Below are 57,671 nucleotides of genomic sequence, written 5' to 3' on the forward strand. Positions count from 1 at the left end.
GTTCGATCCGCTCACGGGCCGTCAGCTTGCCCTTGGCGTGCTGCTTCTCCACCGCGCGCTCGGAGCCGGCGTGCGTCGCCTCATGGATACGGCGCTGCAGATCCGCGAGCTTCCCCGCGGTCGTGTGGATGTCGGTCTCGGACGGACCTGTGGGCTCGGCGCTCACCGGATGGATCCCTTCTTGCTGATGTCGTCGCGGGCTTTCATGAGTCAGAAGGTGTCACGGGGTACGTACACGCCCCAGACGTCACGCAGGGCGTGGGAGACCTCGCCGACCGTGGCCCGCAGCGCCAGGGCCTCGCGCATCAGGGGCATGACGTTGTCGGTGCCCTGCGCGGCGGACCGCAGGGCGTCGAGGGCGCGTTCGACCGCGGAGCCGTCGCGTTCTCGGCGCAGAGCGGCGAGGCGTTCGCACTGGTCGGTCTCGATCTGGGGGTCGACACGCAGGGGTTCATACGGTTCCTCCTCGTCGAGGACGTACTTGTTGACCCCGACCACGGTCCGTTCCTGGTTGTCGATCTCCAGCGCGATCCGGTACGCGGACTTCTCGATCTCGGACTTCTGGAAACCTTCCTCGATCGCGGCGACCGCGCCGCCCCGGTCCTCCACGGCCTGGATCAGTTCCAGCGCCGCCGCCTCCAGCTCGTCGGTCATCGACTCCATGACGTACGAGCCGGCGAACGGGTCCACGGTCCTGGTCACGTCCGTCTCGTAGGCGATGACCTGCTGGGTGCGCAGGGCGAGCCTCGCCGCCTTCTGGGTGGGCAGCGCGATGGCCTCGTCGTAGGAGTTGGTGTGCAGGGACTGCGTGCCGCCGAGGACCGCGCCCAGGCCCTGGAGGGCGACGCGGACGAGGTTGACCTCGGGCTGCTGTGCGGTCAACTGCACGCCGGCGGTCTGGGTGTGGAAGCGCAGCATCTGGGACTTGGGGTTCTTGGCGCCGAACTCGTCCCGCATGACGCGGGCCCAGATACGGCGGGCGGCGCGGAACTTCGCGATCTCCTCCAGCAACGTGGTCCGGGCGACGAAGAAGAAGGACAGGCGGGGCGCGAAGTCGTCGACGTCCAGGCCCGCGGCGATCGCGGTACGCACGTACTCCTTGGCGTTGGCCAGGGTGAACGCGATCTCCTGCGCGGGCGTGGCTCCGGCCTCGGCCATGTGGTAGCCGGAGATGGAGATGGTGTTCCAGCGTGGCAGTTCGTGGTGGCAGTACGCGAAGATGTCGCTGATCAACCGCAGGGACTGCTTGGGCGGGAAGATGTACGTACCGCGGGCGATGTACTCCTTGAGCACGTCGTTCTGGATCGTGCCGGTCAACTGGTCGCCGGTGACGCCCTGTTCGGCCGCGACCAGTTGGTACAGCAGGAGCAGTGTCGACGCCCGGGGCGTTGATCGTCATCGACGTCGACACCTTGTCCAGCGGGAGCCCGTGGAACAGTGTCCGCATGTCCGCGATGGAGTCGATGGCGACGCCGACCTTGCCGACCTCACCCCGGGCGATGGCCTCGTCGGAGTCGTACCCCATCTGCGTCGGCAGGTCGAACGCCACACTCAGGCCACCGGTGCCGGCGCCGACCAGTTCGTGGTAGCGCTCGTTGGACTCCTTCGCCGTGCCGAACCCGGCGTACTGCCGCATCGTCCACGGCCGACCGGTGTACATCGACGGATAGACGCCTCGGGTGAACGGGTACCGGCCCGGAGCGCCCAGCTTGGCCTCCGCGTCGAAATCCGCCAGCGCCCGGTCGTCGTACACCGGCTGGATCGGCAGGCCGGACTCGCTCTCCGCAACGGAACTCACGCCGGAACCTCCTTGGTACTCGATTCCTCTCGAACGGTACTCAGTACCATGACAGAGGGCAAGAGACATCCGGCCACCGAGACGGGAGAGGATGGGCGGTCATGAGCAAGCCATCTGCGCGGATGCGACTCGCGGACGCCGCGTTCGCCCTCTTCGACGAGTGCGGCTACGAGCAGACCACCGTGGACGACATCGCCGAACGGGCCGGTGTGGGACGTACCACGTTCTTCCGGCACTACCGGTCCAAGGAAGGGGTCATCTTCCCCGACCACGACCGGCTGCTGGAGCTGATCAGGGACCGGCTGGCGACCTCCAGTCACAGCACCGCGCTGGTCGCCGTGTCCGACGCCGTCCGCCTGGTGCTGCTGCACTACATCGACGAAGGCGATCTCGCTCGGCGGCGGTACGCGCTGACCAGCAAGGTGACCGCCCTGCGCGACCGGGAGATCGCCAGTGTGGCGCGCTACCAGCGACTGTTCCGCGAGTTCATCGCGGAGTGGATGGGAGACCCGACCGAGTCGGCGTCGCTGAGGGCCGAACTCATGGCGGCGTCCGTCGTCGCGGCCCACAACCACGTGCTCCGCCGATGGCTGCGAGGTGAGTCCCCCGATCCGGTCAGGGAGATCGACGAAGCCATGCGCGAGGTGCTCGCGCTGTTCCCGGCACCTGGCGCCTCGACGGAGGACGGGAGCGGTACCACCGTCGTCGCGTTCCGGACCGGTCAGCACATCGACGCCCTGCTCCCCGAGCTGCGGCGCCTCGTCGAGGGCGAGGTCGGGCGCTGAGTGTGGGGCCGCCGGAACGGGCGAGCGGGAGCGTGCGGATCCGGCGGGATCCAGCGGCTCCGACGAGGTCGGGAGGGGTCGGCGGGGTCAGGAGGGTGACCGAGTGATGCCGCGCACATACGCTCGGGTACCGCCTCCGGTGCGTGTTAGCTTCCGGCGGTGATCTCCCCAGCTCTTGACGCATGGGCACCCGGCGGCGGCGCGGCGGGGCACGGCCCGGGGCACGGAATTCCGGGCACCCGTGATCCGCTCGGTCTGCTCGACCTGTTCGGCGACCCCTTTGTCCGCGACCCCCACCCCTGGCTGGACCTGCTGCGGTCCGAGGCTCCCGTGCACCACGACCCGGCCACGGGGCTCTGGCTGGTCAGCCGCCACCAGGACGTGCGCCACGTACTGCTGGACCCGGACGTCTTCCTTCCCGACAACGCCCAGCACAGCGTCAGCCCGCTGCCCGTGGCCGTGTTGCGGGTGCTCGCCCGTGGCGGTTTCGCCCTTCCGCCCGCGCTCGCCAACAACGGCACCCCGACCCATCCCGGACTGCGCCGACTGGTCACCCGGTTCTTCCACGCGAACCGTGTCGCGGACGCCGTACCCGTGATCGAGCGCATCGCCGACGGACTGCTCGACGAGGTGCGGTCGCAGCTCGACTCGACCGGCGACTGCGATCTGTTCACCTCGTTCGCGCAGCTCCTCCCCTGCGAGGTGCTGATGGAGCTCCTCGGTATACGGGGAGTGGAGCCGGCCACCCTCATCCGCTGGAGCGACGCCTCGCTGGAGCTGTTCTGGGGCAGGCCCCCGCTCGAACGGCAGCTGGAGCTGGCGGAGCTCGTCGTGGAGTTCCACCAGTGGCTCACCGACACCGTGCGCGGCGGCACGGCCGCTCCCGACTCGTTCATCGGGGCGCTCGCCCGGCACCGGCTGCCCGACGGCGGGCCGTTGGACGTCGCGACCGCGGTCGGCGTGTGCTTCTTCGTCTTCATCGCCGGCCAGTCCACGACCGGGCAGCTCATCACCACCGTGCTGCGCCGGGCGCTGGCCGAGTCCGGAATGTGGCCGCGCGTGGCCCAGGAAGCGGGTCTGGCCGAGGCCTGGGTGGAAGAGGTCCTGCGGCGCGAGCCGCCCGTGACCACCTGGCGCCGGGTGACGGCGCGGGCCACCGAAGTGAGCGGGGTACGCCTGCCGGCGGGCGCACAGGTGCTGGTGATGCTCCTGGGCAGCGGATCCGATCCGGAGGTCTTCCCGTCCCCGGAACGCATGTGTCCGCGCCGGGAGAACATCCGTCACCATCTGGCCTTCGGCGTCGGCCGGCACCGCTGCCCGGGCGCTTCGCTGGCACGCACGGAGGCCGCGGTCGCCCTGCGGGCGGCGGCCCGCGGCCTGCCGCGCATCCGACCGGCGGTCGGGGCCGGGGAACCGCCGATGCTCGGCCTGTTGTCGTTCCGGGCACCCCTGGCTCTGGTCGTCGAGTAACGGCGGCCGCACGTCGGAGCCGTGGCCCTCACGGGCCGAACGCTTGGCACCGGGCGACGCGGTCCCCGCCGCGGACGCGGTCCCCCGCCGCGACCGTGGTCACCGCGGTCGCGTCTTCGGCGCGCGGCCGACCGCCCCTACGGCAGCAGACCCCGCCGTCGGGCGGTGACGACCGCGGCGAGGCGTGTGCGGGCGTCGAGTTTGCGCATCGCGCTGCGCAGATACGCCTTGACGGTCTCGGGCCGGAGACCGAGGCGGCGGCCTGCTTCGGCGTTGGTGCAGCCCAGGGCGATCTGAGCGAGCACGTCGATCTCCCTGGGCGACAGCGGCGTGACCGGCTCGGGCTCCGGTGCCGCGCCGAGGGCGGCCAGGCGGCGGGACGCGGCGCCCAGCCGGGCGCGCAGGGCGTCGTCCTCGACGTTCTGAGCGATCATCCGCAGCTCCGCGTGGAGTTCGCGGACCTCCTCGACCATGAACCGGTCCCCGGCGGGCTCGCTCTGCGCGACCCGCAGGAGCCGCAGGCGCCGATCGACCTCGTCCCGTACGGCGACCTCGCCGGCCAGCCGCCGCGAGGCGTCCACGACCACGTCCGTCGCCCTGTCCCCCAGGGGTGTGGCGCCCCGGCTGGCGCCGTACAGCACGCCGCGTACCGCTCCGGCCACGACGACGGGAACGGCGACGACGGAACGGATGCCTTCCGCGTGCACCGGGCCGTCGTAGTCGTGCGTGATCGACCGGTCCGCCCCGTAGTCGGCCACGGCGGCGGGCCGCGCACTGGCCAGGACACGACCACCCAGGCCGGTCTCGGTGCGCACGTCGAGGCCGCGCAGCGCGGCCGTCCGGGCACCGATGAACTGCGACAGGTTCAGCACGTGTTCGCGCACCTGACCGCCGAAGACGACCGGGATGCGCGAGCGCTGGTGGAGCGATCGGAGGGCCTGCCGGAAGGCGTCCCCGTCGTCGGGCCGCAGGGAGGTGTCCGTACTGGAGTGCATTGCCACTGCCCCTTTCCGGGGGTAGTCGGCGCCGTGCGTGACGCGCAGCATGTGTCAGCAGCGCGCAGCATAAGGCGCGGTTACGCCTCTGTAAAAGGTCCCGTCCATGAGAAAGGGAGTGGGCTGTCGTGACTACCCACGGTCATTCCGCTGAGGTGCGGGAGCACTCCCCCGCCCCGGCCGCGTCGGAGCGGCGGGTGCGGGAACTGCTCGCGCTCTTCGATTCTCCGGACGCCTGCGCCGCGGAATTGCTGTGCGACCGCCACCCCGAGGAGGCGGTGGCCTTCACGGTCGTGGACGCGGACCTGTCCGCCGAAGACCTCACCTACGGACGGCTGCGCCGCGAGTCGGCCCGCTTCGCCGCCGCGCTGGCCGATCTGGGTGTCGAGCCGGGGGACGCCGTCGCCACGCTGATGGGCAAGTCAGCCGACCTGGTCGTGGCGTTGCTGGGCATCTGGCGGCGGGGCGCGGTGCACCTGCCGCTGTTCACCGCGTTCGCCCCACCCGCGATTCGTCTCCGGCTCGACGCCGGCCGGGCGAAGGTCGTCGTGGTCGACGCGGATCAGCGCGCCAAGCTCGCACCCGGTGACGACATGCCTGCCGAGCCGGCCTGGCTGACCGTGGTCGCCGGTGACACGGCGGACGAGGGCGCCCTCTCCTTCACGGGGCTGCTGGCCGGCTACACCGCGGACGAGCCGCAGGGCCGGGCCGTCGCCGTGGGCGGGGACGGGCCGCTGGTCCAGCTGTTCACCTCGGGCACGACGGGCACGCCGAAGGGAGTCCCCGTGCCGGTCAAGGCACTGGCCTCTTTCCAGGCGTACCTGGAGTTCGGCCTCGACGTACGCCCCGACGACGTGTTCTGGAACGCCGCCGACCCCGGCTGGGCGTACGGCCTGTACTACGCCGTCCTCGGCCCGCTGGCCACGGGCACCCGCAGCCTGTTGCTGCACGCGGGCTTCAGCCCGGCGCTCACCTGGCAGGTGCTCCGCACCTTCGGCGTCACGAACTTCGCGGCCGCTCCCACCGTGTACCGCAGCCTCAAGGCCGCGTCCGACCCCGTTCCGGAGGGCGTGCGGCTGCGGCGGGCCTCGTCGGCCGGTGAACCGCTCACACCGGAAGTCGTCTCCTGGTCCGAGCAGGCCCTCGGCGTGGCGGTGCGCGACCACTACGGGCAGACCGAGCACGGCATGGTGATCGTGGGCGGCTGGGCCGACGCCGTACGGACGTCGGTTCCGCCCGGCTCGATGGGCAGGCCGCTGCCCGGCTGGTCGGCCGAGGTGCTGCACGACGACCGGGACGAGCCGGCGCCGCCGGGCACTCTCGGCCGTGTCGCGATCGACGTCACCGGCAGTCCGCTGCTGTGGTTCTCCGGGTACGTGGACGCGCCGGAGAAGACCGCCGAGCGCTTCAGCGCCGACGGCCGCTGGTACCTCACCGGCGACGCGGGCGCCCGGAACGCCGACGGCGACTTCTTCTTCTCCGCCCGCGACGACGACGTGATCATCATGGCGGGCTACCGCATCGGTCCGTTCGACGTGGAGAGCGTGCTGGTGCAGCACGAGAGCGTCGTCGAGGCGGCCGTCGTGGGGGTGCCGGACGCCCTGCGCGGCGAGGTGCTGGAGGCGTACATCGTGCTGCGTGATCCGGCGGCGGGCGACGCGGCCCTCGCCGAGGAACTGCAGCACCTGGTCAAGCGCAGGTTCGCCGCGCACGCCTATCCCCGGACCGTGCACTTCACCGACCGGCTGCCCAAGACACCCAGCGGCAAGATCCAGCGATTCCTGCTGCGCGAGCAGCGCGCTCTGGAGATCCGGCAGGCCTGAACCGTCGTCGACGGCCCCTCTCTTGTTCCATCCGCTCAACGGCCCGTCTCCCGTTCCATCCGCTCAACGGCCCGTCTCCCGTTCCATCCGCTCAGTGGAGGTTCGCCCCGATGTCCCGCACACCCGTGTCCCGACTGCTGCCGACCGAGGAGGCCGCGGAGCTGTTGGAGCTGACACGTGCCATAGCCGACGGAGCACTGGCTCCGCGCGCCGCGGAGGACGAGGCCGCCGAGCGGTTCCCGCGCGACGTCTTCCGCACACTGGGCCGCGCCGGGCTGCTCGGGCTGCCCTTCCCCGAGGAGTGGGGCGGCGCCGGACTGTCCTACGAGGTCTACGTGCAGGTCCTCGAGGAGATCTCGGCGCGCTGGGCGAGCGTCGGTATCGGCGTGAGCGTGCACGCGCTGTCCTGTTTCGCGCTGGCGAACCACGGCACCGACGAGCAGCGGGGGCAGTGGCTGCCGGAGATGCTCGGCGGCGAACTGCTGGGCGCGTACTGCCTGTCGGAGTCCCACGCGGGCTCCGACCCGGCCGCGATGCGCACCCGCGCCGACCGGGAGGAGAACGACGGGGACGACAGCGGCGACTACGTACTGCGCGGTGAGAAGGCGTGGACCACCCACGGCGGGCACGCCGATTTCTACACCGTCATGGCGCGCACCGGCGAGCACCGCAGCCAGGGCATCTCCTGCTTCCTGGTCCCGGCCGACGCACCGAACCTGTCGGCCGACCCCCCGGAACGCAAGATGGGTCTGACGGCGCAGGCCACCGCGACCATGCGCTTCGACGGTGTACGCGTCTGCGCCGGGCGCAGGATCGGCGCGGAGGGCCAAGGCCTGTCCCTCGCGCTCGCCGGCCTCGACGCGGGTCGGCTGGGCATCGCGGCCGTCGCCGTCGGGCTGGCCCAGGGGGCGTTGGACGACGCCGTGGCCTATGCGAAGGAGAGGGAGGCGTTCGGCCGGCCGATCATCGACCACCAGGGGCTGGCGTTCCTGCTCGCCGACATGGAGGCGGCCGTGGAGTCCGCCCGCGCGACGCTGCTGTCGGCGGCCCGGCGCAAGGACGCCGGTCTGCCGTACGGCCGCCAGGCCAGTATCGCCAAACTGGTCGCCACCGAGGCCGCGATGCGGGTGACCACGGACGCCGTCCAGGTCTTCGGCGGCGCGGGCTACACCAGGGACTTCCCCGTGGAGCGGTACATGCGGGAGGCGAAGGTGATGCAGATCTTCGAGGGCACCAACCAGATCCAGCGCATGGTCATCAGCCGGGAACTCGCCCGTGGCCGCCGCGGGCCCGTCGCCCACGTCCTCTCCCTCGCCTCCCCTGATTTCCCTGACTCCCTGGAAGGGAACCGGTCGTGAACCTCACCGGAACCGCCGCCCTCGTCACCGGCGGCGCCAGCGGCCTCGGCCGCGCGACCGCCACCGAACTGCTGCGCGCCGGGGCTCATGTGGTGATCGCCGACCTGCCCTCCTCCCCCGGCGAGGCTGTCGCGACGGAACTCGCCGCCATCGGGCCCACGGTGCGCTTCATTGCATGCGACGTGACCGATCCCGACGACGTCCGGGCGGCCGTGGACGCCGCCGGCGAGCCCGCTCCGCTGCGTACGGCCGTGAACTGCGCGGGGGTCGCCACTCCCGGGCGCATGCTGTCGCGGGAAGGACCGCTCGCCTGGACGACTTCGCCCGTGTGGTCCACATCAACCTGACCGGCACCTTCAACGTGTTCCGACTCGCCGCCCACCGCATCTCCGAGACCGAGAGCGTCGACGGCGAACGCGGGGTGCTCGTCGCCACGGCTTCGGTCGCCGCGTACGACGGGCAGATCGGCCAGGCCGCGTACGCCGCCTCGAAGGCCGGCGTCGCCGGGCTGACGCTCCCCGCCGCCCGCGAACTGGCCCGGCACCGCATCCAGGTGATGGCCGTCGCACCGGGCCTCTTCGACACCCCCCTGATGGCGGGGCTCCCTCAGGACGCCCGTGACTCGCTCGGCCGTCAGGTGCCCCACCCGGCCCGCCTCGGCGATCCGTCCGAGTTCGCCGCCCTGGTCCGCCACATCGCCGAGAACCCGATGCTGAACGGTGAGGTCATCCGCCTCGACGGCGCCATCCGGATGGCGCCCCGCTGACGGAAGGAGAGAGAACCCCGCGTTCCCGTCCTCTGCCCACTCCCTCACCCCCCGCCGTGGTTCCGAAGTCCCCTTCCCCTTCCCCCTGTCCCCGCCCTGTTCTGCTGAGTCAACGGAGAGTCAGATGGAGCACCCAACGAACCGCTCGACGTCCATGCGCCGTGTCGCCACCGCCAGTTGTGTCGGCACCACCATCGAGTTCTACGACTTCTTCATCTACGGCACGGCCGCCGCCCTGGTCTTCCCGCAGGTGTTCTTCCCCGCGCTGGGCAGCGCCGCGGCGACCGTCGCGTCGTTCGCGACCTTCGCGGTCGCCTTCGTCGCCCGCCCGCTCGGGGCGATCGTGTTCGGGCACTACGGCGACCGCCTGGGCCGCAAGAACACCCTCATCGCCACCCTCATGCTGATGGGGATCTCCACGGTCGTGATCGGCCTGCTCCCGGGCGCCTCCACCATCGGCGTCGCCGCGCCCATCGCCCTGGTGGTCCTGCGCTTCCTGCAAGGCCTCGCCGTCGGCGGTGAGTGGGCCGGCGCGACCCTGCTCGCCGCGGAGTACGCCCCACCGGCCAAGCGCGGGCTGTACGGCGTCTTTCCCCAACTCGGCGCGGCCATCGCGTTCGCCCTGGCCAGCGGCACGTTCCTCGCCGTGAACATCGCGCTCGGCGAGACCAACCCGGCCTTCCTCGACTGGGGCTGGCGGATCCCGTTCCTCCTCAGCGCCGTCCTCGTCGGCCTGGGCCTGTGGGTGCGCACGGCCATCGAGGAGACCCCGGCCTTCCGCAACGAGCGTGAGCGGCGGAACGACGCGGCGAAGCGGGCCAAGCCCCCGATCCTCGACGTCTTCCGCGCCCAGCCCCGCGAGGTCCTGCTCGCCGGCGGCGTGCTGACGATCGTGTTCGCGCTGTTCTACCTGGGCACCGCCTTCCTCACCAGCTACGCCACCAGCACCGCCGGGGCCGGACTCGAGCGTCGCACCGTGCTGATCCTCAACATCGTCGCCGCGGTCGTGTTCGGCGTGACCACGGCGGTGTCGGGGATCGTGTCCGACCGGTTCGGACGCCGAAGAGTGATCGTCACCTGCTGCGCGCTGTCGATTCCCTGGGCGCTGGTCCTCTTCCCGATCATGGACACCGGGTCGGTGACCGGCTTCGCCGTCGCCCTCCTCGGCACCCTGGCGATCTTCGGGATCGCCTACGGCCCGGTCGGCGCCTACCTGCCCGAGATGTTCCACACCCGCTACCGCTACACCGGCGCCGGGATGGGCTACAACCTCGGGGGCGTCCTCGGCGGAGCCGTCGCCCCGCTGCTGGCGGCCCAACTCGTCGGCGGCTACGGCGGCTACGCCGTCGGCCTCATGATCGCCGCGCTCGGACTGCTCAGCCTGGTCTGTGTCATCGCTCTGGGCGAGACCAAGCACCGCGCCGTCGACGCGGCGCCGGAGACCACCACCGACGTCAAGGACAGGCTCACCCCAGCCTGACCAGCGTGGTTCCCCGCAGAGGCGAGCAGCAGAGCAGAGGCTCCCCCGCGCGGATCGTACGAGCCGGACGACACTGCCGCGATCACGGACGCCCTCCCCGCCCGTGATCGCGGCAGCCGCACTGACAGGAGTCTGCGCCCTGCCGGCTGACCGGCAGACCGGCTCTCACCTGGCGAACCCAAGGGGCCGGGGGCGGTGAGGGTGACTCACATCCGTGACATCCGCGACACCCGTGACTCCCGTAACACCTGTGACGTGGGCCTTTCACCCATGGTCGAAGCCCCGGCCGAGGGCCGGCGACGGCTCGGGGCCCTCGTCGCGCCCCCGGACCCCGTTGCGGAAGTCGATCGGGGTACGGCCTGCGCGGTGCAGGAAGAACTTGCTGAACCGGGAGTGCGTGACGAAGCCGAGGTGGTCCGAGATCTGTCGCCCGGGAGAGGGTGCGGCCCGAGTAACCGAGCATGTGGGCGTAGTCCTCTACGCGTCGGGTGGAGGTGAAGTGCCCTTCGACCGCGTCCCGGAAGCGCATGTAGGTGACGACCGGTGCGTGCGGATCGTCGATCCTGGCGGCTGTCGCCGTGGCCGGGTCCAGTACGTCCTGCCGGAAGAGGATCAGGGTGCCCTCGGCATGGGCGAGGTCGCCCCACTGCTGCACCTGCCCCGGGCGTACCCACAGCCAGGAGCCCGGGCGCAGGACGTAGTCGTCGCAGTCGACCACGTGCCGGAGGTCGCCCGCGGGCCATCATCGGTCGGAGTTCATCCGGCCGGCTCCCAGCGTTCCTCGTACGTTGGTCGTGCCACTGTGCGAAAGGAACGTCCCCTTGACGGAAAGGGAAAGGGGCGGCAAGTGACGTGGGTAGGAGGGACGGTGGCTCGACGACGCGCCCATGGACGGCATCTTGCTCGTGCTGGGAATCGGTGCCGGATTCACTACTCGCGCCTGTCGTGCCGGCGCCCCCCACGGACCTCGGCGGACGAACTCCGCCCGCTCCCCTCCGTATGGCTGACGTTCTCCTCGACCGGCCCGTCCACCGACGAGCGGCGGAAAGCCCACCGTCGTCATTCGAAGGAAGAGAAGCACCATGTTCGAAACAGCAGGCCCATCCGCTCCCACGACCGTCGTCACCGGCTCCACGGGGCGGCTCGGCGGGCGCGTCGCGCGGCGACTCGCCGAGCGAGGCATCCCGCAGAAACTCCTGGTCCGCAGCCCGGAGCGCGCCCCTCGGCTGACCGCGGCGGTCACCGTGCGCGGCGCGTACGCCGACCAGGACGCGGTGCGGGAGGCCCTCGCGGGAACCCACACCCTCTTCATGGTCTCCGCCGCCGAGAGCGCCGACCGGCTGGCCCAGCACAAGGCGTTCGTGGATGCCGCCGCGAAGGCTGGTGTGCGGCACCTGGTCTACGTCTCCTTCTACGGTGCGGCCCCTGACGCCACCTTCACCCTGGCGCGCGACCACTTCCACACCGAACAGCACATCCGCGCGAGCGGACTGGCGTACACCTTCCTCCGGGACAACCTGTACGCGGAGGTCGTCCCCGACCTGGTCGGCGAGGACGGCGCCATCCGCGGTCCGGCCGGCAGCGGGCGCGCCGCGTTCGTCGCCCTGGACGACATCGCCGACGTGGCCGCCGCGGTGCTGTCCCGGCCGGAGGACCACGCGGGCATGACGTACGACCTGACGGGGCCCGAGTCGCTCACGCTGGACGACGCGGCCACCATCCTGTCCGAGCAGCTCGAACGCGCCGTCACCTTCCGGCGGGAGACGGTCGAGGAGGCCTACGCCTCCCGCGCCTCCTACGGCGCTCCGGCCTGGCAGCTGGACGCCTGGGTGTCCACCTACACGGCCATCGCCTCCGGTGAACTCGACGGCGTCAGTGATGCCGTGCCGCGCCTCACCGGCCGCCCCGCCACGCCCCTCGCCGACGCCGTCCGCGCAGCGGCGCGCTGACCCACACCGCCGCCGAGTCCCCAGTCGGGCCCCGGCAAGTCGGCGCCGACTACTCGGTGCTCACCGACTACATCTCCACCGAGACCTACCACCAGTACGACACCGACGCCGCGGACGGCCTCGACGGCTTCGGGGCGGCCGCGGCCAAGTGGACCGAGCAGGGGGCGACACGGCGGCTGTCGCGAACGAGCCGCGATCAGCGGTCCGTCGCGGGCAGGTGGGCCAGGCCCGTGTCGGTCATGATGCGGTCCACGGTCTCCCCCAGGGCGCTGTCGGCGCCGATGACGGTCTCGACTCCGCCGGGCAGCAGGTCGTGGGGACGGTACCAGTCCCGCAACCAGGTCGCGTCGACGACGTCGGCGATCGGCTTCGTGGCGTGCCGGACGAGGGTCTCCTCGAACGGCACGTCCAGGTAGTAGGCGTGAGTCGGGCCGCGATGGTCGGCGCGAAGTCGGGCGAGCATGTCGCCGTACCGGTCGGCGTACAGGATGCCTTCGACGACGACATGGAATCCCGCGTCGAGGGCGTAGCGGGCCGTCAGGTCGATCAGGCCGATGTTCGCCGCGCCGGGCCGGTCGTGTTCGCGAAGCACGGTGCGGCGGAGGTTGTCCTGGCCGACCAGGGCAAGGCCGCGGCCGAACCGTTCCCGCAGGCCCGCCGCGACGGACGACTTCCCCGAGGCGCTGTTGCCGCGCAGGACGACCAGCCGGGTTTCTTCGGTGCCCACCATCACGACGATCACGCTACCGACGGCCGGTGATCGCGTGCGGGCGATTTCCCGGTGCCGGTGGTTCTCGGACGGCTCAGGCGGCGCACGTGTCTCCGTACTCCGGAGCGGTGACTGCCTTCACCAGCACGTCCCTTGCCCTTCTCGTCGTCACCGAATGCGGTGGGTCTCCCAGAACGGGCCGAGGTCCTCGTCGGTGACCGCCTGTGCGGCCTTCTTGAAGGCGGCCGTGGTGGAGATGCCGTACCAGTGGTCCCGGGCGTACCGCTCGAGGAAGCGGGCCATGGTGTCCGCGCCGAGCGTGCGTTCCAGGTCGGCCAGTGCGCAGGGCCCCGCCGTGTAGACGAGGTGGTACTCGTTGCGGTGCCCGGACCAGTAGGCCATCGAGTTGGTCAGCGCGGCACCGTCGCTCGGCCAGTGGACGTCCGACCAGCAGTCGCGGGTCTCCCACCCGTAGAAGCGGGCGTTGGCGTACTGGGCGAAGCTCTCGTCCAGCCACGGTGAGGTGTATTCGTCGTTGCCGACGATGCCGTACCACCACTGGTGCGCCACCTCGTGGACGACGGCGCCGCCCTCCTCGGTGGTGCCGACCAGGACCAGGCCCGGGTATTCCATGCCGCCGCCGAACCCGGGGGTCATCACGAGGTCGATCTCGCCGTACGGGTACCGGCCGAACTCCTCGCTGAAGCGGTCGACGGCGGCGACGGCGTCCGTACGGTTGAGACGGACCCCCGCGGCGGGTGTGTCGCTCGCCCAGTACGACTTCACGCGGACACCGCCGGGGGTGGTCTGCGTCGCCGTGCGGAACGGGCCCGCCGCCCACGCGAAGTCCCGCACCCGGTGTGCGACGCTCAGCGTGACCGTACGGCCGCGACCGTCGGGGAGGGCCCGGGTGCGGCCGGTCGCGGGGACCTTCAGGGCCGACGGGTGGTCGAGCCGGACCCGGAAGTCGCTCGTGAGCGCGTGGAAGCTCTCACCGAGCGCCACGTACGGATCGAGGTGCCACCCCTGCGCGTCGTGCACGGCGAGCACCGGGATGGCGTTGCCGAGGAAGCGGTGGGCGCCCTCGCGGCCGAAGCGCGCGTTGCGGTCGGGCACGGTGAGGGAGACGTCGAAGGCGACCGTCGTCCGCTCTCCGTGCCCCATCGGCTCGGGCAGGGCGATGCGCAGGGCCGTGCACCCCACGGTGAGCCGGTCCGGCGCGCCCCCGCCGACGTTGGAGACGGTGACGGGCGGAGGCGAGCCGGGTGTGCCGCACTGGTCCTCGCCGTTGCCCCACAGGCGCAGGTACACCTCGTGCAGCGGCTGACGTGAGGCGTTCCGGAACGACACCCGCTGCCGTCCCGTCCAGTGACCGCCGTCGGCGTCGGAGCGCAGGGACACGTCGTAGCGAGCCCGATCCGGCGTGGCGACCGCGCTCGCGCCCGGGCCGGCCGCCGCGTCGGCGTCCGGCGCGCCGGGACCGACCGCGAGGAACTGCACGAGGAGGACGAGCAGGACGCTCGTCAGACGACGCCCGGACTCGGGCGACCAGCTGATCGACGGTGACATGCTTTCGGATCCTGCCACAACTCGGGTCGTACGGCGCCTACTTGGAGGGCTAGCGCACGTCGGCGGTGACCCGTTCGAGCCCCGCCCGGCCCGCGGGTCCCCATGCCGGTCTGCCGCCAGGAAGGCCCTGGTCCCCGTTCTGGCCCATGAGCATGAGGAACAGGCACTTCATGGCGGCGAGCCCGCGGGCGCGCCGGATCGTCGCCTCGTCCGCACGCGCGTACACGTCGAAGAACCGAGCGGCGGCGCCCGCGGGAAGGAGGACCCAGGCGGCCGCGAGGTCCCATGCGGGGTCGCCGGCGAACAAGTCGCCGAAGTCGACCACTCCGGTCAGCGTCCCGTCCGAGACGACGACGTTCGCGGGATGCAGGTCGCCGTGGACCCACACCCGCGGACCCTCCCACCCGGGGGCCGCCACGGCGTCGTCCCAGACGGCCCGGACGTCGGCGGCCAGGTCGCCGGGGTCGACGGCTCGGAAGAACCTCTCGAAGCCGTCCGTGCACTCCTTGGGATGACCGCCGCGGTCCGAACCGGCCGGCGCGTCGGCGGGTGCCGCCTGGTGGAGTGCCCTGAGGAAACCCGCCAGCGTGTCGGCCGCGTGATCGCCGCGGCTGATCGAGCCGCGGTCCAGCGGCTCACCCGGGACCCATGTCATCACCGTCCAGTGCTTGGGGAAGCGCGCGGACGGTGCACCGTTGCGCACCGGGAGCGGCACAGGGAGCGGCAGGCGCGGGGCCAGGACGGGCAGCCATCGGCGCTCCTTGAGCTGGAGGTCCGGGGTGGGGTCCATACGCTGCATGCGCACGGCCAACTCGTCCCCGAGCCGCCACATCTGGTTGCCCCAACCACCCGCCACCTCACGGACGGCCAGCCCCGCCAGGTCCGGATGCTGCTCCCGCAACAGCTCGCGGACAAGGTCCGCGGTGATCTCGATCTCGCCATCGGTCATGCGGAATCACGTTACGAGATCCGTCAACTTCCACAATTGACCGGTCAATTGATGGATTGTATGGTCTTATGCTCAAGGGAACGGTAACGGTACCGCCGGTCGGCGGACTCGAAGAACGGACTGGTCAGGTGGCCGCGCCGCTTTACGTACAGATCAGACGAGAGATCGAAGCGAGGATCCGGGCCGGGGAACTGCCTCCCGGCACGCGGTTGCCGACCGAGAAGGATCTCTCCGTCCAACACGGTGTCAGTCGTGCCACGGCGCAACGCGTCCTGAACGACCTGGCGGAGGCGGGCTTGGCGATCCGGCGGCGGCGCCACGGTACGTTCGTCGCCGACGTGACGCGGCAGATCAATCTGCTCAACTTCGTCACCCCCGCGACAGCCGCCAAGGGCGCACCGGGCCGGCACGAGGTCGTGTCCGCACGGATCGTCAGGGCCGTCGACGCGGTCCTGGCCCTCCCCGGTGCCGACGCGGACACGGCCGTGGTGGAACTGGTCCGCCGCAAGTTGAACGTGCGCGAGGAACCTCAGTCGATCGAGCGGCACGTCGTACTGTTCGCGGCCGCCCCCGACCTGCTGAACGAGAACCTCGCAGACCTCGTCACCCTCCCGTACCTGCAGCGCAGGGGCGTGCCGATCGACGCGATCCGGCTCTACCTCGACCCGGTGGTCCTCGACGAGCACGACGCCGCCCTGCTGAACAGCGAGGCCGGGACACCGGCGCTGATGAGGCGCAGGGAACTGCGTGCCGAGGACGCGAGCACCGTCGAGGTCGTCACGACCCTCGTCCGTCCGGGAACCGCCGAGTTCTTCCTGGAGCTGCCGGTCCCGGCCATGTGAGCACCAGTCGCCTCCGGAAAGGGGATGCGCGAACCATGAAGGTCATCATCATCGGTGCCGGTGTACTGGGCTTGAGCGTCGCGAGGGAACTCGCCGTCGCCGGTCAGGACGTGCTCCTCCTCGATCAGCGGGGAGCGGGCACCGGCACGAGCGCGACCACCTTCGCCTGGACCAACTCCAGCCGGAAGCCCGACCCGGCCTACCACCGGTTGAACCTCGCGGGCATGGTGGAGCACGCCAGGCTCGCCGAGCGACTGCCCGGTGCGCCGTCCTACTTCCCCAGCGGGGCACTGCAGTGGGCGGACGCCGCGAACGAGCAGCGGCTCGCCGACAACGTGGCACGGCTGCGGTCCCTCGGCTACCCCGTGCACTGGGTCACGGCCGACGAGGCCACGCGGACGGCGGGCGAACTGCGCGTCCCCGCGACCATCACGTCCATCGCGCACTTCCCGAGCGAGGGGTACGTGCTGCCGGACCTCTTCGTACGGAACCTGCTCACCGACGCCCGGCAGCACGGCGCCGCATACCTGATCGGTGAGGTCGAGGCCGTCGACGACGGGCCGGACGGAGTCACCGTCACGCTCGTCGGAGGCCAGGTCCATACGGGGGATCGCGTCGTCCTGGCGGCCGGGCGCTGGAGTCACCGGCTGGGCGCACGGGCCGGGATCGACATCCCCATGGTGACCGACACCGCTCGTGGAGCGCAGACCGTCGGCCTGCTCGGGTACGCCGCGTCCCCCGTCCTCGACCTGCGCTGCGTGATCCACAGCCCGGGCCTCAACCTCCGCCCCGCATCCGACGGCCGTACCGTCCTGCAAGCCCTCGACCTGAACGCCGACGTCGATCCGGCGGACCCTCCGTCCGCCGACGGGGACATCGCGCGCACCCTCGCCCGGCGGTTCTCCGCGCTGCTGCCCGGCCCCCGCCGGGAACCGGAGATCGAGCTGCGTGTCGGTCTGCGATCACTGCCCGCGGACGGCCACACCGTCGCCGGCTACGCCTCCGGGCGGTCCCGCGTCTACTGCCTCGTCTCGCACAGCGGCGTCACCCTGGCACCGATTCTGGGGCGCCTGGTCGCTGCCGAACTCACCACCGATCAGGAGCAGAGCCTTCTCCGGTCCTTCCGGCCCACCCGGTTCGAGGGCGTGCCTCGCTCGGACATCGAGGTGGACCAACGGGCCGTCGGGCTCGGCGAGCAGTAGCCGACCGCATCGCGTCACGATGCGCGCGCGGCGGGAGGAGGGCGAGGGTGCGCGAGGGCTGTCGTGCCGTGCGTCCCGTCCACCCCGTCCTCCCCGGCGTACAACCCTTTGTGCACGCGGAGGGTCGTACGGGCGTCGGATGATCAGAACGGGAGCATCACGTTGCGCGCACGAACCCTGCCGGTGGCCACGGTCGCCGTCCTCGCCCTCGCTGTCACCGGGCTCGGCGCGCCCTCGGCCGGGGCGGCGCCCTCCGGTGCGGCGGACGACTTCAACGGCGACGGCTACCGCGATCTCGCCATCGGCACGCCCAAGGCGAGCGGCGGTACGGTCACCGTCCTCTTCGGCTCCTCCTCCGGCGTCAGCCGGACCCGGTTCGTGAACGTCACCCAGAACACCCCCGGCGTGCCCGGTGCCGCGGAGAGCGTGGACAGATTCGGGGAGAACGTCACCAGCGGCGACGTGAACCACGACGGCTACGCCGACCTGATCGTCGGCGCGCCCGGCGAGGAGGTCACCGGCAAGCCGCGCGGCTCGGTGACGATCGTCTGGGGCGGCGCGAAGCCGTTCACCTCCGGCGGGATCGCCCTGACCGCCCCGACCGCGGAGGCGGCCGGCTTCGGCGAGGGCGCGGCCTTCGCCGACCTCGACGGGGACGGCACCGCCCAGCTCGCCGTCGTGGGTACCGACACGTTCTGGTGGTACGGCGACGGAGGGCCCACGCAGGACGGCGCGATCGCCCCCGAATTCGACTTCCTGCCGGACGGCGTGCGACTCGACGGCATCGTGGCCGGCCACTTCTCCTCCACGGACGGCGGCAACGGCTACGAGTACATCCTGCACGGGAGCAGGACCGAGCCCGACGGCTCCCCCGCCCCCGGCTACATCGGGGTGCTGCGCGGCGGCCCCGGCGACATCGGCTCGGCGCACGTGGTCCTGAGCGACGACGGGACGACCGGCTCGGCGGCATGGTGGTCGTCGGCGGTCGCGACCGGCGACCTCAACGGCGACGGGTACGAGGACCTGGTCGTCGCCGACTCCGCGGGCGCCGCGGGAGGTGCGTTCACGGTGCGCTACGGGTCGGCGTCCGGTCTGCCGCTCAAGGGCCGCACGTACCACCAGGGCAGTCCCGGGGTCCCCGGGACCGACGAGGCCTACGACGCCTTCGGCTCCGCGCTCGCCCTGGGCGACGTGACCGGCGACGGCCGTGCGGACCTCGCGATCGGCGCGCCCGGCGAGGAGGTCGACGGCAAGCGCACCGTCGGCAACGTCGTACTCCTCAAGGGGAGTTCGAGCGGTCTCACGACGAGCGGCGCCCAGTCCTTCCACCAGGCCACCGCGGGGGTGCCGGGGGCCGCGGAGGCCGGCGACCACTTCGGCTCCTCCCTGCGCCTGCGCGACATCAACGGCAACGGCAAGGCCGACCTCGCGATCGGCGCGTACGGCGAGGACGTCGTGCCGAACGGCTACGACGACGGCGCGGGATGGGTGCTGCGGGGCTCGGCCTCCGGCCTCACGACCACCTCGGCGACCTCTTTCAACGCGACGGACTTCGGATACCCGGTGGTGGAGGGCCGGAAGTTCGCGAGCGTCTTCGCCCGCTGAGACCGCCGCGCGAGCCGCGGCGGTCACACGGTGGAGCGGTCACACGGCGGGCCGGTCACACGGTGGAGCGGGAGTGCACGCTGACGGCATAGCCGCAGCCCTCTTCGTAGGGGTCTCCGCTCCACGTGGCGTAGCGCTGGAGCAGGGTCAGTCCGGCCCGCGCGCACCAGTGGTCGAACTCCGTGAGGGTCACCGTCGGTTCCGGCAGCGGCAGGTGGGCCGCGTCCAGGCCCATGCCCGTGACCAGCAGTCCGCCGGGGCGCAGTACGGCGGCCAACTGCTGGACGACCGCCGCCTCGGTGCCGGGGGCCAGGAGCGGGATGACGTTTCCGGCGGCGATCGTCATGTCGTAGTCCGGTTCCAGGCCGAGGCTGTCCAGACGGGCGAGGTCGCCGAGGAGCCACTCCTGTGCGGGGGCCTCCCGGCGGGCGACGGCGAGCATCGAGGGGTCGATGTCCACGCCGGTGCAGGAGTGGCCCAGTTCGGCGAGCCGGATCGCGATCCGGCCGGTGCCGCAGCCGGCGTCGAGCACGCGGGCTGCGGGCCGCGCCAGCAGCGTCGCGCAGAAATCGGCCTCGCCGTGGACGTCGTGACCCGATGCGGCGAGCCGCGCGAAACGCCGGGCGTACTCCTCCCCGGCCTGTCCGCCGGTCAGTTCGGCCCAACGGTCACGATCTCCGGTCATGTTCAGCACGCCTTCCGGTCAGGCTCACCACGCGGACACGGCCCCTGCCGTCGCGCCGTGGTCGACGGCCACGACCCCGAGCCGACTGGATCCTAACGGTGGCCGCCCCCGGGCCGGGCCCGCACCGCTGGGGTCCCACGGCGGCGCCGCGTCCGGTCGGGCCGTGACGGTGGGTGGCGTTCCGGGGGGAGGCTGCGATCGGAGTCGGTCCCCGCGCGCCGTGAGCGACTCGGGTCCCACCGGCGGATCGGAACGGGTGGGGGTGAGGTTGCCCCCCATGAACACGACCGTGCCGCGTCCCGGGGCTGCGGCGCGAGGAGGTCGCCGTGCCGGCCGGGGTGAGCACGGCGACGACGCGGCGCCTGGCGGCGGCGGGTCGGTGGACGCCGGGTCCGCGAGCCGCACCGCGCGTAGTTGGGGGTTCTCCCCTCATGTGCCCACACCGCTCCACGCCCACGATGGATCACGGCACGACCAAGTCCGTGGTCAGCAGGGGAAGAGGAGGAGCATTGAAGACCTCGATGCGCACAGCGGTGCAGGTCGGCGTGACGACCGTGGCGCTGGGGGCGGCGACGGGGCAGGCGCACGCCGCGACGGGGGTGCGCTTGGACACCGTGCGCATCTACGTCAACGCCGTGGCGGGGAAGGCCAACGACCTCTCCGTCACCCGGTCCGGCAACACCGTCACCATCAGTGACGGCGGTGACGCCGTCACCGCGGGATCGGGATGCGCCCAGGTCGACCGTGACACCGTGACCTGCCCGTACGACGGCCGCACCCTCACGCTCGACATGGGGGACCTCGGTGACATGGTCCTCGTCACGGGCAATCTGCCCGCCAACATCACCGCCGGCGCGGGCGACGACATCATCACCCTCGACCACACCTCCACCGCCAGGACCTTCCTGTACGGCCAGGGCGGGCACGACACCGTCTTCGGCGGTGCCGGCGTCGACAACATCACCGGTGGCCCCGGCGACGACGTCATGTTCGGCAGAAACGGAGACGACCGCCTCGACGCCGGAGACTCCACATCCGGCAACGACCGCTCCTACGGGGACGCCGGCACGGACACCTGCACGGGAGACGCCCATGACCTGAAGGACGGCTGCGAGCGCTGACCGCCTTCGTCTCTCGACCGTCGTTCGCGGCGGCTACAGGGCTACAGGGCTACAGGGGCGAGTTTCGAGCGGAACTGGCGGAGCAGGGCGGGCTGTTCGGTGATGCGCAGGCCGGGGACGAGGTGGGCGTCGCGGACCGTGCGGTCCAGTGTCCGGCCGATGTGGTCGAAGTGGCCGCGTGTGTAGGTCCTGCGGGGAATGGCCAGTCGCAGCAGTTCGTACGGGGCGCTGGTGAGGGGGGCGCCGTGCTCGTCCTCGGTGCCCAGATAGAGGGAGCCGAGTTCCACGGAGCGGATGCCGCCCTCCAGATACAACTGGCAGGCCAGTGCCTGGCCGGGGAAGTGGTGCGGCGGGATGTGCGGCAGCAGACGGCCGGCGTTGAGGTAGAGCGCGTGCAGCCCGGGCGGCTCGACGATGTCGACGCCCGCCGACCGCACCACGTCCGCCAGATAGGCGGTGTCCTCGGCCCGGGCGCGGAGATACCCCGGATCGGTGACCTCGCGCAAACCCTGGGCGACCATGTCCAGGTCGCGGCCCGCCAGTCCGCCGTAGGTGGGGAACCCCTCGGTGGCGATGAGCAGCAACTCGCAGCGCCGGGCCAGATCGCTGTCACGCAGGCCCAGAAAGCCGCCGATGTGGGCGATGCCGTCCTTCTTCGCGCTCATCGTGCAGCCGTCGGCCAGCCGGAAGGCATCCTCGGCGACCTGCCGGGGACTGTGGTCGCGGTAGCCGGGCTCGCGCCGGGTGACCAGCCAGGCGTTCTCCGCGAACCGCGCCGCGTCGAGGATCAGGGGCACGCGGTGCTCCCGGCAGAGCGCGGCGGTCAGGGTCAGGTTGGCCATGGACACCGGCTGGCCCCCGCCGCCGTTGTTGGTGAGCGTCATGATCACCGCGGCGACACGGCTCCCGTCGGGTCCCTCCAGGACGGCTTTGAGCCGGGCGGTGTCGATGTTCCCCTTGAACGGCTCGCGGCTGTCGAGGTCTTCGGCCTCGGGGCAGGGCAGGTCCCAGGCCTCGCCCCCGACGAGCGCGACATTGGCCCGCAGGGTGTCGAAGTGCGTGTTGCTCAGGAAGATCCTGCCGGGGCCGAGGAGCGTCGAGGCCAGGAGCCGTTCGGCCGCGCGTCCCTGGTGCACCGGCAGGATGTGCGGGAATCCGGTGAGTTCCCGGACGGTGTCGTGGAAGCGATGGAAGGAGCGCGAGCCCGCGTAGGACTCGTCGCCGTCCATGGCGGCGGAGAGCTGGGCCGCGGACAGGGCTCCGGTGCCCGAGTCGGTGAGCAGGTCGACGGTGACCTCGTCGGCCCGCAGGTCGAAGAGGTTGTAGTGGACGCGGGCGAGGGCGGCCTGACGCTGTTCGCGGGTGGTGACGGGGATCGGCTCGACAACCTTGATCCGGTACGGCTCCACGGTCGGTCTTCCCTTCGGGTGTACGCCGGACGGGTGGGCGGGGACAGGGCTCAGTCGGTCGTGCGCGACGCTGTCGGCCCCGGCTCGGTGGAACGCGGCGGGGTGGGGCCTGGGTCGGCGGGCCCCGAGTCGGCGGACCCCGGCTTTGCCGGGCGGGCCTTCGCAGGGCTCTGCGGAGCCGTGTCCCCCCGTGGTGGGAGGACGCGGTACGCCTCGGAGGAGAAGTAGGTGGTGATCCGGGGTGCCTGCCGTCCCGCCTGGACCAGGCTCAGGTAGGAGATGAGGCCGACGCCCGCGGTCAGGGGGCGGGCGGTGAGCGCGGCCAGGGCACGGTCGAGCGGCGCGGTGGGTACGCCGTACTGACGCAGGAGCCGTACGGCACGGTCGCGTGCCGCCCGGTCGTCGCGGACGTAGGCCCGGACGGGGACGTGGAGGCCGTGGCCGGTCGGGTGGTGGGTGTCCGCGCCGGTGAACGAGTAGCAGGAGACGAGCGGGAGGCGGTCGAAGGTGCCGTCCCCGCCGACGAGGCGGCACAGGTCCGCGACCCGTTCCGGGCTCGCCCCGGGCACCGGACGGGCGGCTTCGGCCGCGTCGGCGGCCGTGGCGCCGGGGTGGACGACGTAGACCTTCACGCGCGGCTCGGTCCACGGGCCCACGTCCAGGGCGAAGAACATGAAGTCGCACCGCTCCGGCGAGCGGGCGGCCACGTAGCGCCGCACGGGTTCGAAGGCACGGGCGTGGCCGAGCCTCGTCATGGCCTCGGCGACGGTCTCCATGGCGCGCTCGACGCCCCGGGCGCCCGGGTTCAGGTACAGCTTGACCCCCGTGGGGCCGGTCGGCCGCAGTTCGAGGGCGCACCACAGGGTCAGCGGCCCGTGGGGCTCCGGCGGGAGGAAGAGGTCGCTCAGGCGGGTCAGTTCTCCCAGCCCGATCCCCCATTGGGCCGCCAGGCGCCCCACCGCGGCCCATGCCGTGCGGGCGTTGTTCCGCAGCGACCGGGCGGCGAAGCCCGGGTCGACCAGCACGCGCAGGACGGGAGCGGCGTCGGCGGGGAAGGACAGGGAGAACTCCACCGGTGTGTGGTCGTCCGAGACGAAGGAGGGGGAAGGCGGTGGGCCGTCCAAGGGCAGCGCGGCGGCCGGGCCCAGCAGTTCGGTCAGTACCTGCTGGTGAGTGGTGCGCTGCCACGCGTCGATGCCGGCCACCTCGCACAGCCGTCCCAGCTGTGCGGCGGTGAAGTACCCCAGCCGGTCCGGGGTGCCGCGGCGCTCGGTCTCCCCGACCGGGTCGGAGGCCGGGAACGGGGGCGGGGTCGCCGCGCCCGCGCCGGGCCGGTAGGCGCAGTGCCGTGTGTAGGCGTTCATGTGTGCTCCTGGATCGGTTGTGGTCGCAGCGCCGGACCTCGGCTCGGAACAGGCCGTCCGGCACGGTGGCTGACGCACCGTTCTCGCGGTGTCTGACGCACCGTTTGTAGCCCTTGCGCGTTGTTCACGATCGGCGGGATGGCGCTGAACAAACGCATGGTGAACAATCCCGAATGGCTCGGGGGGAGGTGCGTTTCAGGTGCCACGGGGAGAGCGCCCGCTGGAAGCGGAGAGCGGCCCACTGCGGGATTTCGCCGCGCGCTTGCGGAAACTGCGGGAGCAGGCCGGTGGTCCCACCTATCGGGACCTCGCTCGGCGGGCGCACTATTCGATCGCGGCGCTCTCCGCGGCCGCGGGGGGACGTCAACTTCCCTCCCTTGCGGTCACCCTCGCCTACGTCCGCGCCTGCGGCGGTGACGTGCGGGAATGGGAGCTGATCTGGCGCAGAACGGCCGCCGCATGCGCCGCCGAACGCGCCACCCCCACGTCGGTGCCCGGGCACGCCGAAGGGTCGACGGACGCGTCGCCCTGTGTCGGTCTGGCCTCTTTCCAACAGTCGGACGCCGACGCTTTCTTCGGCCGGGAGAATCTGACCACCAGACTCGTCGAACATCTGCGCAGAAAGAGATGTCTCGTTCTGTTCGGGGCGTCGGGATCCGGGAAATCCTCGGTGCTGCGCGCCGGGGTGCTGCCCCAATTCTCCGGCGAACCGGCCCTGGTATTCACCCCGGGTGCCCGTCCGCTGGAGGAATGCGCGATCCACCTGGCGGCCCGTGCCCGCCTCACGCCGGGGGCCGTCGCGGACGAACTCGCCTCGGAGCCGCGGACGCTCCACCGTGTCGTCCGCCAGATCCTGGCCCGCTCACCGGATCCGGACGACGAACTCATCATCGTCGTGGACCAGTTCGAGGAGATCTTCACCCTCTGCCCTGACACGCGGGAGCGTGACGCCTTCGTCTCCGCACTCCTGCACGCCGCGCACGCTCCCGACAGCCGTTGCCGTGTCGCACTGGCCGTGCGGTCCGACTTCTACACGCACTGCACCCGGCTGCCGGCCCTCGTCGACGCCCTGGCCGAGGCGCACGTCCCCGTCGGTCCGATGACGCTGGACGAACTGCGGGCGGCGATCGTCCAGCCGGCCGCCCGGGTCCGGCTGACCGTGGAGGGCGCCCTGCTCGCGGCACTCACCGCCGACGCCCACGGCCGGACCGGGGCGCTTCCCCTGCTCTCGCACGCCCTTCTGGAGACCTGGCACCGCCGGCGCGGCAACACCCTCACCCTCGCCGGATTCCAGGCGGCAGGCGGCTTCGAGGGCGCCCTCGCGCAGACCGCCGAAGCCTTCCACGCGTCCCTGAACGACGCCCAGCGGACCGTCGCCCGCCTGTTGTTCCTCCGCCTCATCGCCCTGGGCGAGGGCACCGAGGACACCAAACGCCGTGTGCCGCGCCAGGAACTCGACGACGGCGACGACACCGCGCTGGTCCTCGAACAAGCCACCCGGGCACGTCTGCTGACCGTCGACCGGGACCACGTCGAGATCGCCCACGAGGCACTGATCCGCTGCTGGCCCCGTCTCGGTGACTGGCTGGGCGAGAACCGGGACCGGCTGCGCCTGCACCGCGCGCTCACCGAGGCCACCGCCGTGTGGGAATCCCTGGACCGCGATCCGGACACCCTTTACCGGGGCCTGCGGCTGGCCGCCGCCAAGGACCTGCCGAAGGCGACCCTCACCGCCCGGGAACGCGCTTTCCTGGACACGAGCGAGGCGGCGGAACAGGCGCAGACCCGGCGCGCCCGCCACCGCATCCGCCGGCTGCGCCGCCTCGTCGCGGCCCTCGTCGTCCTGCTCCTGTGCGCGGCGACCGCCGTCGGCCACGCACTGCGTTCCCAGCGGACCGTCACCGCGCAGCGCAACCACCTCCTCGCGCTCCAGGCCGTCGAGACCTCGGCGGCCCTGCGTACCCGCGACCGCTCGCTCGCCGTCCAACTAGCCCTTGCCGCATACCGGTTGGAGGCGAACCGGGCCACCCGCAACGGCCTGCTGAGCGTCGCCCCGCACACCCTGGCCCGCCATGTCCACGGCATGGCCGTCACCCCGGACGGCCACAGGCTCGCCACCGCGCACGACGATGGAAGCCTCCGGATGTGGGACATGACCGACCCCCACGACCCCCGCCTCCTGGGCACGACCCACGGCCACCCCGACAGCGCCCACACCCTGGCCTTCGGCCCTGGCGGCGAGACGCTGGCCGGTATCGGCAAGGACCGCGCGATCCGGCTCTGGGACGTGACCGAACCGAGCCGACCGCACCTGCGGTCGACGACCCCGAGTCGGCACGACGACTTCGTCTTCTCCCTGGCCATGAGCCCGGACGGCCGCACCCTCGCCACCGGCAGCTACGACGACACCGTCCGTCTGTGGCACGTCCGCGACCCCGCCCGCCCCCGCTTCCTACGGGAACTGACCGGCCACTCGCTCAACGTCAAACCGGTCGCCTTCAGCCCCGACGGCTCCGTCCTGGCCTCCGGCTCCGACGATCGCACCGTCCGCCTGTGGGACGTCACCGACCCCCTCCGCGCCTCCACGACCGCCGTTCTGCGCGACCATGACGACTTCGTCGTGGGACTCGCCTTCAGCCGGGACGGCCGCACCCTCGTCTCCGGCAGCGACGATCGCACGGCACGCCTGTGGGACGTCACCGATCCGCGTCACCACCGAAGGCTCGGCCGGCTCCACGCCCATACCGGCATGATCGGCTACGTGGAGTTCACCCCGGACGGCCAGGAGGTGATCACCGCCGGGCAGGACGGCACCGTACGCCTGTGGAGGGCGACCGACCGCTCGCGTCCGACCGAACGAGCCCTGCTGACCGGCCTCTCCGGCGCCCTCGCGGTCGTCGTGCCCCTGGCGGCGCCCGACACCGTCGCCACCCTCAGCAACGACCACACGATCGAGATCTGGAACACCGACGTCGCCCGGGTGCTCGCCCACGCCTGCTCCCACGTCCGCACGCCGCTCACCCCCGCCCGGTGGAACCGCCACTTCCCCGGCCTCGACCACCGCCCGCCCTGCCCCGGCCGCGACTGAACCGGCCCCGCTGCGGCCGGGCCGTCACCCGGCGGGGTCGCGGGGTTGGACGAGGAGCGGCTGGGTCCCGGTGCCGACCGTCCCGGACAGGTCGGACAGGTCCGTCACCGTGGTCCCGACGCCGTCTCCGGACAGTGAGGTGCGGGCGTCCAGCAGGATCCACTCGCTCGCGGGATGCCGGTGCAGGCTCAACTGCAGGGCCGTGGGCACGAACAGGAAGCGGTCCAGGGCGAGTTCGTTGGAGATGCCGTTCGCCGAGTCGGCGACCACCGCCAGACGCTGCAACGGGGTGGCTGCCTCGCCCTCGACCACCGGGACCCGGACCCGGGTCCAGACCGCGGCGGGCCCCGGTTCCTGGCCGCCGCCGTGGACGAACCGCCATTCGATCGCGTCGGGATAGTGCCAGGCGCCCGGGAAGCCGGGGAAGGGCGGACGGGGTGTGGCCGCCGGGAGGGCCGGCAGCGGCGACGCGAGGTGTTCGACACGCCTGTCCGCTCGGGCGGTGGTGGCCATCGTCCAGCATCGGGCTTCGGCCACCACCCTGCCGCGGATCGTCAGCGTGGCCGCGTCGAGTCGGACCCGGCGGCCGGGGCGGAGCGTGCGGACCTCGACATGACCGGTCTCGCGCGGGATCGCACCGAGGAAGTCGATCTGGGCCGCCGTGATCCGCCCGACGCCGGCCACCACCCGCTCGATCTCGCCGAGCAGGAGCGCGGCCGGCGGGCCACCGTGTTGCAGCGACTGGTCCCAGGGGCTCTCGGTGAACCGGGTCGGCTCGAACGCGGCGGGTCCGGCCCGGTGGTAGAACGGCTCGCTCGTCACTCCGGCACGATACAGAGCGGCATCGCCCGCTCCGAGCGGCGGGGCTGCCGGGGCACCGGCGCGGTCACGGCGTCAGAGGAAGTCGGCGAGCCCGGCCAGGAAACGGTCCACGTCCTCGGCGGTGTCGTAGGGGCCCAGGGCCCGCGCGCAGGGCGGGGGCTTCGAACTTGAGCGCGGTGAAGGGCTCGTACCCGTAGAACGACCCGGTCGGTGCCACCACGTCGCGTGCGGCCAGGTGCGCCTGCGCCTCGCGGGCGTCGCGGCCTTCGAGGGCCATCAGGAGGGTCGCGGTACGGTCGGTGGCCTTCGAGTGCACGGTGACGGCGTCGCCCAGGGACTCCAGCCAGCGGGTCGAGTCGCCCGGCGTCGCGGTGCCTCTACCCCGGCATCCGCCGCCATTCACGTCCGCCGTCGTCGGAGATCCACAGTCCCTCGTCGGGTACGAGGTCGTACGTCGCCGTCGTCGCGTCCACGAGGCCGTAGAGGGTGGTGCCCTCGACGGTGAGCGAGGTGAACCTCGCCGGGGTCCTCAGTTCGTGGAAGGCGCTGTTGGTGGGGTCGTCCGCGAGCCAGTGGCGGCCGCCCTCCTCGCCGACGAGCAGCCGTCCGTCCGCGAGGACTTCCAGGACCAGCAGCTCCTGGCCGCGCTTCAGGTCCTTCCAGGTGATGCCGCCCGCGAGGACCGTCCGCCAGTGTTCACCGCCGTCCGACGTCATCAACAGGCCGCGCACGCCCTCGTCCAGGGCCAGGGCGAGGGCCGCGGTGCCGCCGCGCGCGACGAGGGCGGCGGCACCGTACGACTTCGGCACGGCCTCGGAGCCGAGGGTGCGGCCGTCACGCTGCCACACGACACGGTGCGGGTCCTCGGAAAGCGACTGCTCCAGGCTCCAGACCGTGCCCCGCTCGTCCACGGCGAAGTGGACCGCCTCGTCCGGCAGTCCGGCCGGAGGTGCCGCGGTGCGCGTGGCGGCGCGGTAGACGAGGGCCGGCTCCCCTTCCGAGAGCAGGACGTCGCCGCGGCGGGTGCGCGACAGGGTGTCGGTGACGGTGACCTGGTGCCGCTCTCCCCTGACATCGAGGACGTACGTTCCCCCGTCCCCCGGCACCCGTACGAACCCGCCGCTCACCCCCTTGAACGCGGGCGGCACGTCCTCCGCGTCGGCGTGTTCCGCGTGTTCGGCGACCGTACGGCCGTCCGGTCCGACGATGCGCCAGGCGGTCGCGGCCGGGCCCTCGTCGTCCTCGACGTTGGCGGCGTCGTACGTCAGCAGCAGCGAGCCGTCGTCCGCGCGCACCACATCGGAAGGAGCCCCGGCCGCCTCGATCACGTCGGCGGGGCTCGGGTGAGGGTCCTCGATGACCCGTCTGTACCTCGCCTCGCGGTCGCCGGGGGCGCTGTCGTCGACGCCCTCCGGACCACAGGCGCTCAGCACCACCGCCGCACCGGCCAGGGCGAACAGCCCGACCGCCCGCCCACGGCCACGTCTCCGCCGCCGCGCCGGGGCACCGGTCACCGGAGGCTGCCCGTGAGGGTGTCGTCCTGCCAGGCCGCCAGCCGGTCGGCGATCGCGGCGGTGCCGTCGAGAACGTGCCGGGAGAACGCGTCCCGTTCGTGGGCGATGACGGCGGCTTCCCAGACGCAGGGGGCCAGGCCCGCGCGTCCCGGTCGGAGTCGGTCGGGCTGCCCGGCCGGACCGGTGAAGATGGCCAGGTCGGACATGTGGCCCTCGATCCAGGTGTGGACCAGGACGTAGTCGCCGTCGCCGCCCGCGTGCACGATCAGGGCGGCGAGCCCGAGCGACCCGCGGACACGGCCGAGTTCGAGGTGCGCCGCCGTGATCCGCAGGGCCGCGTCCGTGTCCTGCTCCGTGACACCGCGGCCCGGCGCCTCCAGGGCGTACACCTTGACCAGGTGACCGCCGGCCTCCCGCGTACCCAGCGGACGTACGGTGCGTCCGTGATGGCCTCGGGACAGGTCGAGCAGCGCCGCCGGGTCCACCGCTGCCGGGAGTTCGTGATCGCTCATGTGCCCATCATGCGGTGCCGACGGCTCAACCCGTGCGCAGGGGCCGGGAGATGAGGTCTCCGTGCCTCGCACGGCCCGGCCGTTCCGGCTGTCCCTGCTATTCCGGCTGGGTCACCGTCAGTGCCCAGCGGATCTCCTCGGACGAGGCGTCGACCCCGATGGTGAAGGAGCCCTTCCGGACCACACCGGCGTCCATGGTCACCGAGCCGACCCCGGCGGTTCCCGTCGGGCAGTCGACCGAGAACGCGGCGACCTCCGTCTCCTGCGATCGCATCGTCACCCGCACGTCACCGCCGCCCTCGCAGGCCACCGTGAGGACGGTCGGCAGCTTCTCCCAGGCTCCGCCCGACGCCACGCCGCCGTCGCCGGTCTGCTCCGGCACCCACACCAGGCCCTCCGGACCGGGGTGGGGCAGCAGAGGGTCTCCCGCCGCGGCGGCGGACCCCACGCCGGAACCCGCCAGCGCACCGGCCGTCAGCGTTGCCACGGCCAGAGCCTTCGTCGTTCGGTTCACACGCACTCCCTCGCTCGGCTGTCCTGGACGCCACAGTCTGCCCATGTGATCGTCGCCGGACCTGAGTACGCGTACTCAGAAACGATCAGGTTGGCCGGAACCCGTCGTATCCGAGAGCCGCGGTGGTCGACGCCGAGGAAGGCCGACACCGTCACAGCGGGCCGCCGTCGCCCCCGCAGTACCGGGTGGGCACTCGCACCTGTCCGGTGGAGCGATGTATCGGCGTCCGGGCAGCGTGAACCGGTGGTCCGGGACTCAGGACCCGGTGCTGTAGCGGCTGAGCATGAGGGCGACGGCTTCGTCCACGATCGCGGCGTCGGTGGGGCTGGGCGGGACGAAGTCGGTCCGGACGAGTTGGGGCCACAGGAACTGGCTGCAGATCAGGCCGAGGAACTGCTCGGCCACTTCGGACGCCGACTGTGGCTTCCCGTCGGCCGAACGGAAGTCGAGTGTGCCGGCCCGCGCTTCGGCCTCCAGGTAGTCGCGGAGCCGGTCGAAGAAGGGTCCGCGGTCGATGGCGAAGCCGGTGCCGACGATGTCGGCGAGCTCCGGCATCTGGGGAAGTTCGGTGATGATCAGGCGGCACAGCGCCGCCGTGCCCGGCCGCGCGACCAGGCAGGCGTAGTCGCGGCCGATGTGGTCCAGACCGTATCGGGGGTCACCGGGCGGGGGCGGCGCGGCGTACTCCATGTCCAGCTGCCATTGTTCGGCGGTGACGGCCGCGAACAGCGCGGCCTTGGAGGGGTAGCGCTTGAAGAGGGTGCCGGTGGAGACACGGGCCTCCTTGGCGATCTGGGCCAGGGAGGTCTTGTCGTATCCCCGGGCGAGGAAGAGGTCGCGGGCGGCGCGGATGATGCGGGCGCGGTTCTCCGCCTTGATCTGCGCGTGATACCCGGCCTGGCACGTATCGCCACCGGTTTCCGCTCGGTCCGCCACCGACATACCCACGCCCCTCGCCCGTCTCCCGGCCGCGTCCCCGCTGTCAGAGGACGGTCTGGCCTCCGTCCAGGATAAGGTCCTGGCCCACGGCGAAGGCGGAGCCGTCCGAGGCCAGGTACACGACGGCCTCCGCGACCTCCTCGGGCATACCCATGCGACCCAGCGGGATGCCGGCGCTGATCCCCTCCAGGACCGCTGCGTGCACCGCGGGGTCCTCGATCCCGAGCTTGGAGTACAGCGGGGTGTCCACCGGGCCGGGGCTGACCGCGTTGAACCGGATGCCGTGCGACCTGAGCAGGTCCGCGTTCCACGACCGCATCAGGGAGCCCACAGCAGCCTTCGTCGCGGCGTAGGCGTTCGAATTCCCGTAGCCGCCGTGCGCGCTGCTGGACGCGTTGAGGATGACCGAGGACGGGTTGGCCAGCACGGGCACCAGGGCCTGCGTGAGGAAGAAGACGCTCTTGACGTTGATGTCGAAGAGCCGGTCGAAACTGTCCTCGGTGTGGTCCTCGAACGGCCGCCAGTCCGAGACACCGGCGTTCAGGAACACCACGTCCAGCTCCCCGAAGTGCTCACGCACCTGCTTCGCCAGGCCGCGCTGCGCATCGAGGTCGCGTGCGTCGGCCTGCACCACCGGCACCTTGTCCCCGAGGACCTGCCGCGCCCTGTCGATGCTGGCCGGGGTCACGCCCGTGACCAGCACGTCGGCCCCCTCCGCGAGAAAACGCCGCGCGGTCTCCAGCCCGATTCCACTGGTGCCGCCGGTGATGAGGGCGCGCTTGCCCGTAAGACGATTCATGGTGATGGTTCCTTGCCGAGGCGTAAGGTAAGTCGATGGACTCACCACTCGAAGGTAGCCCTCTCGCCGCCCCTATGGCAAGTCGATCCACTTACCATTGCTTTCCCCTCGCACGGGGCCGAGGGCGCGCACAGTGTCACAGTGCTGTCCGGAGACGGTTTCCTCTCGGTGCGAGCGGGTGGAGGGACCGCTCCCATGAGGCACGATCACCGGACATTCACACTTTCGGGGGGTTCCTCATGACTCACGCAGCTCGTTCGCGCCGTATCACCGCCGTACTCGCCGCCTGCTCGCTCGGCATCGTGGCGCTGACCGCCTGCGAGGGGGGCGCCGACAGCGACGCGGCTTCCCCGAGCACGTCGGCGAGCGCGCCCGGCAAGGGATCGGGCAAGGGGGCGGGTTCGGACAAGGACGCGACCGCGACCGCCTCCCCGGATGACGCCGACGGAGCGGGCGGCGGCAGTGGCGGCGACTCCTCCGACAGTGACGGCACCCCGCCGTCGTCGGACTCCGGATCCGACAAGTCCGGGTCTGGCGGGTCCGGGACCGACGACGACCAGGACGGCGGCGTGGGCATGTGCGAGACGACCGACCTGAGCTACGACGTCACCGTCGCGTCCAAGTCGGCCAACCACGCCCTGCTGACCGCGACCAACACCGGCGGCGACCCCTGCCTGCTGGCGGCGAACGACCTGGTGATCACGATCCCGGGGCTCGACGGCGCCGCGGAGCACCGCGGCCCCACCGTCGACGACTGGCTCCTGAACGCCGGCGAGAGAGCCTACGCCGGGATCCTGTTCTCCGGCGTCGGCACCGAGGGCGGCAAGACCGCCCACCAGGTGGAGATCGCGCTCACGGCTTCCGAGAGCCCGGCGACGGTGGCGATCGACAACGGCCCCGTCACGGTCAACGACGGCACCGTCACCAGCTTCCTCGGAACGGCCGAGGACGCGCTGTCCTACTGACCCCGCACCGGGTGCGAGCCGGGCGGGGTGCGGTCAGAGGTCCAGGTAGAAGCGGATGGTCGTACCGGCCTCGGTCGTGTGGAGGCGCACGAGGTCGGCGACGTAGTGGACGAGCATCAGACCGCGTCCGCCCAACTGGTCGCGGGCCGGGGGCCTGCGGCCCGCCAGGGGATCGGTCAGGCGGCCCGGGTCGTGGACCTCGCAGACGACCTGCGGACCCTCGGCCCAGACGCGCAGGGTGCCCGATCCACCGCCGTGCACCACGCTGTTGGTGGTCAGCTCCGCCACCGCCAGTGTCAGATCCTGCAACCGGGCGCCGGTCAGACCCAACTGTCGGGCTTCCTGGGTCGCGAAGGAGCGGGCCGACGGGAGCGCGTCCGCGTCGAACGAGAGGGAAGCCGCTCCGGGCGGACAGGTGAGCGGCTGGTTGTAGCGGGCGACCGCTCGCTCGGGAGCGTAGACGTCGCTGGTCAGTTCGACACCGTCGTCGATGACGACGGGATGGGTGACGTGGGCGTCGGCGAGCGCCTCCGGGGCGAGGGCGTCCGCGTCGTACGGGCACAGGATCGTCACGTCCCGGCCCTGGAAGGCCGCGTTGATGAGGGCCTCGTGCTGGACGCACGCCGGGTACTCCGCGGCCGAGCGGTCGGCCCAGATGGGCTCGCCGATGATCCGCACCCGGCCGGCCGGGTGGGCGTCGGCGAAGGCACGCAGGACACCGGGGATGATGCGCCCCGGGTTGCGGCCCGCCTGAGTCATGTCGAGGAACTTGACGTCGGCGGCGCTCGCTCCCATTTCGGCCTTGATCAGTTCGAGGTTGGGGCCCGGAACGGCGACCGCGACCGCCTCTCCGGCGGACAGTCCCGCCAGCAGGAACGGCACCGTGCCCGCCGTGTACTGCTCACTTCCCCGGTAGAACAGCGCAGGGTGCACGAAGGGGTCACGTTCGCTGCTCGTGGTCGTACTCATCTCCCCGCCACCTCGATCTTCGACAGGCCGGGCCAGAACATGTCCAGGATCCGCTCCAGCTCCGGCGGTGGACGGTCCACGACGATCCGGCCCGTTCCCAGTCGTTGCGCCGTGACCGCCAGCGCCGCCGCACCGCCCACGTCGATGGACAGCAGATCGGCCAGTTCCACGAAGGAGACGTCCGTATGGGCGTTCGCCAGGTCCTCCAGAGCGTGTTCCCAGAAAGATCGGTTGATCACGTTGATCTCTCCAACGGCTCGGATTCCCCTGCGGCCCGGCAGAGATCGGATCTCCAGCGCGGTGCCCCTGTGCGGCCGCGCCGACCCCGGCTCGTGCACGTCGTGGGAGGCATTCACGTTCTCTCCCCGTGTCCCCTGTGCCGCCGTACGGCACTCCCCGGCCCTCCGCTCACCGTGCCCACGCGACGGCGGGCAACGGACACGTCATCGTATAACCCGCCGGTGGGGCAGGTCTCATCCGGCGTCCGGCCGCCCCGCGCGCGCCGGGCGGAAGCAAGCCGACACCGTCTTGCCGTGCCGCTGGCACCTCATCTCCATCGTGTCGGCGAGCATCCGTACGATTCCCACGCCGCGGCCGGAGGTCTCCCCCGCCCGGGGGCTGCGTTGACGCGGCAGGGTCGGGTCCTCGTCGTGCACGCTCACGTGCAGGCAGTCACCGTCCCAGGTGAGGATCAGGTGCGCGTCACTGTGCGCGTGGATGTGCGCGTTGGTGAGCAGTTCGGACACGGCCAGGACGACGGCGTCCACCGTCTCGGGCTCGTCCGCGGTCCACGGAAAGGACTCCAACTGCCTGCGTGTCCACCGCCGCCCGGCGTGCACGCCCCCCGACACGGGAAACGAGTGCGCCCAGCCCTTCGCCTTGATGCCCGTCGGGTTCGTCCCTGTCGCGTTCGTCCCTGTCGCCTCCGTGCCCGACGCTTTCCTGCCCGTCGCCTTCTTGCCCGTCTGCTCGGTGTCCGTGGCTCCGGTGTCCGTCCTCTTGCTCGTCACCGACTTCCCCGTTCTTCCGTCCGACGCCGACTCGTACACACCGTGTGCCCGTCAACGGCGCCCGCAGACGTTCCCACGCCCGTTCGGCCGTCTTCTCGGACGGCGGTGATCAGTCCGCGAGGGCCTGCGCGACCCGGACGCCCACGAGACAGGTGTCGTCGTCCGTGTCCGATTTGCTGTAGGTGAGGAGGCGGTCCAGCTGCTGGTCGAGGGTGGGGGGCACGGTGCGGGCGGCGGTGAGCAGTTGGGCCAGGGATTCCTCCACGGAGCGGTCACGGCGTTCGATCAGACCGTCGGTGTACATCAGGAGAGTGTCGTCGACGGCCAGTTGGAGTTCGTGTTCCTCGTAGGTCGCCTCGGGCAGGGCGCCGAGCAGCAGGCCCTTGATCAGCGGGAGCGGCGAAGCCTCGGCGGCGCGGACCAGGACGGGCGGCAGATGGCCCGCTCTGGCCCAGCGCAGGGTGTGGCGGTGCGGGTCGTAGAGCCCGCAGACGGCCGTGGCGGTGACGGATCCGGTCAGGTGGTGGGCCACCATGTTGAGCCAGGCCAGCAACTGGCCCGGTCCGGCGCCGGTCACGGCGAGTCCCCGCAGGGCGTTGCGCAGGACGACCATGCTGGTGGCCGCCTCTATGCCGTGCCCGGCGACGTCTCCCACGCACAGCAGTACCAGCCCGGAGGGCAGCACGACCGCGTCGTACCAGTCGCCGCCCACCAGGTGCTGGGTCTCGGCGGGCCGGTAGCGGACGGCCACGCGTAGTCCGGGGGCCTCCAGGGGGGCCTGGGCCGGGGGCATGATCGCGTGCTGGAGCTGAAGGGTGAGCCGGTCGCGTTCGCTCGCCTGCTGCTCGGAGTGGGCGAGCTGGTCCCGTGTGGCGGCGAGGGCGACCTCCGTCCAGTGGTGGGCGGAGATGTCCTGGTAGGCGCCCCGGACGACGAAGAGCCGGCCGTCGGAGTCGAGGACCGGCTCGGCCACCACGCGGATGTGCCGGGTGACGCCGTCGGGCCGCTGGAGCCGGAACGCCGCGGACGCGGAGCGACGGTGGTGCAGCAGAGTGCGCAGGAACCGGCCGATGGCGACGGCGTCGTCGGGGTGGGCGTGGGCGGGCAGGTCCTCCAGCGGGACGGGGCCGCTGACGGAGGGCTTGCCGTAGAGGCTGTAGAGCTGGCCGTTCCAGGTGATCTCGCCGGTGACGAGATTCTCCTCGAAACCGCCGATACGGCCGAGCCGTTGGGCGTGCTGCAGCAGGCTCGCCAGCCGTGCGGTCTCGTCCTCTATGCGCCAGATGAGCAGGACGCTGCCGCCGTGCCGGGTGATGTTGATGTCGGCGACCGTCGCCAGCGGTACGTCCTCCACGAGGGAGGTGAGCCGCATGCGCCGGGCGCGGAACGGCTCGCCGGTGGCGTAGACGCGTTCGATCTGCTCGAACAGCTCGCTCTCGCCGGCGGCCATGGGATACGTCTCCAGGAGCAGGGCTCCGTTGACGACGCCCCGGGGCCGGCCGGCCGGGTCGAGGAAGCGGCTGTTGACGTGGTGGATGCGGAAGTCGACCAGGTCCCCGGTGGCGTCCAGGTGGGGGACGAGCACCAGCGCGGGGTCGTGGAGACCGTCGGCGAGGTCCATCAGTTCGGCGACGGCGGGCAGGATGCCGGGGCGCGTGTCGCCGTCGCCGTGGGGCGGCACGAAGGTCCCGAGCGTGTGGGCGCACAGCTCGGCCAGGGCCTCGACCTGGCGGACGATCTGCGGGGGCTGTGCCTCCAGCGGCGTGGGCCAGACGATCTCCAGCACTCCGTGGATGCGGCCGCCGGTGCCCGCGGGTACGGCGACCCGGCCGCCGTCGGGATGGTGGTGCCGGCCGATGGAGGGCAGACCGGTCTGCGACAGGCAGCCGATCCACTGACCGGCTCGGTCCTCGAGTCCGCGGCGGGCGACGGTGACGACACCCGGCGGGACGTACCGCCAGCGTGCCGCCTCGGCGGCCGAGAAACCGGCGCTGCCGGCGAGGGTGAGGGAACCGTCGGCGCCCAGCGCCCAGATGGCCACGGCTTCGGCGCCGAGCGGGGTGAGGGCGTGTTCCAGGAGGGAGTCGGCCACGGCCTGGGCGTCGTGGGCGGCCAGGGCGGCGCTCTCCGCGGTCCGCAGCCGTACGGCGAAGGAACCGCCGCCCGGTGGGTCGTCGGCGTCGTCCCGGCCCGCGGGGGTCGCGAGGAGGGCGGTCGTCATCTCGGAGAGCCGGTCGCGTGCGGCCTGGTTGATGACCTCGACGGCGAACTCCAGGGGCGTCAGGCCCGCTTGCTCGGCCAGTTCGGCGAGTTGCAGGGCCGCCTGGGCCGGCCCGCAGCCGAGTCGCTCGACGAGGATGCCCTTGGCCAGTTCGATCACGGCACGGCCGTCGGCCTCCGCCTGGGCCGCCTGCACCTCGCGGCGCAGCCGCTCCACGGTCGCGGCGAGCCTGCCGACGGGCGAGGACTGCTCCCGCGCGTACGCGGCGTTCACGTCGGCAGCGGGCACGTCGTCGCCCGGAGACCCGCCCGGCGCGACGTCTGCGTGCCGCGGCTCGGCCGGCTGGTGGGTGTTGCTCACGGTTGACCTGTTCCTCGGCTCGGGCGTCCCGGGACGCCACGCGATGGGCTGGTGCGCGCGGCGGTGTGACGCCCCGTCATACGGTCAGCCAACGTCGGACGCGGCCGATGAGGTCACCCGTGTCGACCGGCTTGGTGACGTAGTCGTTCGCGCCGGACGCCAGGCTCTTCTCCTGGTCACCCGGCATGGCCTTCGCGGTGACGGCGATGATGGGCAGGTCGGCGTACTGGGGCATCGCACGGATCTCCGAGGTGGCGGTGTAGCCGTCCATCTCGGGCATCATCACGTCCATCAGGACCAGGGAGACGTCCGGGTGGGCGAGCAGCATCTCGATGCCCCGGCGGCCGTTGTCGGCGTGCAGGACGTGGAAGCCGTGGAGTTCCAGCATTCCGCTGAGTGCGAAGAGGTTGCGGGCGTCGTCGTCGACCACGAGGACCTTGCGGCCCTCGAAGGCGCCGTCGACGACCTGCGCGGCCGGGCGCTGGGTCTCCTCGGCGCGTACCAGGGACAGCACGTCCCCCGGCTCCTCGGCGGACAGGTGCAGGGTGATGCGTTCGCGCAGTTCGTCGAGGCTGGAGAGGAAGTCGAGCGGGCGGCCGTCCGCACGGGAGCGCAGGGCCTGTTCGTGCGCCAGGTCCACCCGATGGCCGGTGTGCACGAGGACGGGCACGCTGGCGAGCGCCGAGTCGCCCTCCATGGCTTCCAGCAGACGCGCGCCCTCGTCGTCGGGGACGGCCATTTCGAGGACGACGCAGTGGCAGGGCTCGGAGGCCAGTGTGCTCGCGGCTTCCTGTGCTCCGACCGCCGTGATGATGTCGATCGCGCCGAGGGGATCGCCGTCGGACGCGAGGTCCGCGACCGCGCGTTCGGCGACGAGGGTCAGCAGTCCTCGCGGGCGCTCCTCGACGACCAGCAGGCGGCGTCGGCGCTGCTCGGGCGCCGTGGGGGAGGCGGTGTCCGGCCGGGACGCCGAGGGCAGCTCACGGCCGGAGGGGTGCGCGTGCTCCGTCGGTCGGCCTTCGCCGTCGAGCAGTTCCTCGAAGTCGTCGCGCGCCACGGGCAGGTAGAGGGTGAAGGTGCTGCCCTGACCGGGTGTGCTGTCGACCGTGACGGCGCCGCCGAGCAGATGGGCGATCTCCCGGGTGATCGACAGGCCGAGGCCCGTGCCGCCGTACTTGCGGCTGGTGGTGCCGTCCGCCTGCTGGAACGCCCCGAAGATCGTCTCCAACTGCTGCTGGGGGATGCCGATACCGGTGTCCTTGACCCGGAACGCCACGACGGGACCGCCACGCAGGACCCCCACGGGGACCTCGCGGTCCACGGCGGGCTCGATGCGCAGGGTGACACCGCCCTCTTCGGTGAACTTCACCGCGTTCGACAGCAGGTTGCGCAGGATCTGCCGCAGCCGGGAGTCGTCGGTGAGCAGGTCGGCGGGCGTCCCCGGTGCGGTGGCCACCGTGAAGTCCAGGCTCTTCTGCGACGTCATCGGGCGGAACGTGGCCTCGACGTACTCGAGCAGCTTGCGCAGTGGTACCCGCTCGGGGGCGACGTCCATCTTGCCCGCCTCGACCTTCGACAGGTCGAGGATGTCGTTGATCAGCTGCAGCAGGTCCGAGCCAGCCGAGTGGATGATGCCCGCGTACTCGACCTGCTTGGGCGTGAGGTTGCGCGAGGGGTTCTGGGCCAGCAACTGGGCCAGGATCAGCAGGCTGTTGAGCGGCGTGCGCAGTTCGTGGCTCATGTTCGCCAGGAACTCCGACTTGTACTTGGACGCCAGAGCCAGCTGCTGTGCGCGCGTCTCCAGCTCCTGCCGCGCCTGTTCGATCTCCAGGTTCTTGGCCTCGATGTCGCTGTTCTGCGAGGCCAGCAGGGAGGCCTTCTCCTCCAGCTCGGCGTTGGAGCGCTGCAGTTCCTCCTGCTGCACCTGCAACTCCTCGGACCTCGCCTGGAGTTCGGCGGTCAGCCGCTGGGACTCCCCGAGCAGTTCGTCGGTGCGGGCGTTGGCCACGATCGTGTTGAGGTTGACGCCGATGGTCGGCATCAGCTGGGTGAGGAAGTCCTGGTGGATCTGGGTGAAGGGGGTGACGGATCCCAGTTCGATGACGCCGAGGACCTGGTCCTCGACCACGATGGGCAGCACCACCAGGGCGCTGGGCACGGCCTGCCCGAGTCCGGAGGAGATGGTCACATAGCCCGGCGGCAGTTCCTCGACGCTGATGGGACGGCGGTTGCGCGCGGCCTGTCCGACCAGCGAACGGCCCACGGGGATGCGCTCGGGCCGGTCGGTGTCGTCGGGGTAGCCGTACGAGCCCACCAGCCGCAGTTCCGGCCCCCGCTCGGTGTCCTCGGCGAGGTAGAAGGCGCCGTACTGGGCCGAGGCCAGCGGTGCGAGCTCATCCATGATGAGCTCGGCGACGACGGGCAGGTCACGGTGGCCCTGCATCAGGCCGGAGATCCGGGCGAGGTTGGTCTTCAGCCAGTCCTGCTCCTGGTTGGCCCGGGTGGTCTCGCGCAGGGACTCCACCATGGAGTTGATGTTGTCCTTGAGGTCGGCGACCTCACCGGACGCCTCGACGGTGATGGAGCGCGTCAGGTCACCCTCGGCGACGGCGCTGGTGACCTCGGCGATGGCGCGGACCTGCCGGGTGAGGTTTCCGGCCAGTTCGTTGACGTTCTCGGTGAGCCGCTTCCAGGTGCCCTCGACGCCCTCCACCTCGGCCTGCCCACCGAGCCGCCCCTCACTGCCGACCTCGCGGGCGACGCGGGTGACCTCGGCGGCGAACGACGACAGCTGGTCGACCATCGTGTTGATGGTGGTCTTCAGCTCCAGGATCTCGCCGCGGGCGTCGACGTCGATCTTCTTCGACAGGTCACCGCCCGCCACCGCCGTCGTCACCAGGGCGATGTTGCGGACCTGACCGGTGAGGTTGTTCGCCATCGAGTTGACGTTGTCGGTCAGGTCCTTCCAGGTGCCCGCGACGTTGGGAACGTGCGCCTGGCCCCCGAGGCGTCCCTCGGTGCCGACCTCGCGGGCGACACGGGTGACCTCGTCGGCGAACGCGGACAGGGTGTCGACCATGGTGTTGATGACGTCGGCGAGGGCGGCGACCTCGCCCTTGGCCTCGACGGTGATCTTCTGGGACAGGTCGCCGCGCGCGACGGCCGTGGCGACCTGGGCGATCGAGCGGACCTGGCCGGTCAGGTTGGACGCCATGACGTTGACGTTGTCGGTCAGGTCCTTCCAGGTGCCCGAGGCACCCCGGACGATCGCCTGTCCGCCCAGATTGCCCTCGGTGCCGACCTCGCGCGCGACGCGCGTGACCTCGTCCGCGAAACCGGACAACTGGTCCACCATCGTGTTGATGGTGTCCTTGAGCTCCAGGATCTCCCCGCGGGCGTCCACGGTGATCTTCTGCGACAGATCGCCCTGCGCCACCGCCGTGGCCACCTGGGCGATGTTGCGGACCTGGGAGGTGAGGTTGGCCCCCATGAAGTTCACGGAGTCCGTGAGGTCCCGCCAGGTGCCCTTCACGCCCTTGACGTCCGCCTGTCCGCCGAGCCGCCCCTCGGTGCCCACCTCGCGGGCGACGCGCGTGACCTCGTCGGCGAAACCGGACAGCTGGTCCACCATCGTGTTGATGGTGTTCTTCAACTCCAGGATCTCACCCCGCGCGTCCACGGTGATCTTCTGCGACAGGTCGCCCTGCGCCACCGCCGTGGTGACCTGGGCGATGTTGCGGACCTGGGAGGTGAGGTTGCCGGCCATGAAGTTCACGGAGTCCGTGAGGTCGCGCCAGACACCGCCGACGCCGGGCACCTGCGCCTGACCGCCGAGCCGCCCCTCGCTGCCGACCTCACGCGCGACGCGCGTGACCTCGTCCGCGAACGCGGAGAGCTGGTCGACCATCGTGTTGACGGTCTCCTTCAGCTGGAGGATCTCGCCGCGCGCCGGGACGTCGATCTTCTGCGACAGATCACCCCTGGCGACGGCCGTCGCCACCTGGGCGATGTCGCGCACCTGGGTGGTCAGATTGCCCGCCATGGCGTTGACCGAGTCGGTGAGGTCGGCCCAGGTGCCCGAGACGCCCGGCACCTCTGCCTGACCGCCGAGCGTGCCCTCGGTGCCCACCTCGCGGGCCACCCGGGTGACCTCCGAGGTGAACACGGACAGCTGGTCCACCATGCCGTTGAAGACGGTGGCGATGTCGCCGAGCAGCCCCTCGCCGTCGGACGGCAGCCGGGTACCGAAATCGCCGTCCCGTACGGCGGTCAGTCCGGCCAGGAGCTGCCGTAGCTCCTGCTCTCCCGGGGCCCGTTCGACCGTCTCGGTCGTCTTGCCGCTCATGCGCACCCTCGTTCCGCTCCCCTAGAGCCCTCGCGCCGAGGACTCGGAACCCGCGCCGGACCGTGAAAGGCCCGCTCACCGGCCGAGTTTTCGCAGTTCACGAATCGGCCGGATGAGAAAATCCGGTGAAGGTTAACGCAGTTGTCGTCCGACAACCAAAGCCGGTCGTGAAGTTCCCGACCGCCCCGAAAAGATACCGCCCCGAGCGGACTACACGGCCGGACCCGGGGCACTCGGAACGGTTCCACGCCGCCGCCCGCAGCCCCCCGAGAGCACCTCGACGGAGTGCTTTCAGCCGCTTTCCGACCCGCTGTCCGCTCTTCGTCGCCGAGCGCTCCGAGGATGTGCCCGTACTCACGGTCTGCCATGGTCGACGAGGCCGCGCCCGAGGGCCGGCGCCGCGGCCGCGCCTTCGGAGGCCCCGCCGGTCCCCGGCTCTCGGAGGTACGGCCGGGGGCGGCCCGCAGAGTCGCGGCGCACCGGGCAAGGCGCGCTCGGACCGGCGCAGTGCCTGGCCCGACGGAGTCGGCCGGTATATGGGGGCCCTCCCCCCATGCGCCACCCCGGGCCCGCCGGAGACCGTGGGGGCGGCCCGGGGCACCTGCGGTGCGCCGGGCCGGTCGACGGAGGAAATCGAGAGGGAGTCCATGGGAAGAGAAGCGTTACTCCGGGTCCTGGTGGTCGCGGCGACGGCCGCCTCCGCGGTGACATTGACCGGAGGGCCCGCGAGCGCGGCCACGGGTGTGTTCAAGAGCGGGACCAACGTGGTCGTCAACGCGGCGGCGGGGCGCGCCAACAACATCACGGTCAGCCTGTCCGGGAGCAACGTCGTCATCCAGGACACCTCCGACACCCTGACCGCCGGTGTCGGATGCACCCTCCAGGTCAACGGCTCGGTGGCCTGTCCGGTGAGCCTCAACACCGACACGGTCGTGGTCAACGCCGGTGACGGCAACGACATCATCACCAAGACCGGCAACGTCCGCGGCGACCTGAAGGGCGAGTCCGGCAACGACGTCGTCAACGGCGGCCCCAGCCCGGGCAGCAACATCCTCAACGGCGGCACGGGGAACGACACCCTGAACGGCGGCGTCACCTTCGACCTCCTCATCGGCGGCACGGGCGCGGACCGGCTCAGCGGCGGGGGCGGGGCCAGCGACATCGCCAGCTATCTGGAGAGCGGCTCCGGGGTGGTCGTCGACATCGACAACGCCGCCGACGACGGCATCGGCGGCGAGGGCGACAACGTCCTCACGGACGTCGAGATCGTCTACGGCAGCCCGTTCGGCGACACGCTCACCGGTGGCACGGCGGGCGACATCCTGTCCGGCTTCGGGGGCAACGACCTCCTGGTGGGCGGCACGGGCAACGACACCCTCGTCGGTGGCGCCGGCGGCGACAGCCACAGCGGAGGGGCCGGCAACGACACCCTCGACGCCGTGGACGGCGTGTTCGGAAACGACTCCCTCAACGGGGGCACCAACACCGACACCTGCAAGGCCGACACGAGCGACACCAAGAGCGCCTGCGAGGCGTGAGGTGACGCGGCGGGGCCGGACCGCGCAGAGCCGCGGCCCGGCCCCGCGACCGTTCCGGCCGACGGTGGACGCGATGAGGCCGTCGCCTCTGCCCTCCGCATGCGGTGACCGCGACAGGGTGCCCGACGCCCCGCCGGTGCCACCACGGGAGCCCGCGTGCAGAATTCGGCCGGGGCGCGACGGCCGACGGCCGAAAATCGTCCCTTTCTCGCGAGCCGACGGGGCTCACGGAGATCGTGAACAAGCAGGAGGGGACGAACCATGAACGTGACGCCGAGGAGGACCCGCCGCAGACCCGGCCCCGTCCGAGCGCTCATGCTGGGCGTCTGCGCCGCCGGAGCGCTGGGGCTCAGCGGCTGCTCGGGGGACGGCGGCGGGGAGACCGCCGACGGAGACACGAAGACGAGCGCCACGGCCACGAGCGGCCCCCAGGGCGAGGAGAGCGCGGGTACGACCGGGACCCCCGCCCCGAAGGCGTCCGCGCCCTCGGACGACGACACCGGGAAGTCCGGAGCCGACTCGGACGCCTCCTCCAAGGCCACGGGCTCCACGGACTCGGACGCCCACGCCGGCGGCGACGCCGGTGACGACTGCGACCACAAGATGCCCATCTCCCCCGACGAGGTCGCCGTCTACCGCTACACCCCCGAAGGCGGATCCCTGGGCCTGATCGTCAAGCACGGCAACTGGGGGTGCGGCACCCCCAACTCGGACGGCGCTCCCTTCGAGACGGTCGGCAAGGAGACGTACATCCCGATGGACCAGGCCGCGGCCGTCACCGTGACCACACCCATCGTGGAGAGCACGACGAATCAGCCCATCGGCGTCCAGGAGTTCCTGGACTGGCTGGATGCCCACCCGGACTCCGGACTCGTCTTCACCTACCACCTCGGCGACAACGGGGCGATCGACCGCCTCGACGAGGTCTTCACCCCCTGATCGAGAAGCCCTGGCGTGCTCGAATCATGACAAGGAGGGATAATTTACCCATCGCGGCGACGTATGAGCGCCGTTCCCATTGCCCACGAACAGACAGGTCGGACCATGTCGAAGAAACCACGTTCGTCCGAGCCGCCGCACGGCAAGGGCCCGAGCCGTCACCGGGGCACCGAGCACCACGGCTGGTCGCCCGATGTGGACGAGACCCGTCAGCAGGACAACCCGAGCGCCCCGCGCTCCTTCCGTACGGCCGAGCACGCCGAGCCTGCGGGCCGGGGCCGGAAGAAGTCCGCGGAGGAGACGAAATCCGTCCCGGGTGACACGGCGAAGAGTCACGGGGCGCGCGGCGAGGAGTACGGCGACGTCGACGAGAAGGGCCGCCGCGACACCGGGCGCAAGGGCCGCTCCCAGCGCCCCAGCGGCACCAAGGACGCCGCTGCCAAGACCGGCGTGGACCCGCAGGACCCGTAGAGCCCGGGACGAGTGGAAGCGGCGGAGTTCCGCGGGCCCGACAGGACCCGCGGAACCGCGTCGGCCCACGTGGGCCCGGGTCGGCACTGACGCGGCCGGTTGCGGACCGCGTCAGCAGATTCTCGGCAGTTGCTCCCCCATCGGCAGATCGACCACCCGCGTGCCGCCGAGCCCGGTCCTGGCCACGACCATGCCGGGATGGTCCTCGACGGCCTCGCCGATGATCACGGAGTCGGCGCCCAGGGGGTGGGCGCGCATCGCCTCCAGCACGGCGTCGGCGTGCTCGCGCGGAACGAAGGCCACGAGCTTGCCCTCGTTGGCGATGTACATGGGGTCCAGACCGAGGATGGCGCAGGCGTTGGCCACGGCCGACGGCACCGGGACGGCGCGTTCCCGGACGACGACCCCGGTGCCCGAGGCCGCCGCGATCTCGTTGAGTGCCGCCGCCAGGCCCCCGCGGGTGGGATCGCGCAGGACGTGCAGATCCGGGGTGACGGCGAGCATGGCGTCGACCAGACCGCCGAGGGCGGCGCAGTCGCTCTTGATCTCGACGCCGAACTCCAGCCCTTCCCGCACGCTCATGATCGCCACCCCGTGGACGCCGATCGCGCCGCTGACGATCACGACGTCGCCGGGGACGACCCGCTGGGGCCGCAGATCGACGCCGGCGGGGACGAGACCGATGCCGGCCGTGTTCACGAAGACCCCGTCGCCGTGGCCGGCCTCCACCACCTTGGTGTCGCCGGTGGCCACCTCCACCCCGGCCGTGCGCGCGGCCGCGCCCAGCGCCTGGGCGACCCGGGTGACCGTCTCCAGCTCGACGCCCTCCTCCAGGATGAACCCGCAGGAGAGGTAGGCGGCGCGGGCCCCGCGCATGGCGAGGTCGTTGACGGTGCCGTTCACGGCGAGGTCGCCGATGCTGCCGCCGGGGAAGAACAGCGGTCGCACCACGTAGGAGTCGGTGGAGAACGCCAGCCGGGCCCCGCCCAGCTCGAGAACGGCCGCGTCACCCATCTGGGCGAGCACATCACCGCCGTAGGCCGGTGCGAAGATCTGCTGGACGAGCTCGGCGGACAGGGCTCCCCCGCCACCGTGACCCATGACGACACGGGGCCTGTCCCGTACGGGGGCCGGGCACGTCCACGCCTCGATGTCCAGGGTGGTGGGGGCGGGGAGATCGGTGGTGTCAGACAACGGGGCTCGCCTCCCGGGCCTTGGCGGCGGGCAGGTCCAGCCGCCGGTAGAGGTAGTACGCGGCGCAGGCTCCCTCGCTGGAGACCATCGTGGCTCCCAGGGGCGTACGCGGTGTGCACAGAGTGCCGAAGGCCTCGCACTCGTGCGGCTTGAGCAGCCCCTGCAGGACTTCTCCGCTGCGGCACTCGGCGGGCTCGACCGTCCGGATCCCACCGACCGCGAAGCGGTGCTCGGCGTCGTGGTCGCGGTACTTCGACGACAGCCGCCACCCGCTGTCGGGGATCACCCCGATCCCGCGCCAGGCCCGGTCGGTGACCTCGAAGACGTCCTCCAGCATCGCCCGCGCGGCCGGGTTGCCCTCCGGGCGGACGGCTCGGGCGTAGGCGTTGTCGACGGTGTGCTCGCCGCGCTCCAGCTGGCCGACGGCCCGGCGTACGCCTTCGAGGATGTCCAGTGGCTCGAAGCCCGTCACGACGATGGGGACACGGAAGCGCTCCGCGAGTTCCGGGTACTCCCCCACGCCCATCACGCTGCAGACGTGCCCGGCCGCGAGGAAGCCCTGCACGCGGCAGCTGGGCGAGGACATGATCGCCTCGATGGCCGGCGGTACGCGGACATGGGAGACCAGCATGCTGAAGTTCCGGATGCCCAGCTTCCGGGCCTGATGGACCGTCATGGCGTTGGGCGGCGCGGTGGTCTCGAAGCCGATGCCGAAGAAGACCACCTCGCGGTCCGGGTTCCGCTGGGCGATCCGCAGCGCGTCGAGCGGCGAGTACACGACCCGTACGTCGCCGCCCTCCCCCCGGACCTGGAAGAGGTCCCGGCCCGTGCCCGGCACCCGGAGCATGTCGCCGAAGGAACAGAAGATCACCTCCGGCCGTGAGGCGATCTCCAGCGCCTTGTCGATGACCTCCAGCGGGGTCACACAGACAGGACAGCCGGGCCCGTGGATCAACTCGACCTCCTCGGGCAGGAGTTGATCGATACCGTGCCGGATGATGCTGTGCGTCTGTCCTCCGCACACCTCCATCAGGGCCCACGGCCTGGTCACCGTGGCACGGATGTCGTCGAGGAGCCGTCGTGCCAGCTCGGGGTCCTGGAACTCGTCGATGTACTTCACCGGTTGCGCACCTCTTCCGCCAACACCTCTGCCGCCGGCGTCTCGGCCGCCGGCGTCTCCGTCACCGGTGCCACGCCCGCCTCCGCCGCCGCCATCTCCCAGGCGTCGCCGAACTCCTCCTGCAACATGCCGAGTTCGGCGAAGAGTTCGAGGGTCTGCCGGGCCGACTCCTCGTCCAGCCGTTGCAGGGCGAACCCGACGTGGACGATGGCGTACTCGCCGACCCGCAGGTCGGGCAGATACTCCAGGCACACCTCCTTGACGACGCCGCCGAAGTCGACGGTGGCCATCCGGGTGCCGTCCCGTTCCTCGATGTCCAGCACTCTGCCGGGTACCGCCAGGCACATGAGCCTCTCCTCGCTGTGGTCGCGCGTGCTTCAGTCGGTGGGAGTGGAAACGGTGCGGGCGGCCACCATCAGCTGGCCCAGCGCCAGACCGCCGTCGCCCGGCGGCACCAGGTGGTGCCGCAGGACCGTGAAGCCGTCCCCGCGCAGGGCGGAGGCGCAGGCCGACGAGAGCAGCGTGTTGGCGAACACGCCTCCCGTGAGGACGACCGTGTCCAGCCGGTGCCGCTCCCTCGCCCGCAGGCACATGCCGTGCACCAGAGCGGCCACGCCCCGGTGGAAGCGTGCCGCGATCAGGGCCGGTTCGACGCCCGCGCGCAGGTCGTCGACGATCGCCGCGAGCACGGGTGCCGGATCGGCCCGTACGGCGCCGCCCCCGCCGTCCTCCGGCTCGCGGAGGTCGAAGGCGTACGCGGAGGTGTCCCCGGCCGGTGCGAGCAGGGCGGCGGCCTCCCACTCGACGGCGGCCTGCGCCTCGTAACCGGCCCGGTGGCAGACCCCGGCGAGGGAGGACACCGCATCGAAGAGACGGCCCATGCTGGAGGTGGGGACGCAGTTCAGGGAGCGCTCCAACTGCCTCTCCAGCAGGCGCAGTTCGTCGGGCGGGCAGGCGGCGGTGCACGGGAGGTCGTCGGTCCAGTCGATCCGGGCCGCCCTCAGGTGGGCCAACGCCATGCGGTACGGCCGCCGTACGGCCGCGTCGCCGCCGGGCAGCGGCACGTAGGCGAGATGGCCGAACCGGGTGAAGCGGTCGTAGTCGGCGAGCAGGAACTCCCCGCCCCATACGGCGCCGTCGTCGCCGTGGCCCGTGCCGTCGAAGGCGACGCCGACGACCGGCCGGGTGCCGTCGAGCCCGTGCTCGGCCATCGCGGCGGCGATGTGCGCGTGATGGTGCTGGACCCGCACGACGGGCCGCCGTGCCGCGTCGCGGTCGGCCCACCGGGCGGAGCGGTAGCCGGGGTGACGGTCTGACACCAGGGTCTCGGGCCGCACCCCCGTGAGCGCCTCCAGGTGTGCCGTCGCGTGCGCGAAGGCCCGCTGCGTACCGAGGTCGTCCATGTCGCCGATGTGCGCCGACAGCCAGGCGTGGCGGCCCGATCCCAGGCAGAAGGTGTTCTTCAGGTCGCCACCGACGGCGAGGGCCGGCCGCACGGGTAGCGGGAGGATGAGCGGCAGCGGCGCGTAGCCACGGGAGCGGCGGAGCACCAGGGGCTCACCGTCGCAGACCCGGACCACGGAGTCGTCGCACGGGACGTGGATCGGCCGGTCGTGGGTGAGCCAGCCGTCGGCCAGGTGCGCGAGCCGCTCCAGCGCCTCGGCGTCGTCCGTGACGATCGGTTCCCCGGACACGTTGCCGCTGGTCATCACGAGCAGCCGAGGGCCGTCCGCGTCGCCGGGCAGGCCCAGCAGCAGACGGTGCAGGGGCGTGTACGGCAGCATGACGCCGAGATCGGGGCTGCCGGGCGCGACGGCCTCCGCGGGCCGCACGTCCCCGCCGGCGTACGGCGGCCGCGGTCGCCGTCTCATCAGGACGACCGGCCTGGCCCGGCTTTCGAGCAGCTTCTGCTCCTCGGGGCTCAACCGCACGAGGTGCCGGACATCGTCCGTCGAACCGGCCATGACGGCGAACGGCTTGTCCCCGCGTGCCTTGCGACGCCGCAGCAGTTCGACGGCCGCCTGGTCGGTGGCGTCGCAGGCCAGGTGATAGCCGCCGAGGCCCTTCACCGCGAGGATCGCGCCCCGCGCCAGCAGGGCGCGCGCCTCGACGACCGGGTCCACCCCGTCGGCGCTGCGCGCTCCGCCCTGCTGGGCGACGAGCAGCCGCAGCCGGGGCCCGCAGGCCGGGCAGGCGACCGGCTGCGCGTGGAAGCGCCGGTCGGCCGGGTCCCCGTACTCGCGGGAGCAGTCGACGCACATCGCGAAGCGGGCCATGGTGGTGTGGGCCCGGTCGTAGGGCACACCCGTGACGATCGTGAACCGCGGGCCGCAGTGCGTGCAGTTGACGAACGGGTGGCGGTACCGACGGTCCGTCGGATCGGCCAGTTCGGCGAGGCAGTCGACACAGGTGGCGGAGTCCGGGGAGACCAGGGTGCGGGCCGGGCCGCCGGAGTGGGAGGCGAGGATGGTGAACGTGGTGCCGCCGACGGGAGGCAACTCCCGGTGGTCGACCGAGTCGACGCGGGCCAGCGGGGGTGCCTGCGCGGCGATCCGGTCGCAGAACCGGGCCACGGCGGAGGCGGTGCCCTCCACCTCCACGACCACGCCCTCCGGAGTGTTGGACACGTGTCCGGCCAGGGCGAGTTCGGTGGCGAGGCCGTACAGGTAGGGCCGGAAGCCCACCCCCTGGACGACTCCCCGGACGGTGACGCGGCGGCGCAGCCGGGTGTCCTCGGTGACGGCGGCCGGAGCCTGCGCAGCGCTCACGACTGGGGGTGGGCCATGGCTTCGGCGGCCTCCGGGTGGGCGGGGGTGGCGGCATGGGCGTGGCCGTGGCCGTGGTCGTGGTGGTGGTCGTGGCCGTGGTGGTGGGGCTGCCGGGCCATGACCGGCGCGTGGACGGGCGCGCCGTCCGCGGCGGACAGCGCCCGGTCGAGCAGCGCGCCCACCCCCCACCCCCGGCGCGCCGAGGTCAGGATCACCTCGACGCCGGGGTTGACCTGTTCCAGGTTCTTGCGGAACGCGAACTCGTCGAACTCGACGGCCTCCGCGAGGTCCGTCTTGGTGACCACGACCAGCTGGGCCAGACCGAAGGCCGTGGGGTACTTGAGCGGCTTGTCCTCGCCCTCCGTCACGGCGGCGAGGGCGACCCGCAGCGTCTCCCCCAGGTCGTAGGAGGCGGGGCAGACGAGGTTGCCGACGTTCTCCACGAACAGCAGCCGGACCTCGTCGGGCAGCCAGCCGTCCAGGTGCCCGGCGAGCATGCCCGCCTCCAGGTGGCACAGTCCGTCGGTGAGCACCTGCTTGACCGGGACGCCCGAACGCGCCAGGCGGATCGCGTCGTTCTCGGTGGCGAGGTCGGCGCTCAGCGCCGCCACGGGAACGGACCGCTCGCGCGCCCGCAGCAGTTCCTGCTCCAGCAGCGCGGTCTTGCCACTGCCCGGGCTGGACAGCAGGTTGACGACCGCGGTGCCCCGGGCCGTGAGGGCGGCGCGCAGTTCGTGGGCGCTCGCGTCGTTCTTCGCGAGTACGGCATGGCGCAGGTCGGCGACACGGCACATGGTTCAGCTCTCCTCGGAGATCGGTTCGCGGGTGGACGGATGCGCGGGGCCGCCGTCCTCCCAGCGCACGTCGACGATCTGCAGCTCCCGGCCCGCCAGCAGATCGGTTCGCGTGCCGCCGCACGCGGGGCAGGTGAGCCGGGGCGGCATGCCGACGGCCCACTCGTGGGCGCAGGAAGTGCAGCGGGCGCGCCCCGGCACCGCTTCGGTGACCAGTTCGGCCCCTTCCAACAGGGTTCCGGCGCAGGCCAGTTCGAAGCAGAAGGCGAGCGAATCGGGTACGACACCGGCCAGTTCGCCGACCTGGAGCCGTACCGATCGCACCGCCGTGACGTCTCCGGCCCGGTCGGCGGCCTCCGCGACCTGGTCGACGACGGCCAGCGCGACGGACATCTCGTGCATGGGTCTGTGGTCCTTCCGCCGCCTGCCTACCGCCGGGGTTCATTACAGGCCTGCGCGTGCGGGTCCTTCGGCCCGGCGCGCCGTCACGGCCCGGCGGGTACGCCGTTCGACGCAACCGCACGACACGCCCGGTCGGCGGCCGCGCCTCACATCCGTCGGATGCGCAGATAGCGCCTGATGTCCGGCAGGACCTCGGCGGCGACGGCTACCAGGGCGGCCATGGCCGCTCCTCCGATGACGATCTTCTTCATCCCGTCTCTCCTCATGTCGAACCTCATGTCGGACCTCTTGTCGGACCTCATGTCGAAGCCTCAGCAGCTGAGGCCTGCGCCGCGGACGGCTCGCCGTTCCGCAGCAGCTCTTCGATCAGCCGGACGGCCTCAGGCACGGCGGCGGACACCGGTGTGCTGAGTCCGATGCGCTCGTCCACCGAAGCCGGTTCGCATCCGACGACCAGGACGCGGCGCGGCGGCTCGCCGCCGGTCCCCGCGCAGAGAGTGCGCAGCAGCGCCAGGACGGTGTCGGGGGTCATCCGGTGGCCGTCGAGGGCGGGGGCGCCCGGCGACGGGTTCGGGGCCGCGTCGTCGTGCTCGATGACGTACAGCGTCCCGGGGGCTCCGCCGCGTGCCGTGGCGTCGACGAGGACGAGGGTGTCGTAGCCGTCCAGGAGCTGGTAGGCGAGGTGCACCCCGCGCACGCCGATGTCCACGACCTCGACGTGGGCGGGCAGGTCGCGCTCGGCGAGGCGGCGCGCGGTCTCCACGCCGAAGCCGTCGTCGCCGAGGAAGATGTTGCCGATGCCGGCGACCAGGGTTCCGGGGTCCGACCGCGCGGAGGGGGTCATGCGTCGTCCTCCAGCGGGGTGACCTCGTCGGGCTGGAAGTACAGGAAGCGTCCCTGCTCGCGGCGGATGTCGGCGCCCGGGTCGCCCTCGACCGTGACGGCCAGGTGGACCCCGCCGTCGACGTCGTGCAGCACCGCCTCGACCTCGGCGGTGCGGCCCCGCAGGAAGATGTCCTGTGCGTCGGTGTGGCGCAGCCCCGGGTGCAGTTCGACGCGGCTGCCCTTGCCCACCGACCGGCCGTCGACGATCACCCGGTCCCGCGTCGGGTCGAAGCCCGCGTCGCTCGCGGGGTCCCACCAGGGGGTGTCCGGCCGCTGGACCCCGTACTCGTCGGGGAAGCCGCCGCCCGGGGCGGCGAGGCCGGGGCCCGGGGCGGCGAGGCCGGGGCCCAGGGCGGCGAGGCCGGGGCCCAGGGCGGCGAGGCCGGGGCCCGGGTCCGTGAAGTCGGGGCCCGGGGAGGTGGGGCCGGGGCCGGTCACCTCGCGCAGGCTCCGTACCGCGCCGTGCAGCCGCTCCAGCACCTCGGCCGGCATCGAGTCGGCCAACTCGATGACGGCGGCGGCCCGTTCGTCGGTGCCCCGGGCCTCGCGCTTCTCCTCGTCGGTGAGGGCCGCGGTGCGCAGCGCGAGGATCTCGTCGATCTCGGTGGCGTCGTAGAGCGCGCCCGGGCTCTCCGGTGCGATGGCCGGATGGTCCTCCAGGATGATGGGCGAGGACAGCACGAGGTCGGCACGGCCGGGTTCCCCGGCGAGCACGGGCCAGGTGTGCAGATTGCGGCAGGCGGCGACCGCGCCCCTGGCCCACTCGGGGGGATCGGTCATCGACAGGAACGATCCGGCGCTGAGAGCCATGAGCAGGTGGGTGGCCACCAGGGAGTGCGGCAGCGCCGCGTCCCGGTCGGCGGCGCGTCCCTCGGGCGGTGTCCAGCCGCTGGTGTTCTCGACGACGGCGGTCAGGCGCAGAGCCCGGTAGGGGCCGTCGAGTTCGCGGGCGGACAGCCGTACCGTCCCGTTGATCTCCTCGCGGCGCCGGAGCAGCCGGCCGACGGTGCGGCCCGCCGCGTCCAGGACCGGTGCGGTGTCCTCCCGGGCCGGGCGGTGGAAGGGGTGGACGACGCCGTCACCGAGGAGTTCGTCCACCGGCGCGATCACCTCGACGCGTTCCTCGACGCCCTCGTCCCAGGGCACCAGCACCCGGTCGTCGAGGTCGAGTTCGGAGACGGTGTCGAAGCCTCCGTCCGGGCGGGCCCGCTGCACCGTGCGCCGCCGGGCGTGCAGGAAGCGCACCTCGACCGAGAGGGTCGCGCCCGCCTTCGGCTCCATCAGGCATTCGGTGTGCTGGAAGTCGTGCTCCTCGCACTCGGCGCCCCAGGCGGGCGGCACGAGCACCCCGAACTGCCAGCGCAGCCGGTTCTTGGCCGCCGAGGCGCGGTAGGGGTAGAGCACATAGCCCTCGAAGAGGACGGCGTCGGCCACCTGCCGGGCGAGGGCGAACCGCTCCTCGGTCTCGGCGGCGAACGCGGTCAGACTCACGTGTCGGTCCTTCCGGTGGTGCCGGTGAGGGCGCGGAACGGATCTCTCGCGGGAGGGGCCGTGGCGCGGCTCTCGTCGAGCAGGGCCTTGAGGGTCGCCTCCCAGGAGGACAGCGCGTGCCGGGAGCGGTAGGCGAGGAGGGCGTCCATGGTGTCGCGGGGCAGCCGGATCCAGCCGCAGCCGGGGAAGTGCTGCTCGATCATCTCCCGCCAGGTGGCGACCGGCATGCGGAAGGCCGCCTCGCGGTCCCACGGCACTGGCTCGACCCGGAAACCGCCCGTGCCGGTGAAGGCCGTACCGGAGAACAGCATCAGCAGGGGGACCTCGCCGTCGGTGAGGGCGGTGAGGTAGCGCGTGGCGGCGATGTCCATGTCGTAGGTGCAGGGCACGACGAGGTCGACGTCGGTCTCCCCCGTGAAGCTGGGAACCATCAGCGCGACCTGGGCGAACTGCACCGGTTGGAGGGTGCTGCCCCAGCGTGCGCGCTCGCCGAACAGGTCGGTGAGCCCGTCGGCCTCGGCCGGCTCGTACGCCCGGCGGGCCGGTTCGATGCGGATCTGGCAGCGCAGCGCCACCGCGTGCACGTGCGCGTTGTCGGCGACGGTGACACGCAGTCGGAAGACGAGCGTGGGTCCGGCGGCGTACCGGTCGGCGCGGACGCCGGTGCAGGCGAAGGAGAACTCCGTCATGGGCGCACCGCCTCCGCCACGGGCCGGGCGCGTCGTGCGACGTCCGCGAAGAACGCGTCCAGGGCGGCGCGGGCCTCGGCTCCGCCGTCGAAGCCCTGCCACAGGAGGCGCATACGGCCGACGAGTTCATAGCAGATGTCGATCGGGACGAGGTGGCACTCGCAGCGGCCTTCGGTGCGGCGCAGCAGCAGCGCCTCCACGTCGGGTTCGAGGAGTGCGGCGAGGCGGTTGCCGTCGAGGACCTGCGCCCAGGTCGCCGGTTCGAGTTCACTCTCGGTGGCTCCGGCCGGGCTCGGGTAGAGGGCGACCAGCCGGTCCAGCGCCGCGTTGCGGAAGAGGAAGGCGACGCCGACCGGGATCTGCAACGCGTCCCAGGCGCTGTCGTCCAGGTGCTGGGCGGGGTCCGTGAGATAGCGGGCCGGGACCGCGCGGAAGCGGCCCGCGGCGGCGCCCGGCTGTTCCATCAGCAGCGCGCAGGCGCCGCAGGCGCAGACGAGGGCGCGCTTCTCGGTGTCGACCAGGTGGCGGTGGTCCTCGGGCACCGCCACCGCGCACAGTTCGCACCGCTCCTGCCGCGGCGGACGCTCGGTGAGGAACCGCCGCAGGCCCGCACCGGGCCCGGTGGTCCGCGTGGGCGCGCTCGTGGCGGTCATCGGGCCCCCGTCGGCGCGGAGCCGATCTGGAGCAGCGGGGGTTCCGCGGGGGCGGTCTCCACGCGGACGGCCCTGACCTCGGGCGCGAAGCAGGCGAGTGCCGCCTCGGCCGCCTGCCGGGCGTCCTCGTCGCCGGAGCCGCGACCGCAGCCTCCGGACGCCCGGGCGCGCACCCTCAACGTGCCGCTCGGCTCGTCGAAATCCATGACGTCCAGGGCGTGCTCCCGGACGGTGTCGAGGGCTCGGACGATACGGGTGTCGCGGTCCTCGGGGTGCAGCTCGTGCAGGACGAGGAGGCTCGCCACGAGTTCGTCGCCGAGCAGCCGCGCCGACGGATCGCCGGGCGCGGAGGACAGCAGGTGGAGGATGCGGGCGAGCCCCGCACCGTAGAAGTCCATGAGGGAACGGACGAGTTCCTCGGCCGCGGCGGTGACGGCCGGGTCGCCGCTCGTCGCCAGCCGGTCGAGCACCTCCTCGACCTTGCGTCCGGTCTGCTCCGCGTTCACCGGCGCCGTCGCCGTCGTCGCGCTCATCCGCCCAGTCCGCTCAGGCCGGTGGGCACGTGCATGGACTTCACGGTTCTGCCGTCGCCGACGTACATGTGGACGCCGCACGGCAGACAGGGGTCGAAGCTGCGGACGGCGCGCATGATGTCGATGCCCTTGAAGTTCTCCGGGGTGTTCTCCTCGAAGATGGGCGTGTTCTGCACGGCGTCCTCGTACGGGCCGGGTGTGCCGAAGGTGTCCCTGGTGCTGGCGTTCCAGGGGGTCGGCGGATACGGGTGGTAGTTGGCGATCTTGCCGTCGCGGATCACCATGTGGTGGGAGAGGACGCCCCGGACCGCCTCGGTGAAGCCGACGCCGATGCCCTCGTCCGGGACCTCGAACTTCTCCCAGGTCTGGGTGCGTCCGGCACGGACCTCCGCGAGGCCCTTCTCCGCGCAGTGCAGGGCGACGGCGGCGGCGTAGGCCTGGAAGTAGGTGCGGGCGCGGTTGCGTTCCAGCGCGTTGGACCACTTGGGGATCTGCCACTCGAAGGTGGTCTCCGGCTTGGTCATCGTGCGCGGCAGGTTGATGACCACGCTGTGGCCGGTGGCCTTGATGTAGCCGATGTCGACGAGCCCGGACAGGGCGGTGGACCACAGGCGGGCGATGGGGCCGCCGCCGGTGTCGAGGGCGAGGTGGTCCTTGCCGTCGAACCAGCGCGGGGACATGACCCAGCTGTACTTGTCGTCGAAGTTCCGCTTCTGCGGGGCCGGGATGGTGTGCTGGTTCCACGGGTGGCGCGGGTCCACCGGGTTGCCGAGGGGGTCGTGGGTGACGAACTGCTCCTGGCCCTGCCAGTCCTCGTAGTAGGAGCTGCCCAGCAGGATGCGGATGCCGAGGTTGATCTCGGTGAGGTCGTTGGTGACCAGCTTGCCGTCCACGATGATGCCGGGGGTGACGAACATCTTCCGTCCCCAGTCGGTCATGTTGGCGTAGGTGAAGTCGCAGTACTCGGGGTCGTTGAGCGCCCCCCAGCAGCCGAGCATGACGCGGCGGCGGCCGACTTCCTCGTAGCCGGGCAGGGCCTCGTAGAAGAAGTCGAACAGGTCGTCGTGCAGGGGCACGACGCGCTTCATGAACTCGACGTACCGCATGAGGCGGCTCATGTAGTCCGTGAAGAGCTGGACGGAGGCGATGGTGCCGACGCCGCCGGGGTAGAGCGTGGAAGGGTGCACATGGCGGCCCTCCATCAGGCAGAACATCTCGCGCGTGTAGCGGCTGACCTGGAGGGCCTCGCGGTAGAACTCGCCCTCCAGGGGGTTGAGCGAGCGCATGATGTCGGCGATGGTGCGGTAGCCGTGCTCGGCGGCGTGCGGGGCCTCGGTGCGCTCGGCGAGTTCGAGGACGCCGGGGTTGGTCTCCTTGACCATCTTCTCGCAGTAGTCGACCCCGACCAGGTTCTCCTGGAAGATGTTGTGGTCGAACATGTACTCCGCCGACTCGCCGAGGTTGATGATCCACTCGCCGAGGTGCGGGGGCTTCACGCCGTACGCCATGTTCTGCGCGTACACCGAGCAGGTGGCGTGGTTGTCGCCGCAGATGCCGCAGATGCGGCTGGTGATGAAGTGGGCGTCGCGGGGGTCCTTGCCGCGCATGAAGACGCTGTAGCCGCGGAAGACCGACGACGTGCTGTAGCACTCGGCGACCCGCTTCTGCTTGAAGTCGATCTTCGTGTGGATGCCCAGGGAGCCCACGATCCGGGTGATCGGGTCCCAGGCCATCTCCACCAGGCCACTGCCGTCGCCGGCCGTCGTCGTCTTCGGTGCCATCAGTGTGCGTGCCCTTCGTTGCGTCGTTGCGCGGGAGGTTGGGGTGGGGGGTGCGCGAAGCGGGGGCGGACTACTCTCGGCCGCCTCGGCCGCTGCGGCCGCTCCGGCCGCTCCGGCCGCTCCGGCCGCTCCGGCCGCTCCGGCCGCTTTCGCCGGTCACCACGGGGGCCGGTATCCGGTGGTGATCTTCTCTCCGGTACGGCGCCACTTGGGCTCCTTGTCCACGGTCCTGGCGGTGATCGACCGGAGCTTGCGGACCACAGCGCCGTAGGCCCCGCTGGCGCCGCTCGACACCCTGGCGCCGGGGGGCTCGTCCATGAACGGCATGAACTTGTCGGGGAAGCCCGGCATGGTGCAGGCGATGCAGATACCGCCGACGTTGGGGCAGCCGCCGATGCCGCTCATCCAGCCGCGCTTGGGCACGTTGCACTTGACGACCGGCCCCCAGCAGCCGAGTTTGACCAGACACGTCGGCG

Annotated in this window: 49 protein-coding genes and 3 pseudogenes (1 of these 52 running past the window's edge); 17 read left to right on the forward strand and 35 right to left on the reverse strand. The window is 71.9% G+C overall.

From position 1 onward, the window contains the following. Both RM704_RS16365 and RM704_RS16370 read right to left on the reverse strand, forming a co-directional pair. Positions 1 to 166, reverse strand: a pseudogene (locus RM704_RS16365) (methylmalonyl-CoA carboxyltransferase); the annotation flags it as partial. A gap of 44 nt (positions 167 to 210) precedes the next feature. Continuing rightward, positions 211 to 1,798: pseudogene (locus RM704_RS16370) on the reverse strand (acyl-CoA mutase large subunit family protein). A 101-nt stretch (positions 1,799 to 1,899) separates the two neighbouring features. Here RM704_RS16370 and RM704_RS16375 point away from each other — a divergent pair. Continuing rightward, entirely contained in the window at positions 1,900 to 2,583 is a 684-nt protein-coding gene (locus RM704_RS16375; RefSeq protein ID WP_033527203.1) for a TetR/AcrR family transcriptional regulator, read from the forward strand. A gap of 159 nt (positions 2,584 to 2,742) precedes the next feature. After that, on the forward strand, positions 2,743 to 4,053 hold the full coding sequence (locus RM704_RS16380) for a cytochrome P450 (RefSeq protein WP_033527202.1): 1,311 nt from the start codon (positions 2,743 to 2,745) through the stop codon (positions 4,051 to 4,053). A gap of 137 nt (positions 4,054 to 4,190) precedes the next feature. Here the strand turns inward: RM704_RS16380 and RM704_RS16385 are convergent, their stop codons facing one another. Beyond that, entirely contained in the window at positions 4,191 to 5,048 is an 858-nt protein-coding gene (locus tag RM704_RS16385; protein ID WP_311590723.1) for a helix-turn-helix transcriptional regulator, read from the reverse strand. Positions 5,049 to 5,176: 128 nt separating this feature from the next. Here RM704_RS16385 and RM704_RS16390 point away from each other — a divergent pair, with 128 nt between their 5' ends. The 5 genes from RM704_RS16390 to RM704_RS16405 all read left to right on the forward strand — a co-directional run bounded on the left by RM704_RS16390 (position 5,177) and on the right by RM704_RS16405 (position 10,475). Then, a complete protein-coding gene (locus tag RM704_RS16390) occupies positions 5,177 to 6,871 on the forward strand; it encodes an AMP-binding protein (RefSeq protein WP_202808131.1) in 1,695 nt (564 codons plus the stop codon). 110 nt (positions 6,872 to 6,981) lie between these two features. Beyond that, a complete protein-coding gene (locus RM704_RS16395) occupies positions 6,982 to 8,229 on the forward strand; it encodes an acyl-CoA dehydrogenase family protein (protein ID WP_052146010.1) in 1,248 nt (415 codons plus the stop codon). Further along, on the forward strand, positions 8,226 to 8,576 hold the full coding sequence (locus RM704_RS45565) for an SDR family NAD(P)-dependent oxidoreductase (RefSeq protein WP_438828922.1): 351 nt from the start codon (positions 8,226 to 8,228) through the stop codon (positions 8,574 to 8,576). Before RM704_RS16395 ends, RM704_RS45565 begins: the two co-directional genes overlap by 4 nt. Further along, positions 8,558 to 8,995: an SDR family NAD(P)-dependent oxidoreductase gene (locus tag RM704_RS45570; protein WP_438828923.1), complete on the forward strand. Its 438-nt coding sequence runs from the start codon at positions 8,558 to 8,560 to the stop codon at positions 8,993 to 8,995. The genes RM704_RS45565 and RM704_RS45570 overlap by 19 nt, the downstream gene beginning before the upstream one ends. Positions 8,996 to 9,119: 124 nt before the next feature. After that, positions 9,120 to 10,475 (forward strand): MFS transporter, encoded by a 1,356-nt coding sequence (locus tag RM704_RS16405; RefSeq protein WP_052146009.1) that lies wholly within the window; start codon positions 9,120 to 9,122, stop codon positions 10,473 to 10,475. 264 nt (positions 10,476 to 10,739) lie between these two features. On the opposite strand, the pseudogene RM704_RS16410 reads toward RM704_RS16405, so the two are convergent. Beyond that, positions 10,740 to 11,208 (reverse strand): annotated as a pseudogene (locus RM704_RS16410) (helix-turn-helix domain-containing protein); the annotation flags it as partial. A 349-nt stretch (positions 11,209 to 11,557) separates the two neighbouring features. Here RM704_RS16410 and RM704_RS16415 point away from each other — a divergent pair. Then, entirely contained in the window at positions 11,558 to 12,424 is an 867-nt protein-coding gene (locus RM704_RS16415; protein ID WP_033527200.1) for an SDR family oxidoreductase, read from the forward strand. A gap of 196 nt (positions 12,425 to 12,620) precedes the next feature. Here RM704_RS16415 and RM704_RS16420 read toward each other — a convergent pair whose 3' ends face one another. The 3 genes from RM704_RS16420 to RM704_RS16430 form a co-directional block, all read right to left on the reverse strand. Next, positions 12,621 to 13,154 carry an AAA family ATPase gene (locus RM704_RS16420; RefSeq protein ID WP_033527214.1) on the reverse strand — a complete coding sequence of 178 codons (534 nt, stop codon included), beginning with the start codon at positions 13,152 to 13,154 and terminating at the stop codon, positions 12,621 to 12,623. 147 nt (positions 13,155 to 13,301) lie between these two features. After that, positions 13,302 to 14,702 (reverse strand): M1 family metallopeptidase, encoded by a 1,401-nt coding sequence (locus tag RM704_RS16425; RefSeq protein ID WP_033527199.1) that lies wholly within the window; start codon positions 14,700 to 14,702, stop codon positions 13,302 to 13,304. Between the two features lie 49 nt (positions 14,703 to 14,751). Continuing rightward, entirely contained in the window at positions 14,752 to 15,651 is a 900-nt protein-coding gene (locus RM704_RS16430; RefSeq protein ID WP_033527198.1) for an aminoglycoside phosphotransferase family protein, read from the reverse strand. Positions 15,652 to 15,779: 128 nt separating this feature from the next. Here RM704_RS16430 and RM704_RS16435 point away from each other — a divergent pair, with 128 nt between their 5' ends. From RM704_RS16435 to RM704_RS16445, 3 genes are all read left to right on the forward strand, one after another. Further along, positions 15,780 to 16,493, forward strand: coding sequence for a GntR family transcriptional regulator (locus RM704_RS16435; RefSeq protein WP_033527197.1), 714 nt, complete (start codon positions 15,780 to 15,782; stop codon positions 16,491 to 16,493). Positions 16,494 to 16,528: 35 nt separating this feature from the next. Beyond that, entirely contained in the window at positions 16,529 to 17,695 is a 1,167-nt protein-coding gene (locus RM704_RS16440) for an NAD(P)/FAD-dependent oxidoreductase (protein ID WP_033527196.1), read from the forward strand. A 162-nt stretch (positions 17,696 to 17,857) separates the two neighbouring features. Beyond that, positions 17,858 to 19,300: an FG-GAP and VCBS repeat-containing protein gene (locus tag RM704_RS16445; protein ID WP_052146008.1), complete on the forward strand. Its 1,443-nt coding sequence runs from the start codon at positions 17,858 to 17,860 to the stop codon at positions 19,298 to 19,300. Positions 19,301 to 19,355: 55 nt separating this feature from the next. Here RM704_RS16445 and RM704_RS16450 read toward each other — a convergent pair whose 3' ends face one another. Then, on the reverse strand, positions 19,356 to 19,985 hold the full coding sequence (locus RM704_RS16450; protein ID WP_033527213.1) for a class I SAM-dependent methyltransferase: 630 nt from the start codon (positions 19,983 to 19,985) through the stop codon (positions 19,356 to 19,358). 521 nt (positions 19,986 to 20,506) lie between these two features. On the opposite strand from RM704_RS16450, the gene RM704_RS16455 reads away from it, so the two are divergent. After that, the gene (locus tag RM704_RS16455) at positions 20,507 to 21,106 is read left to right on the forward strand and encodes a calcium-binding protein (RefSeq protein WP_157856692.1); all 600 of its coding nucleotides are present in this window, start codon (positions 20,507 to 20,509) and stop codon (positions 21,104 to 21,106) included. Between the two features lie 41 nt (positions 21,107 to 21,147). Here the strand turns inward: RM704_RS16455 and RM704_RS16460 are convergent, their stop codons facing one another. Both RM704_RS16460 and RM704_RS16465 read right to left on the reverse strand, forming a co-directional pair. Continuing rightward, a complete protein-coding gene (locus RM704_RS16460) occupies positions 21,148 to 22,515 on the reverse strand; it encodes a tryptophanase (protein WP_033527193.1) in 1,368 nt (455 codons plus the stop codon). Positions 22,516 to 22,565: 50 nt separating this feature from the next. Next, positions 22,566 to 23,879, reverse strand: a complete 1,314-nt coding sequence (locus tag RM704_RS16465) for a tryptophan dimethylallyltransferase family protein (RefSeq protein ID WP_063774475.1) — start codon at positions 23,877 to 23,879, stop codon at positions 22,566 to 22,568. A 199-nt stretch (positions 23,880 to 24,078) separates the two neighbouring features. Between RM704_RS16465 and RM704_RS16470 the strand changes: the two genes are divergently transcribed. Further along, positions 24,079 to 26,967 carry an nSTAND1 domain-containing NTPase gene (locus RM704_RS16470; RefSeq protein WP_157856691.1) on the forward strand — a complete coding sequence of 963 codons (2,889 nt, stop codon included), beginning with the start codon at positions 24,079 to 24,081 and terminating at the stop codon, positions 26,965 to 26,967. A gap of 24 nt (positions 26,968 to 26,991) precedes the next feature. Here RM704_RS16470 and RM704_RS16475 read toward each other — a convergent pair whose 3' ends face one another. From RM704_RS16475 to RM704_RS16500, 6 genes are all read right to left on the reverse strand, one after another. Then, a complete protein-coding gene (locus RM704_RS16475; RefSeq protein WP_033527192.1) occupies positions 26,992 to 27,789 on the reverse strand; it encodes a thioesterase family protein in 798 nt (265 codons plus the stop codon). Between the two features lie 377 nt (positions 27,790 to 28,166). After that, positions 28,167 to 29,303: a hypothetical protein gene (locus tag RM704_RS16480; RefSeq protein ID WP_033527190.1), complete on the reverse strand. Its 1,137-nt coding sequence runs from the start codon at positions 29,301 to 29,303 to the stop codon at positions 28,167 to 28,169. After that, positions 29,300 to 29,815: a hypothetical protein gene (locus tag RM704_RS16485; RefSeq protein WP_033527189.1), complete on the reverse strand. Its 516-nt coding sequence runs from the start codon at positions 29,813 to 29,815 to the stop codon at positions 29,300 to 29,302. Before RM704_RS16485 ends, RM704_RS16480 begins: the two co-directional genes overlap by 4 nt. Positions 29,816 to 29,912: 97 nt before the next feature. Then, entirely contained in the window at positions 29,913 to 30,329 is a 417-nt protein-coding gene (locus RM704_RS16490; RefSeq protein ID WP_311590729.1) for a hypothetical protein, read from the reverse strand. Between the two features lie 255 nt (positions 30,330 to 30,584). After that, positions 30,585 to 31,271: a TetR/AcrR family transcriptional regulator gene (locus RM704_RS16495; protein ID WP_052146006.1), complete on the reverse strand. Its 687-nt coding sequence runs from the start codon at positions 31,269 to 31,271 to the stop codon at positions 30,585 to 30,587. A gap of 40 nt (positions 31,272 to 31,311) precedes the next feature. Then, entirely contained in the window at positions 31,312 to 32,067 is a 756-nt protein-coding gene (locus tag RM704_RS16500) for an SDR family oxidoreductase (RefSeq protein WP_033527188.1), read from the reverse strand. A gap of 239 nt (positions 32,068 to 32,306) precedes the next feature. On the opposite strand from RM704_RS16500, the gene RM704_RS16505 reads away from it, so the two are divergent. Next, positions 32,307 to 33,032, forward strand: a complete 726-nt coding sequence (locus RM704_RS16505; protein ID WP_033527187.1) for a DUF4232 domain-containing protein — start codon at positions 32,307 to 32,309, stop codon at positions 33,030 to 33,032. Between the two features lie 33 nt (positions 33,033 to 33,065). Here the strand turns inward: RM704_RS16505 and RM704_RS16510 are convergent, their stop codons facing one another. From RM704_RS16510 to RM704_RS16530, 5 genes are all read right to left on the reverse strand, one after another. After that, positions 33,066 to 34,001, reverse strand: a complete 936-nt coding sequence (locus RM704_RS16510) for a sensor histidine kinase (RefSeq protein ID WP_052146005.1) — start codon at positions 33,999 to 34,001, stop codon at positions 33,066 to 33,068. After that, positions 33,998 to 34,240: a hypothetical protein gene (locus RM704_RS16515; protein WP_311590732.1), complete on the reverse strand. Its 243-nt coding sequence runs from the start codon at positions 34,238 to 34,240 to the stop codon at positions 33,998 to 34,000. The genes RM704_RS16510 and RM704_RS16515 overlap by 4 nt, the downstream gene beginning before the upstream one ends. Before the next feature lie 234 nt (positions 34,241 to 34,474). Beyond that, positions 34,475 to 34,885, reverse strand: coding sequence for an ATP-binding protein (locus RM704_RS16520; RefSeq protein ID WP_033527206.1), 411 nt, complete (start codon positions 34,883 to 34,885; stop codon positions 34,475 to 34,477). 235 nt (positions 34,886 to 35,120) lie between these two features. Then, complete coding sequence (locus tag RM704_RS16525) at positions 35,121 to 37,592, reverse strand: SpoIIE family protein phosphatase (RefSeq protein ID WP_033527186.1); 2,472 nt, start codon at positions 37,590 to 37,592, stop codon at positions 35,121 to 35,123. Positions 37,593 to 37,668: 76 nt separating this feature from the next. Next, on the reverse strand, positions 37,669 to 41,937 hold the full coding sequence (locus RM704_RS16530; protein WP_033527185.1) for a HAMP domain-containing hybrid sensor histidine kinase/response regulator: 4,269 nt from the start codon (positions 41,935 to 41,937) through the stop codon (positions 37,669 to 37,671). A 647-nt stretch (positions 41,938 to 42,584) separates the two neighbouring features. Between RM704_RS16530 and RM704_RS16535 the strand changes: the two genes are divergently transcribed. From RM704_RS16535 to RM704_RS16545, 3 genes are all read left to right on the forward strand, one after another. Next, complete coding sequence (locus RM704_RS16535; RefSeq protein WP_033527184.1) at positions 42,585 to 43,475, forward strand: calcium-binding protein; 891 nt, start codon at positions 42,585 to 42,587, stop codon at positions 43,473 to 43,475. 261 nt (positions 43,476 to 43,736) lie between these two features. Continuing rightward, positions 43,737 to 44,414, forward strand: coding sequence for a hypothetical protein (locus RM704_RS16540; protein ID WP_033527183.1), 678 nt, complete (start codon positions 43,737 to 43,739; stop codon positions 44,412 to 44,414). Positions 44,415 to 44,519: 105 nt separating this feature from the next. After that, the gene (locus RM704_RS16545; protein ID WP_033527182.1) at positions 44,520 to 44,885 is read left to right on the forward strand and encodes a hypothetical protein; all 366 of its coding nucleotides are present in this window, start codon (positions 44,520 to 44,522) and stop codon (positions 44,883 to 44,885) included. A gap of 111 nt (positions 44,886 to 44,996) precedes the next feature. Here RM704_RS16545 and hypE read toward each other — a convergent pair whose 3' ends face one another. The 14 genes from hypE to RM704_RS16610 all read right to left on the reverse strand — a co-directional run. Beyond that, entirely contained in the window at positions 44,997 to 46,079 is a 1,083-nt protein-coding gene (hypE, locus tag RM704_RS16550; protein ID WP_033527181.1) for a hydrogenase expression/formation protein HypE, read from the reverse strand. Next, positions 46,072 to 47,199 carry a hydrogenase formation protein HypD gene (gene hypD, locus RM704_RS16555; RefSeq protein WP_033527180.1) on the reverse strand — a complete coding sequence of 376 codons (1,128 nt, stop codon included), beginning with the start codon at positions 47,197 to 47,199 and terminating at the stop codon, positions 46,072 to 46,074. Before hypD ends, hypE begins: the two co-directional genes overlap by 8 nt. Next, positions 47,196 to 47,546, reverse strand: coding sequence for a HypC/HybG/HupF family hydrogenase formation chaperone (locus tag RM704_RS16560; RefSeq protein ID WP_052146004.1), 351 nt, complete (start codon positions 47,544 to 47,546; stop codon positions 47,196 to 47,198). The genes hypD and RM704_RS16560 overlap by 4 nt, the downstream gene beginning before the upstream one ends. 30 nt (positions 47,547 to 47,576) lie before the next feature. After that, complete coding sequence (gene hypF / locus RM704_RS16565; RefSeq protein ID WP_033527179.1) at positions 47,577 to 49,967, reverse strand: carbamoyltransferase HypF; 2,391 nt, start codon at positions 49,965 to 49,967, stop codon at positions 47,577 to 47,579. Further along, positions 49,964 to 50,761 (reverse strand): hydrogenase nickel incorporation protein HypB, encoded by a 798-nt coding sequence (gene hypB, locus RM704_RS16570; protein ID WP_033527178.1) that lies wholly within the window; start codon positions 50,759 to 50,761, stop codon positions 49,964 to 49,966. Before hypB ends, hypF begins: the two co-directional genes overlap by 4 nt. 3 nt (positions 50,762 to 50,764) lie before the next feature. After that, complete coding sequence (hypA, locus tag RM704_RS16575) at positions 50,765 to 51,163, reverse strand: hydrogenase maturation nickel metallochaperone HypA (RefSeq protein ID WP_033527177.1); 399 nt, start codon at positions 51,161 to 51,163, stop codon at positions 50,765 to 50,767. Between the two features lie 146 nt (positions 51,164 to 51,309). Next, entirely contained in the window at positions 51,310 to 51,414 is a 105-nt protein-coding gene (locus RM704_RS45575; protein WP_398857170.1) for a DUF6893 family small protein, read from the reverse strand. 47 nt (positions 51,415 to 51,461) lie between these two features. After that, positions 51,462 to 52,007 (reverse strand): hydrogenase maturation protease, encoded by a 546-nt coding sequence (locus RM704_RS16580; RefSeq protein ID WP_033527176.1) that lies wholly within the window; start codon positions 52,005 to 52,007, stop codon positions 51,462 to 51,464. Then, positions 52,004 to 53,539 (reverse strand): hypothetical protein, encoded by a 1,536-nt coding sequence (locus RM704_RS16585; protein WP_033527175.1) that lies wholly within the window; start codon positions 53,537 to 53,539, stop codon positions 52,004 to 52,006. The genes RM704_RS16580 and RM704_RS16585 overlap by 4 nt, the downstream gene beginning before the upstream one ends. Next, the gene (locus tag RM704_RS16590; RefSeq protein ID WP_033527174.1) at positions 53,536 to 54,228 is read right to left on the reverse strand and encodes a DUF6084 family protein; all 693 of its coding nucleotides are present in this window, start codon (positions 54,226 to 54,228) and stop codon (positions 53,536 to 53,538) included. Before RM704_RS16590 ends, RM704_RS16585 begins: the two co-directional genes overlap by 4 nt. Continuing rightward, positions 54,225 to 54,881 (reverse strand): DUF5947 family protein, encoded by a 657-nt coding sequence (locus tag RM704_RS16595; RefSeq protein WP_033527173.1) that lies wholly within the window; start codon positions 54,879 to 54,881, stop codon positions 54,225 to 54,227. The genes RM704_RS16590 and RM704_RS16595 overlap by 4 nt, the downstream gene beginning before the upstream one ends. Further along, entirely contained in the window at positions 54,878 to 55,414 is a 537-nt protein-coding gene (locus RM704_RS16600; RefSeq protein ID WP_033527172.1) for a NifU-related iron-sulfur-binding protein, read from the reverse strand. The genes RM704_RS16595 and RM704_RS16600 overlap by 4 nt, the downstream gene beginning before the upstream one ends. After that, positions 55,411 to 57,195: a nickel-dependent hydrogenase large subunit gene (locus tag RM704_RS16605; RefSeq protein WP_033527171.1), complete on the reverse strand. Its 1,785-nt coding sequence runs from the start codon at positions 57,193 to 57,195 to the stop codon at positions 55,411 to 55,413. The genes RM704_RS16600 and RM704_RS16605 overlap by 4 nt, the downstream gene beginning before the upstream one ends. 156 nt (positions 57,196 to 57,351) lie before the next feature. Then, positions 57,352 to 57,671: the 3' portion of an NADH-quinone oxidoreductase subunit B family protein gene (locus RM704_RS16610; protein ID WP_033527170.1), read on the reverse strand. It continues 769 nt past the right edge of the window; the window shows 320 of its 1,089 coding nt (coding positions 770-1,089); its start codon lies off the right edge, out of view — the gene reads right to left on this strand; it ends in the stop codon at positions 57,352 to 57,354.

The sequence above is a fragment of the Streptomyces gottesmaniae genome, from assembly GCF_031845845.1.
Classification (GTDB): Bacteria; Actinomycetota; Actinomycetes; order Streptomycetales; family Streptomycetaceae; genus Streptomyces; species Streptomyces akebiae.

Excerpts from the sequence above, each read along its gene's own strand:
- RM704_RS16395 (WP_052146010.1), top strand. The coding sequence starts at position 6,982 with ATGTCCCGCACACCCGTGTCCCGACTGCTGCCGACCGAGGAGGCCGCG.
- RM704_RS16580 (WP_033527176.1), bottom strand. The coding sequence starts at position 52,007 with ATGACCCCCTCCGCGCGGTCGGACCCCGGAACCCTGGTCGCCGGCATC.
- RM704_RS16535 (WP_033527184.1), top strand. The coding sequence starts at position 42,585 with ATGGGAAGAGAAGCGTTACTCCGGGTCCTGGTGGTCGCGGCGACGGCC.
- RM704_RS16465 (WP_063774475.1), bottom strand. The coding sequence starts at position 23,879 with ATGAACGCCTACACACGGCACTGCGCCTACCGGCCCGGCGCGGGCGCG.
- RM704_RS16375 (WP_033527203.1), top strand. The coding sequence starts at position 1,900 with ATGAGCAAGCCATCTGCGCGGATGCGACTCGCGGACGCCGCGTTCGCC.
- RM704_RS16485 (WP_033527189.1), bottom strand. The coding sequence starts at position 29,815 with ATGAGCGATCACGAACTCCCGGCAGCGGTGGACCCGGCGGCGCTGCTC.
- RM704_RS16530 (WP_033527185.1), bottom strand. The coding sequence starts at position 41,937 with ATGAGCGGCAAGACGACCGAGACGGTCGAACGGGCCCCGGGAGAGCAG.
- RM704_RS16450 (WP_033527213.1), bottom strand. The coding sequence starts at position 19,985 with ATGACCGGAGATCGTGACCGTTGGGCCGAACTGACCGGCGGACAGGCC.
- RM704_RS16430 (WP_033527198.1), bottom strand. The coding sequence starts at position 15,651 with ATGACCGATGGCGAGATCGAGATCACCGCGGACCTTGTCCGCGAGCTG.
- RM704_RS16440 (WP_033527196.1), top strand. The coding sequence starts at position 16,529 with ATGAAGGTCATCATCATCGGTGCCGGTGTACTGGGCTTGAGCGTCGCG.
- RM704_RS16415 (WP_033527200.1), top strand. The coding sequence starts at position 11,558 with ATGTTCGAAACAGCAGGCCCATCCGCTCCCACGACCGTCGTCACCGGC.
- hypA (WP_033527177.1), bottom strand. The coding sequence starts at position 51,163 with ATGCACGAGATGTCCGTCGCGCTGGCCGTCGTCGACCAGGTCGCGGAG.
- RM704_RS16500 (WP_033527188.1), bottom strand. The coding sequence starts at position 32,067 with ATGAATCGTCTTACGGGCAAGCGCGCCCTCATCACCGGCGGCACCAGT.
- RM704_RS16590 (WP_033527174.1), bottom strand. The coding sequence starts at position 54,228 with ATGACGGAGTTCTCCTTCGCCTGCACCGGCGTCCGCGCCGACCGGTAC.
- RM704_RS16405 (WP_052146009.1), top strand. The coding sequence starts at position 9,120 with ATGGAGCACCCAACGAACCGCTCGACGTCCATGCGCCGTGTCGCCACC.
- RM704_RS16420 (WP_033527214.1), bottom strand. The coding sequence starts at position 13,154 with ATGGTGGGCACCGAAGAAACCCGGCTGGTCGTCCTGCGCGGCAACAGC.
- RM704_RS16495 (WP_052146006.1), bottom strand. The coding sequence starts at position 31,271 with ATGTCGGTGGCGGACCGAGCGGAAACCGGTGGCGATACGTGCCAGGCC.
- RM704_RS16540 (WP_033527183.1), top strand. The coding sequence starts at position 43,737 with ATGAACGTGACGCCGAGGAGGACCCGCCGCAGACCCGGCCCCGTCCGA.
- RM704_RS16510 (WP_052146005.1), bottom strand. The coding sequence starts at position 34,001 with ATGAGTACGACCACGAGCAGCGAACGTGACCCCTTCGTGCACCCTGCG.
- RM704_RS16385 (WP_311590723.1), bottom strand. The coding sequence starts at position 5,048 with ATGCACTCCAGTACGGACACCTCCCTGCGGCCCGACGACGGGGACGCC.
- RM704_RS16425 (WP_033527199.1), bottom strand. The coding sequence starts at position 14,702 with ATGTCACCGTCGATCAGCTGGTCGCCCGAGTCCGGGCGTCGTCTGACG.
- RM704_RS45575 (WP_398857170.1), bottom strand. The coding sequence starts at position 51,414 with ATGAAGAAGATCGTCATCGGAGGAGCGGCCATGGCCGCCCTGGTAGCC.
- RM704_RS16595 (WP_033527173.1), bottom strand. The coding sequence starts at position 54,881 with ATGACCGCCACGAGCGCGCCCACGCGGACCACCGGGCCCGGTGCGGGC.
- RM704_RS16560 (WP_052146004.1), bottom strand. The coding sequence starts at position 47,546 with ATGTGCCTGGCGGTACCCGGCAGAGTGCTGGACATCGAGGAACGGGAC.
- RM704_RS16605 (WP_033527171.1), bottom strand. The coding sequence starts at position 57,195 with ATGGCACCGAAGACGACGACGGCCGGCGACGGCAGTGGCCTGGTGGAG.
- RM704_RS16455 (WP_157856692.1), top strand. The coding sequence starts at position 20,507 with ATGCGCACAGCGGTGCAGGTCGGCGTGACGACCGTGGCGCTGGGGGCG.
- RM704_RS16545 (WP_033527182.1), top strand. The coding sequence starts at position 44,520 with ATGTCGAAGAAACCACGTTCGTCCGAGCCGCCGCACGGCAAGGGCCCG.
- RM704_RS16505 (WP_033527187.1), top strand. The coding sequence starts at position 32,307 with ATGACTCACGCAGCTCGTTCGCGCCGTATCACCGCCGTACTCGCCGCC.
- RM704_RS16600 (WP_033527172.1), bottom strand. The coding sequence starts at position 55,414 with ATGAGCGCGACGACGGCGACGGCGCCGGTGAACGCGGAGCAGACCGGA.
- hypB (WP_033527178.1), bottom strand. The coding sequence starts at position 50,761 with ATGTGCCGTGTCGCCGACCTGCGCCATGCCGTACTCGCGAAGAACGAC.